At 41.0% G+C, this 47,720-nt stretch carries 41 protein-coding genes and 2 pseudogenes; 16 read left to right on the plus strand and 27 right to left on the minus strand.

Translation table 11 applies throughout. The features are described from left to right. The 5 genes from VE944_RS04510 to VE944_RS04530 form a co-directional block, all read left to right on the plus strand. On the plus strand, positions 1-1,221 hold a 1,221-nt coding region (locus tag VE944_RS04510), incomplete at its 5' end, for a CHAT domain-containing protein (protein WP_324972898.1). Positions 1,222-1,237: 16 nt separating this feature from the next. After that, positions 1,238-1,786, plus strand: coding sequence for a 2'-5' RNA ligase family protein (locus VE944_RS04515; RefSeq protein ID WP_324972901.1), 549 nt, complete (start codon positions 1,238-1,240; stop codon positions 1,784-1,786). A 297-nt stretch (positions 1,787-2,083) separates the two neighbouring features. Continuing rightward, the gene (locus tag VE944_RS04520; protein ID WP_324972904.1) at positions 2,084-2,914 is read left to right on the plus strand and encodes a peptidoglycan-binding domain-containing protein; all 831 of its coding nucleotides are present in this window, start codon (positions 2,084-2,086) and stop codon (positions 2,912-2,914) included. 505 nt (positions 2,915-3,419) lie between these two features. After that, positions 3,420-4,607: a TRC40/GET3/ArsA family transport-energizing ATPase gene (locus VE944_RS04525; protein WP_324972908.1), complete on the plus strand. Its 1,188-nt coding sequence runs from the start codon at positions 3,420-3,422 to the stop codon at positions 4,605-4,607. Between the two features lie 252 nt (positions 4,608-4,859). After that, positions 4,860-8,183 carry a GAF domain-containing protein gene (locus tag VE944_RS04530; protein WP_324972911.1) on the plus strand — a complete coding sequence of 1,108 codons (3,324 nt, stop codon included), beginning with the start codon at positions 4,860-4,862 and terminating at the stop codon, positions 8,181-8,183. A 164-nt stretch (positions 8,184-8,347) separates the two neighbouring features. On the opposite strand, the gene VE944_RS04535 is transcribed toward VE944_RS04530, so the two are convergent. Beyond that, entirely contained in the window at positions 8,348-8,809 is a 462-nt protein-coding gene (locus VE944_RS04535) for a DUF7980 family protein (RefSeq protein ID WP_324972914.1), read from the minus strand. 494 nt (positions 8,810-9,303) lie between these two features. Here VE944_RS04535 and VE944_RS04540 point away from each other — a divergent pair, with 494 nt between their 5' ends. Continuing rightward, positions 9,304-9,576, plus strand: coding sequence for a hypothetical protein (locus VE944_RS04540; protein ID WP_324972917.1), 273 nt, complete (start codon positions 9,304-9,306; stop codon positions 9,574-9,576). Between the two features lie 63 nt (positions 9,577-9,639). Here the strand turns inward: VE944_RS04540 and VE944_RS04545 are convergent, their stop codons facing one another. Continuing rightward, positions 9,640-10,215 carry a DUF1634 domain-containing protein gene (locus VE944_RS04545; RefSeq protein WP_324972920.1) on the minus strand — a complete coding sequence of 192 codons (576 nt, stop codon included), beginning with the start codon at positions 10,213-10,215 and terminating at the stop codon, positions 9,640-9,642. A 1-nt stretch (position 10,216) separates the two neighbouring features. After that, complete coding sequence (locus tag VE944_RS04550; RefSeq protein WP_324972923.1) at positions 10,217-11,053, minus strand: sulfite exporter TauE/SafE family protein; 837 nt, start codon at positions 11,051-11,053, stop codon at positions 10,217-10,219. 166 nt (positions 11,054-11,219) lie between these two features. On the opposite strand from VE944_RS04550, the pseudogene VE944_RS04555 reads away from it, so the two are divergent. Next, positions 11,220-11,571, plus strand: a pseudogene (locus VE944_RS04555) (ISAs1 family transposase); the annotation flags it as partial. 585 nt (positions 11,572-12,156) lie between these two features. Here the strand turns inward: VE944_RS04555 and VE944_RS04560 are convergent. The 3 genes from VE944_RS04560 to VE944_RS04570 form a co-directional block, all read right to left on the minus strand. Next, positions 12,157-13,323 (minus strand): choice-of-anchor tandem repeat GloVer-containing protein, encoded by a 1,167-nt coding sequence (locus tag VE944_RS04560; RefSeq protein WP_324972926.1) that lies wholly within the window; start codon positions 13,321-13,323, stop codon positions 12,157-12,159. A 751-nt stretch (positions 13,324-14,074) separates the two neighbouring features. Then, on the minus strand, positions 14,075-14,836 hold the full coding sequence (locus VE944_RS04565) for a phosphatase PAP2 family protein (RefSeq protein ID WP_324972931.1): 762 nt from the start codon (positions 14,834-14,836) through the stop codon (positions 14,075-14,077). Positions 14,837-14,981: 145 nt separating this feature from the next. Beyond that, entirely contained in the window at positions 14,982-16,223 is a 1,242-nt protein-coding gene (locus VE944_RS04570) for a hypothetical protein (protein WP_324972934.1), read from the minus strand. Positions 16,224-16,594: 371 nt separating this feature from the next. On the opposite strand from VE944_RS04570, the gene VE944_RS04575 reads away from it, so the two are divergent. Then, positions 16,595-16,864 carry a hypothetical protein gene (locus VE944_RS04575; protein ID WP_324972937.1) on the plus strand — a complete coding sequence of 90 codons (270 nt, stop codon included), beginning with the start codon at positions 16,595-16,597 and terminating at the stop codon, positions 16,862-16,864. Between the two features lie 70 nt (positions 16,865-16,934). Here VE944_RS04575 and VE944_RS04580 read toward each other — a convergent pair whose 3' ends face one another. The 5 genes from VE944_RS04580 to VE944_RS04600 all read right to left on the minus strand — a co-directional run bounded on the left by VE944_RS04580 (position 16,935) and on the right by VE944_RS04600 (position 21,380). Continuing rightward, the gene (locus tag VE944_RS04580) at positions 16,935-17,669 is read right to left on the minus strand and encodes a glutathione peroxidase (RefSeq protein ID WP_324972941.1); all 735 of its coding nucleotides are present in this window, start codon (positions 17,667-17,669) and stop codon (positions 16,935-16,937) included. 250 nt (positions 17,670-17,919) lie between these two features. After that, positions 17,920-18,873 carry an alpha/beta fold hydrolase gene (locus tag VE944_RS04585; protein WP_324972944.1) on the minus strand — a complete coding sequence of 318 codons (954 nt, stop codon included), beginning with the start codon at positions 18,871-18,873 and terminating at the stop codon, positions 17,920-17,922. Between the two features lie 22 nt (positions 18,874-18,895). Then, positions 18,896-19,717 carry an SDR family oxidoreductase gene (locus VE944_RS04590; RefSeq protein ID WP_324972946.1) on the minus strand — a complete coding sequence of 274 codons (822 nt, stop codon included), beginning with the start codon at positions 19,715-19,717 and terminating at the stop codon, positions 18,896-18,898. A gap of 128 nt (positions 19,718-19,845) precedes the next feature. Next, on the minus strand, positions 19,846-20,331 hold the full coding sequence (locus tag VE944_RS04595; protein WP_324972951.1) for a glutathione peroxidase: 486 nt from the start codon (positions 20,329-20,331) through the stop codon (positions 19,846-19,848). An 878-nt stretch (positions 20,332-21,209) separates the two neighbouring features. After that, positions 21,210-21,380 carry a hypothetical protein gene (locus VE944_RS04600; RefSeq protein ID WP_324972953.1) on the minus strand — a complete coding sequence of 57 codons (171 nt, stop codon included), beginning with the start codon at positions 21,378-21,380 and terminating at the stop codon, positions 21,210-21,212. A gap of 308 nt (positions 21,381-21,688) precedes the next feature. Here VE944_RS04600 and VE944_RS04605 point away from each other — a divergent pair, with 308 nt between their 5' ends. Both VE944_RS04605 and VE944_RS04610 read left to right on the plus strand, forming a co-directional pair. Continuing rightward, positions 21,689-23,251, plus strand: a complete 1,563-nt coding sequence (locus VE944_RS04605) for an ammonium transporter (RefSeq protein ID WP_324972955.1) — start codon at positions 21,689-21,691, stop codon at positions 23,249-23,251. 588 nt (positions 23,252-23,839) lie between these two features. Continuing rightward, positions 23,840-24,295: a DUF2141 domain-containing protein gene (locus VE944_RS04610; protein WP_324972957.1), complete on the plus strand. Its 456-nt coding sequence runs from the start codon at positions 23,840-23,842 to the stop codon at positions 24,293-24,295. A 2-nt stretch (positions 24,296-24,297) separates the two neighbouring features. On the opposite strand, the gene VE944_RS04615 is transcribed toward VE944_RS04610, so the two are convergent. The 4 genes from VE944_RS04615 to VE944_RS04630 all read right to left on the minus strand — a co-directional run bounded on the left by VE944_RS04615 (position 24,298) and on the right by VE944_RS04630 (position 29,097). Next, positions 24,298-25,452: a peptidoglycan-binding protein gene (locus tag VE944_RS04615; protein WP_324972961.1), complete on the minus strand. Its 1,155-nt coding sequence runs from the start codon at positions 25,450-25,452 to the stop codon at positions 24,298-24,300. Positions 25,453-25,636: 184 nt separating this feature from the next. Continuing rightward, the gene (locus VE944_RS04620; protein WP_324972964.1) at positions 25,637-26,704 is read right to left on the minus strand and encodes a DMT family transporter; all 1,068 of its coding nucleotides are present in this window, start codon (positions 26,702-26,704) and stop codon (positions 25,637-25,639) included. Continuing rightward, positions 26,679-26,957, minus strand: a complete 279-nt coding sequence (locus VE944_RS04625) for a hypothetical protein (protein ID WP_324972967.1) — start codon at positions 26,955-26,957, stop codon at positions 26,679-26,681. The genes VE944_RS04620 and VE944_RS04625 overlap by 26 nt, the downstream gene beginning before the upstream one ends. 490 nt (positions 26,958-27,447) lie before the next feature. Further along, positions 27,448-29,097 carry a Ppx/GppA phosphatase family protein gene (locus VE944_RS04630; protein WP_324972971.1) on the minus strand — a complete coding sequence of 550 codons (1,650 nt, stop codon included), beginning with the start codon at positions 29,095-29,097 and terminating at the stop codon, positions 27,448-27,450. Between the two features lie 318 nt (positions 29,098-29,415). Between VE944_RS04630 and VE944_RS04635 the strand changes: the two genes are divergently transcribed. Further along, positions 29,416-30,297 (plus strand): 4-hydroxybenzoate solanesyltransferase, encoded by an 882-nt coding sequence (locus tag VE944_RS04635; RefSeq protein WP_324972974.1) that lies wholly within the window; start codon positions 29,416-29,418, stop codon positions 30,295-30,297. Between the two features lie 220 nt (positions 30,298-30,517). After that, positions 30,518-31,285 carry a DsbA family protein gene (locus tag VE944_RS04640; protein ID WP_324972976.1) on the plus strand — a complete coding sequence of 256 codons (768 nt, stop codon included), beginning with the start codon at positions 30,518-30,520 and terminating at the stop codon, positions 31,283-31,285. A 213-nt stretch (positions 31,286-31,498) separates the two neighbouring features. Here VE944_RS04640 and VE944_RS04645 read toward each other — a convergent pair whose 3' ends face one another. Next, positions 31,499-31,939 carry an acyl-CoA thioesterase gene (locus tag VE944_RS04645; protein WP_414690097.1) on the minus strand — a complete coding sequence of 147 codons (441 nt, stop codon included), beginning with the start codon at positions 31,937-31,939 and terminating at the stop codon, positions 31,499-31,501. Next, positions 31,926-32,558: a TetR/AcrR family transcriptional regulator gene (locus VE944_RS04650; protein WP_324972979.1), complete on the minus strand. Its 633-nt coding sequence runs from the start codon at positions 32,556-32,558 to the stop codon at positions 31,926-31,928. The genes VE944_RS04645 and VE944_RS04650 overlap by 14 nt, the downstream gene beginning before the upstream one ends. Before the next feature lie 781 nt (positions 32,559-33,339). On the opposite strand from VE944_RS04650, the gene VE944_RS04655 reads away from it, so the two are divergent. After that, positions 33,340-34,137 (plus strand): sulfite exporter TauE/SafE family protein, encoded by a 798-nt coding sequence (locus VE944_RS04655; RefSeq protein ID WP_324972982.1) that lies wholly within the window; start codon positions 33,340-33,342, stop codon positions 34,135-34,137. Positions 34,138-34,180: 43 nt separating this feature from the next. On the opposite strand, the gene VE944_RS04660 is transcribed toward VE944_RS04655, so the two are convergent. Then, a complete protein-coding gene (locus tag VE944_RS04660) occupies positions 34,181-35,137 on the minus strand; it encodes a hypothetical protein (protein WP_324972985.1) in 957 nt (318 codons plus the stop codon). A 215-nt stretch (positions 35,138-35,352) separates the two neighbouring features. Further along, positions 35,353-36,015, minus strand: a complete 663-nt coding sequence (locus VE944_RS04665; RefSeq protein ID WP_324972987.1) for a cadmium resistance transporter — start codon at positions 36,013-36,015, stop codon at positions 35,353-35,355. 415 nt (positions 36,016-36,430) lie between these two features. Between VE944_RS04665 and VE944_RS04670 the strand changes: the two genes are divergently transcribed. Beyond that, positions 36,431-37,138 carry a cadmium resistance transporter gene (locus VE944_RS04670; protein ID WP_324972990.1) on the plus strand — a complete coding sequence of 236 codons (708 nt, stop codon included), beginning with the start codon at positions 36,431-36,433 and terminating at the stop codon, positions 37,136-37,138. 254 nt (positions 37,139-37,392) lie between these two features. Here VE944_RS04670 and pruA read toward each other — a convergent pair whose 3' ends face one another. Next, positions 37,393-40,377 (minus strand): L-glutamate gamma-semialdehyde dehydrogenase, encoded by a 2,985-nt coding sequence (gene pruA, locus VE944_RS04675; RefSeq protein ID WP_324972993.1) that lies wholly within the window; start codon positions 40,375-40,377, stop codon positions 37,393-37,395. A gap of 305 nt (positions 40,378-40,682) precedes the next feature. Here pruA and VE944_RS04680 point away from each other — a divergent pair, with 305 nt between their 5' ends. Then, positions 40,683-41,333 carry an HD domain-containing protein gene (locus VE944_RS04680; protein WP_324972996.1) on the plus strand — a complete coding sequence of 217 codons (651 nt, stop codon included), beginning with the start codon at positions 40,683-40,685 and terminating at the stop codon, positions 41,331-41,333. A 2-nt stretch (positions 41,334-41,335) separates the two neighbouring features. Here VE944_RS04680 and VE944_RS04685 read toward each other — a convergent pair whose 3' ends face one another. From VE944_RS04685 to VE944_RS04715, 7 genes and pseudogenes are all read right to left on the minus strand, one after another. Then, a complete protein-coding gene (locus tag VE944_RS04685; RefSeq protein WP_324972997.1) occupies positions 41,336-42,064 on the minus strand; it encodes a HEAT repeat domain-containing protein in 729 nt (242 codons plus the stop codon). Between the two features lie 170 nt (positions 42,065-42,234). Next, on the minus strand, positions 42,235-43,077 hold the full coding sequence (locus VE944_RS04690; RefSeq protein WP_324973000.1) for a HEAT repeat domain-containing protein: 843 nt from the start codon (positions 43,075-43,077) through the stop codon (positions 42,235-42,237). A gap of 28 nt (positions 43,078-43,105) precedes the next feature. Next, positions 43,106-43,315: pseudogene (locus VE944_RS04695) on the minus strand (phycobilisome linker polypeptide); the annotation flags it as partial. Between the two features lie 82 nt (positions 43,316-43,397). After that, positions 43,398-44,267 carry a phycobilisome linker polypeptide gene (locus tag VE944_RS04700; RefSeq protein WP_324973004.1) on the minus strand — a complete coding sequence of 290 codons (870 nt, stop codon included), beginning with the start codon at positions 44,265-44,267 and terminating at the stop codon, positions 43,398-43,400. A 116-nt stretch (positions 44,268-44,383) separates the two neighbouring features. Continuing rightward, complete coding sequence (locus VE944_RS04705) at positions 44,384-45,196, minus strand: phycobilisome linker polypeptide (RefSeq protein ID WP_324973007.1); 813 nt, start codon at positions 45,194-45,196, stop codon at positions 44,384-44,386. A gap of 485 nt (positions 45,197-45,681) precedes the next feature. After that, positions 45,682-46,170 (minus strand): phycocyanin subunit alpha, encoded by a 489-nt coding sequence (cpcA, locus tag VE944_RS04710; RefSeq protein ID WP_190729705.1) that lies wholly within the window; start codon positions 46,168-46,170, stop codon positions 45,682-45,684. An 83-nt stretch (positions 46,171-46,253) separates the two neighbouring features. Further along, positions 46,254-46,775 (minus strand): phycocyanin subunit beta, encoded by a 522-nt coding sequence (locus VE944_RS04715; RefSeq protein ID WP_229556349.1) that lies wholly within the window; start codon positions 46,773-46,775, stop codon positions 46,254-46,256. 750 nt (positions 46,776-47,525) lie between these two features. Between VE944_RS04715 and VE944_RS04720 the strand changes: the two genes are divergently transcribed. After that, positions 47,526-47,720, plus strand: a 195-nt coding sequence (locus tag VE944_RS04720; protein WP_324973014.1) for a hypothetical protein, incomplete at its 3' end; no start/stop codon positions are given.

The following is a 47,720-nucleotide window of genomic DNA, read 5'->3' on the forward strand; positions in this document are numbered from 1 at the left end:
GATGTGCAATTCAACTTCCGGGACAGCGTGGAACCCGTTTACCGAGAGTCAGTTGAGTTACTCCTGAAATCCCAAGAAGGAAAATCACCAGATGAAAAAATATTAGAGAAAGCACGAGAGCGCATTGAAGCACTCCAAATAGCAGAATTGAACGACTTCTTCCAGCAAGCTTGCCTACAAGGTCAAAGAATATCCCTCGATCAAGTGGTAGATAAAGATAATCCTACATCTGCCATTATTTATCCGATTATTCTTCCTGACGAACTCCAGGTAATTGTTAAAATTCCCAAACAACCCCTACAAAACTACAGTAACAAGATATCCCAAGCAGATGTAGAGAAACTCTTAGTAGAACTGCGAAAAAATCTTGTCAATCCCACCGCTATCAAGGCAGTTCAAACCCAAGCACACCAAGTTTACGACTGGCTGCTCAAACCCATTGAGTCACAATTGCAAAAAAGTCGGGTAAATAGCCTAGTGTTTGTCCTTGATGGCGCGTTACGCAATTTACCAATGGCCGCTCTCTATGATGGTAAGCAATATTTGGTAGAGAAATATGCAATTACTCTGAGCGTGGGTTTGCAACTTCTCGACCCTAAACCGCTAATACAACAGCAATTAAGGGCGCTAACCGCAGGACTGACTCAACCGCCACCAGGTTTTTCTAAGTTTGCACCGTTGCTTGCGATCAAATCTGAATTCGACGGCATTATTAAAGCAGGAGTCTCGACCACTAGCCTAATAGATAGAGATTTTAAGAAAAAGAATTTAGAGAGTGAAATTGCTGATACTTCATTCAACATAGTGCATTTAGCAACCCACGGTCAGTTTAGTTCCCGCCTTGAAGACACTTTTATTTTGGATTTCGATGGTGAAATCAACGTCAAAGATTTTGATACTCTCTTCCGCAGTCAGGGTAAAACCATAGTAGAGTTATTAGTTTTGAGTGCTTGCCAGACAGCGACAGGAGACAAACGTGCAGCACTGGGTCTTGCAGGAGCAGCTGTACGAGCTGGGGCACGCAGTACCATAGCGTCCCTGTGGCAAATTGACGATCGCTCCACAGCAATGTTTGTTAGTGCCTTCTATCGAGAACTCAAAAAGGGCAAAATTAGCAAAGCCGAAGCTGTTCACCGGGCCCAGCTAGAACTCCTGAAACATCCTAACTACAAAGCACCAAGCTTTTGGTCTGCTTATGTGTTGATTGGGAATTGGTTGTAATTTGGAGATAAACTAAATGAGCCGTTTTTTTGTCGCTCTTTTACCACCACAAGACATTCAAGACTACGCCAACCAGATTAAGCAATACTTCGCCCATCGCTATGCTAGTAGTGGGTCGCTAAAATCTCCGCCTCATATTACCCTGCAACCACCCTTTGAATGGGCAGATGATAACTTGCCACTGTTAGAAGCATCCTTGAAGGAATTTGCTAGTAGACAACAGCCAGTAGCAATTACACTCAAGGGGTTTGATGCCTTTGCGCCTCGTGTCATATACATTAATGTAGTCAGAAGTCAAGAACTTTGGACTTTGCAAACTGATTTAATGACTTATGCAGAAAGCAACTTGGGAATCGTTGACAAGGTTTCTAAAACTCGCCCATTTGCTCCCCATATAACGGTTGCGTTTCGAGATTTAACAAAGCAAAACTTTAGAGTTGCTTGGCCAGAATTTGCAAAGCGTCAGTTGCATTTTGAGTTTACTGCCGACAAATTAACATTACTCCTTCACGACGGTAAGCGCTGGAATATTAAGTCGGAGTTTGGTTTTCTGAGCAATGAGTAACGTCTAAAGGAACTCCAAAAAATAAATTATCCAATTTTTGGAATCAAAACGATTTTTCCTCCCCCTGCTCCCTGCCCCCTGCCCTAAAAATCGCGCTACTTAAACTACCAAAATGACGAGCTTACGGCATTATTACTGCGTAATTTTGTCTGGAGCATTGTCGTTATAATGGCATGTAATATGTGCGATCGCTATTTAGAAACAAACCGAGGCGATCGCCCATCAAAGCTAAATGTTTCAAAGAGTTGCACCTTGGGTCACGCATCGCTTAAAGTTTGGAACGCCTTGTAAACAAACATGTTAAATTTATTGATTTCTACTTACATAATTTTTGTAAAACCAGATACATTAAATGGTAGTTTAGTAGCAAAGGAACCAAAAAGTATGGCTGTTAGTAGCCCTGAAGTCATCCGTCATATATTGATTGGGTTGGGATATTTAGCTCCTGAGATAGATCCTAAGCCGGATCTGACTAAATTTGCTCCCTGGAAGCGGAATAACAACTCCTTGACAGATAATCCTACCGAAGAAGCAATTAAAAAGTTTCAGAAACAGTATCCACAAAAACTTGAGGTTAATGGTAACGCTGATGCCCAAACTCGAAGTGTAATGGAAGAAACAGTCATCGGACTTCAGAATAGATTAAAGTTTCACGGTTTTGCAACCAATACCGAAATTCCAAAAGGCTTGCCTTTTTATGGGCCAGCCACTTATACAGCAGTCAAGAAATTTCAGAAATCTCAGGGTTTAACTGAAAATGGCATTGCCGCTATTGAACAGCGTCAAAGTCTACAGCAATCTACTCTCACAAACAAGCCGCAGTCGCAGCCACAGTCACAGATTAAGCTGATAGATTTATTGGCTCAATTCAAAAAGAATCCTCAAAATTCTTCTTACAGTACAGCCCTAGGTAACTTACAACAAAATCTACCCAAAGACGTTTTGCACAAAGTTACTAACAAATGGAGAGGGACAAACGATCAAAATCCTGAGATTGTCAAGCTGGCGAACCTATTCACCTATTATGATAACAACAATCAAAACCATCGTGATGCACTAACTCACTTACAAAGTCAGATCACCCCAGCTATCTATAAAGAATTTATTAATCTCTGGAATAAGAAGTGAAACACCTATCACTGAGGGAGCAACGCAAATCAGTGGTGGCTTCGCGTCTCACTCGTCCTATTTATAACGCAATACGCTTGGGTTAAGGATTTTTGGTATGTAGAGACTAGCAATTGCAACGTCTCTACAAAGGATGTGGGATTTAACTGAACTGTATTGATTTATAACGTGATATCACGTCCGCATAAATAGTTATGCTAACCACAGCCATTACACCCCACCCCCAGCCCCTCCCCGCCTGCGGGGAGGGGAGACAAAGCGTAGCTTTGGCGGGGTGGGGAACTTCTGGTTTAATAAGCAATTAAGCGGACATGATATCACCCGTTGAACTCACGCTATCTTAAAGGAAGTGGTAGACCATCACGCCCTTAGCCAGAAAAAACCGTAATGACTGATGAACAACTCAAACTGTTCACGCCTCGACGGAGTGAAGCAGCATTTATTTTCTTAAACAGCCGATAATGTAAATAAATGTAATAAAACCCTCAGCAGGACAAAAGCATCTATGCGTGTAATTTTGATGACAGGTAAAGGCGGCGTGGGCAAAACTTCCGTTGCTGCTGCGACTGGACTCCGTTGTGCGGAACTAGGCTATCAGACATTGGTTTTAAGTACAGATCCCGCGCATTCGCTGGCAGACAGTTTTGACATAGAACTGGGACATGCACCCCAAAAAATTCGCCCAAATCTGTGGGGTGCAGAATTGGATGCTCTGCAAGAACTTGAGGGAAACTGGGGTGCGGTAAAACGTTACATTACCCAAGTTTTACAGGCAAGGGGTTTAGACGGCATACAGGCAGAAGAATTGGCAATTTTACCAGGCATGGATGAGATTTTTGGCTTGGTAAGGATGAAACGCCATTACGATGAAGGCGAGTTTGATGTTTTAATTATCGACTCAGCCCCCACGGGTACTGCACTGCGCTTGCTGAGTTTACCTGAAGTCGGTGGCTGGTATATGCGCCGTTTTTACAAACCATTCCAAAACATCTCCGTAGCACTTCGCCCTCTGGTTGAACCTTTTTTTAGACCAATTGCTGGTTTTTCGTTACCAAATAAAGAGGTGATGGATGCACCTTATGAGTTTTATGAACAAATTGAAGCTCTGGAAAAAGTATTAACAGACAATACTCAAACTTCAGTGCGTCTGGTAACTAATCCCGAAAAGATGGTGATTAAAGAGTCTCTGAGGGCCCATGCTTATCTGAGCTTGTATAATGTGGCAACAGATTTAATTGTGGCTAATCGAATTATTCCCCGCGAAGTCCAAGACCCATTTTTCCAACGCTGGAAGGAAAGTCAGGAGCAATATCGCCAGGAGATTCATGATAATTTCCACCCTCTACCGGTGAAAGAAGTTCCACTATTTTCTGAGGAAATGTGCGGTTTAGCTGCCTTAGAACGCCTGAAAGAAACTCTTTATAAAGATGAAGATCCGACTCAGGTTTATTACAAAGAAACGACTATGAGAGTCGTACAAGAGCAAAACCAATACAGCTTAGAAATTTATTTACCTGGAATTCCGAAAAACCAAGTTCAACTGAGTAAAAATGGAGACGAATTAAACATTACTATTGGCAACCACCGTCGTAACTTGGTTTTACCACAAGCTCTAGCAGCGCTACAACCAGGGGGAGCAAAGATAGAAGATGATTATCTTAAAATTCGCTTTGCTGACAATATAAAAGTTTAATCTTGCTACGGCAATGTTCGACAAAAAGCCAAAAGCAAAAAGCAAGAATCTTTTCTTGTAGCTAGTACAGACGCAATTTTTTAGCGTCTGTTTTTGTGATAATTGGGTTAATTTTTATAAAAGGTAAATAAATATTTCTATTAATGATTTGCCCGTAGTTCCACTGAAGACAAATTGATTAAATAAATTTCAAAATGGCTTTAGATTTAATTATGTCATTTTGCAAATTATTAATTAATTTTGTTATAAGCAATGACCTCCAACCCTGAACCAGATTTACCCTTATGTCGTCATGAAGAAAGTTTACTACGCCGGATTACAAACCGTATCCGGCGAAGCTTAGAGTTTGAAGAAATTATCACAGTGACGACCGCAGAAGTGCGATCGCTCCTAAAAACTGACCGAGTGATGATTTATAAATTTCATGCCGATGGCAGTGGTCAGGTCGTTGCTGAGTCAATTTATAACAATCATTTGCCGTCACTACTGGGGCTGAATTTCCCTACTGAGGATATTCCACTAACGGCCCGTGAGCTATTTATCAAATCACGGGTGTGTTCTTTTGTCAATGTTGATACTCAACAGATTGGCCAAATTCACCTGCGTGACTTGGAAAATGGAGAAACTTTATCAGAGGAAATCCGTTACCGCCCTGTAGACTCTTGCCATATTGAATATTTGACAGCAATGGGGGTAAAGTCCTCTTTAGTAGCGCCTATTCTCTATCAAGATCAACTTTGGGGGCTACTGGTGTCTCATCATTCCCAAGGGCGGTTGATTTCTGAATATGACCTGGAAGCAGTACAAATGGTAGTTGAGCAGCTGTCAGTGGCGATCGCTCAAAGTACACTGCTTACTCAAGTCCGCAAAACAGGGGAACGGGAAGCGATCATTAACCGCATTGCTACCCTACTACATTCATTACCAACAATTGTATTACAACCAGCCCTAGAAGCGGCTGTTGCTGCCTTTAATGGCGTTGGTGGACGGCTTTGCATTAGAAATGCAGCTTTTGATTCCCACAATAGTAGCGTGACCAGCTTAACAGAATGCTTGATACCAGGAAATACTTGTATCAAGCTTTTTATCTGTGGACAGCAACCTGTGATGCCAGAACAAACTATATATCCACTAATAGAACAGTACAGTGTCTGGCACGAACATCACAAGTCCACTAACTACGATGTTTGGGCGATTTTAGATATACATAACACTCCTAGCTTGCGAAGTTTGCAACCTGCTTTTCAACCAACTAAAATTCGTAGCATGTTGATGATCCCACTTCTGTATCGTCAGCAGTTGTTAGGCTATTTAAGTATTTTTCGCAACGAAGTAGATACAGAAACTATCTGGGCGGGTCACTATGACAGCGATCAAAGGCAGTTGTACCCCAGGCGATCGTTTGAAGCTTGGCGCGAATCTAAAAAAGCACAAGCTCAAAAATGGACAGTTGAAGAGATTGAACTAGCTAGAAACCTGGGTAAACACTTTGCTTCAGCAGTTCAGCAATATGAACTACACCAACAAGTGCAAACCTTCAATGAAAATTTAGAAAAACAAGTTAAAAGGCGCACAGTTGAGTTACAACGGACAGCTGAACAAGAACAGGCTGTTTTTAGAGTTATTGCCGAGATTCGGGAATCTCTTGACACAGATACCATTTTTCAAACAACTACTAAAGAAGTTTGTCAATTAATTAAAGCCGATCGCGTTTCTGTTTATCGTTTCGATTCTAATTGGGGTGGTGAATTTGTCGGGGATTTTGAGGCTGCTAGTCCCTACTGGTCGAATGAGTCAGAACTAGGTGTTAATACAGTTTGGAATGATACCTATTTACAAGATACACAGGGAGGACGCTACCGCAACAATGAAACATTTGCAGTCGGTGACATTTACAAGATGGGGTTTCATCAATGTCATGTCGATAATTTAGAACAGTTTCAAATTCACGCTTTTGTGCTTGCTCCGATTTTTGTTGGGCAAAAACTTTGGGGTTTGTTAGCAACTTATCAACATACTGGGCCCCGGCAATGGAAAGCCTCTGAAGTTAATTTTCTCAGTCAAATTGCTGGTCAAATGGGGGTAGCACTCCAGCAAGCTAATTTACTCACTCAGACACGAGAACAGACGTTAATTTTGCAACAAGCAGCAGAACAACAACGAGTATTGTTTGAAGTTGTTGCTAAAGTTAGAGAATCTCTTGATCTAGATGCAATTTTTCAGACAACTACCCAAGAAATCTGTAAATCACTACAAGCAGATCGAGTTGCAGTTTACCGCTTTGATGCTGATTGGAGTGGTGAATATATCGCTGAGTTTGTGGTTGATGGCTGGGTAAAGTTAGTAAGTGATACTAATACAGTTTGGCAAGATAGCTATTTGCAGGAAACCCAAGGTGGCCGATATCGTCATAATGAAAGTTTTGCAGTTGATGACATCTATCAAGCCGGCCATTCTGAGTGCCACGTTGCGGCTCTAGAAGAATTACAGGCAAGGGCTTATGCGATCGCACCTATATTTATCGGGCAACAGCTATGGGGCTTACTAGCAGCTTACCAGAACTCTGCACCCCGCCATTGGGAACCTTCGGAAATTAAGTTCATCACTCAAATTGCTAATCAGCTTGGGGTTGCACTTCAACAAGCGCAATTGCATAATCAAACCAAAGAGCAGACCCAAAAGCTGACTCAAGCTCTGCATGATTTAAAGCAAACTCAAACCCAACTGATCCAAACTGAGAAAATGTCCTCACTGGGTCAACTAGTAGCTGGTATTGCTCACGAAATTAATAACCCGGTAAACTTCATCTATGGCAACATAAATCATGTCAACGATTACGCTGAAGATTTACTCAGTATACTACACCTCTATTTGCAAAGTACCCCTAATCCCAGTCTTGAGATACGCGATCGCGCCTTTGAGATAGACTTAGAATTTCTGATCGAAGATTTGCCCAAAACTCTATCTTCCATGAAAATTGGAATTGATCGCATCCGGCAAATTGTCTTGGGTTTACGGAATTTCTCTCGCCTCGACCAGGCAGAAATGAAGCCAGTTAATATTCACGACGGCATTGATAGCACCTTGCTAATTTTGCAGCATCGCTTGAAAGCAAAACCAGAAAGTCCGGCGATTAAATTAGTCAAAGAGTACAGTAACCTGCCCTTAGTAGAGTGCTATGCTGGGCCACTAAATCAGGTATTTATGAACGTTTTAAGCAATGCGATCGATGCTTTAGAAGATTACATGGAATCTCAATCAAATCCTGATACCAGTCAAATTACCATTCGTACTGCTCTTGGAGAGCTTGAAGGCAATGTTAAGAGCGTAGTAATTCGCATTGCAGATAATGGCCCAGGAATACCAGAAGCCCTAAAAGCAAGAATCTGCGACCCATTTTTCACTACTAAGCCAGTGGGGAAAGGCACTGGCTTGGGGTTATCAATAAGTTATCAGATTGTCGTAGATAAACACGGTGGTGTGTTTAAATGTGATTCTCAACCGGGGTTAGGTACAGAATTTTGGATTGAAATTCCGATTAAACAAATCAGCAAATCGCACCATCAACTCCCGTAGCTTGGTTTGCTCCACTCCAAACTCACTTCTGGAAGTGCTTAGAGAGCGGATAATAGTTTTAGTTCCCATCAATGTAGTACACATCCCTCCGGTATTTTTGCATAAATGGGATGCTCCCTGTAATCCCTACAATCGATTCATTTTTAGAAACGTAATCAATTAAATTAACTGTTGGCGAATAAAATAGGAGAATCAAGAATCTTCAACTGGATTAATAGAATAATCAACAGTGTATAAGCTGTTGAAGAAATTAGACCCGTGATTAATTCTTTTTTTAGGTTATGCTCTTGAGGTTCTTTTTGAAAAATGTCTTTAGAACCAAATTGCATCAAGAGAATTCCCACAATATTAGAGAGCCAGTATCCTATAATTGAACAAGGTAGAAGTAATTTTGGGGAAAGTAAACTACATGCATACCCAAAACCATAAGCTATTGGCAAATTAAATAGTAAGTCATTCCACCAACATAGTGGTGACAATAAATATCCTAATACTAAAAAGAATCCACCTCTGAGTTTTTTGAAAATGTCTTTCTTGAACTCTTTTGGAGTTGACTGCTGTGAGTCCTCCAGAGTTGTGTCTCCTGTTAAATTTAACTCTTGGCTGACGTTTTGGACGCTTTCCATAAAAACCCACCAGTTCTATCGACTTAGTGTAGTTTAATATAGAAACTAAAGCAAAGTCTAGTACAGGAGGGATCACATTTTGGCTTTTTGATGCTGAAAGCTTTACCAATGAATAGTTTCAGCAAAATATAAGTTTAACTCAAATGCTATTGTGCTGTGATTTATACCAAAGATGCATGAGTGTGTAGCCCGTCGTAGACATTGCATCTTGTAAAATCTGAGTTTTTTCTATGATATCTAAGCTAAATAGAAGGATTTAAACCCAATTGAGACAATCACCGCGAGTTGTCGCTCAACAGGTTTCAAAATCAAAATATACCTTTTTAAATCATAGCATACGATGAAATCCAACACCGATACTGCAATAACCAAAGCCTCCTTAGACTGGGGTAAGTCGATGTTGAGTAGAAAAATTTTTATTTTATATATAGCCGGGGCAGAAATTTGAATTAATAATAGCTACAATAAAATTATTGAGGCATCTAAATAGGAAAATGACAGATTTAACTCCAAATAGCACATTTTTAATAGCAGGAATTGTTTTTATAACGATTGCCATCATCGGACAATCTAAATTAGGTTTTATTGAAATTAATCCCGGTTGTTTTGGCAGGTTTTTGGCTCTATTAATTGGGATTTCGAGCCTATTATATGCTTTAGGATTATTCAATATTTCAACAGTCAACTTTGACTTTTTAAGAACTTCTCTACTAGAACAGATTAAACAGAGTATAAGTTCAATAAATGACCTTTTGCAAGGCTCGTAACAAGTCTAGAGAATTAACTTTTTGGAAGGGTAAAATTAAACTTATACCCACTTTCTTATATTATTAATAATATGCTCCTACAAGACTGTAAATCAAACTAGTCATTACTAATAAGGTAACAATCACATAGATAAATTCTCGCTGTAATAGGAAAGCTAATAGGGAAATGAAAACACGCACAATTGGAATAGCAATTAATAGTAAAAGTCCGAGTTGAATAATGGCGCGTAGGCGTAGCCCGCCGTAGGCATCGCTACCTGATAAAACTGCTTTTACTACACCTGCTGGTGAGCGAAATTCCGATGGTTCGCCCTGAAAAAAGTGATATCCAGCAGGTTCAGCACCATCATGAATCAAGTAGAGTATACCCCCCAGCAAAACGATAGCACTAGCTATCAAAACGCCATATTTCATAAGATTACTGAGCAAATATTCCAATTGCTGCTCACTTGATGTTTTTGTCAAATTCTTGTTAACATCAATTTCACAGCTATTAGGCAATTGTGCTACTGTATTATTGGACTGTTCTAGTTGTTTGATATTAGAGTCTATATCTTTCTGCGGTAAGGTTAGTGTAACCACTTCATTATCAGATTGTGCCAGGAATGTCCAGCGAAAGCTACTATTAAATTTATACATTTTACAGCCCCCCTATTAAACTGTTGTAGACCATTTTCAAAGCCATTACCACTAGCACAACACTGAAGAGAATTCTCAAAATCTGCGTTTTAGCGCCTGTCAGAATTCGTGCGCCCAAGAAAGCACCAGGTAATACCCCCAACATCACTGGCATGGATAATCCTGGATCAATATAGCCGCGTGCTAGGTAAACTCCAGCTGATGCTGCTGCTGTCACGCCGATCATAAAATTGCTAGTGGTGGTAGAAACTTTGAAGGGTAAACGCATGGCTTGATCCATCGCCAATACTTTAAATCCCCCGGAACCAATACCAAGCAACCCAGAAAGCACCCCAGCTATTAACATCACACCAAATCCCATTGGTACTGAATAGACTTGATAAGACATTACTCCATCAGGAGTTGGATAAGTACCATTCAGTTTCAAATAATTTGCTATGGGATCTCCTACTTCATCTTCAATATGTTCTATTCTGGGTCGTTGTGAAAGGTATGCTGAATAAATGAGGACGATCGCTAGTACGATAGTTAGGGCTTTTACAGAAACGAAAGTAGCGATCATTGCTCCTGCGATCGCACCAATGGTTGTCGCTACTTCTAAAAACATTCCCAATCGCAAATTGGTATAGCCTTTTTTAATATAGATAGATGCTGCACCCAAAGAAGTAGCGATTACAGATACCAGTGAAGCACCAACGGCATAGCGAATATCAACGCCAAATACCGAAGTTAATAAGGGAACAATTACTACTCCACCTCCTAACCCAGTTAGCGCCCCTAACAAGCCAGCGCTAAATGAACCAATCCAAATTAGTAATGAAAATTCTAAAATAGTCAAATTTACTTCCTCTTTTTTTTACATGTATATCAAGATGCCAATATATTTTTTGTATTATTAAGAACTTAATTGTCAACTTAACTACTGGCTTACAAAAGATTGCGCCAGTACTTGCTAGAAAGAAAGACAATGTGGTTTTATGATTAAAGTTAGTTCCCAATGGAACATGGTGAGTGCATGGGCAACTGCGAATAAACTAGCGCTGGGACAAGTCAAGGTAGACGAAAAATCCCATGAGATTACAGCAATCCCAGAACTGCTCAAAGTTTTAGAATTATCTGGTTATATTGTGACAATTGATACAATCGGTTGCCGAAAACAGATTGTGAAGTTAATTACTCTAGCATTATGCAGATTATGTAATTACGTTAAAAAAGAATCAAGCTAATCTTTATGATGAAGTTGAAAAACTATTTAATTGAGGGATAAGTACAGGTTTTCAAGGACTTCAACATAGTACATACAAAACAGAAGAAGTGGCGCATGGTCGTCATGAAATTCGCAATTATTTAATGTTATTATTTGAACCAAAGAGAAGTGTCTTAAACGTGGAATAAAAAATAAACAGTTTCTCGCCGCGATGGATAACAACTAAGCTGTTGCGCCTTTAATTTGCACTAATATTTATTCAAAATGCTTGTGGGGTGGGCATCTTGCCCGCCCTGATTGTGCAAGTTGTATACATAACAGCTTATTTAACAAGAGTTTTAGCATTAGCCAAAAAAATAGCACGTCAACACTAGAATTGAGTATCTTATGTAAAAATTTCACTTATTTTTTAAGAGAATTTTACTTTTGTATCCCCAATCCATGAGTTTTTGAGTCTTAATAAAAATTTATATTTTTCAAGTTCAGATAATTCATGCTCTCTGATAAGATAGGATTTATTTTGTTTATAACTTTATCAAGTTTTACAGTTATCTAGATAATTTGAAAATACTTTTTAGTTTTTGTTAGTAAATAAGATGCGTTTGCCCTGGCTTATCTGCGAATGTCTTTTCCACTTTCAGATAGTTACGCTTAATGACTGACTATCTGAAAGTGGAAAATCTACATTTATCAAATCTACGTTCTACTATTTTGCAGGTAGATTATATTTGAGGCTATGGTGTAAATTTAAACACAGTTCCTTGTCCAGAAGTGCCTTCAGCAGAGGTGGTACCATAAAATGCACCATTAGCAAGTTGAATTAGGGTGGACTCTGGCGTTGCCCCATTCGTACCGTTAAAACTTAACAACAAAGTGAGGGTTCCTCCAGGTGTCAACCGATAGATGCCTCCTTTATTATTTGCACCACCTGTAGAAGTCGTACCGTAGAAGTTACCGTCGCTTCCTTTTGTGAGCGCAGCTGTGGGGTTAGCCCCATTGCTACCATTAAAACTGGCAATTAAAACTGGTGTACCGCCACCGAGCGGAAACCTGAATATAGCTCCTCGATTACTGGCTCCACCCAGAAAACTTGTGCCATAGAGAAATTTATCAGATTCAATTAATGCAGACCGAGGATTTCGCCCATTAGCGCCACTAAAGTTATATGAAGTTATTGCTCCTGCGGGAGTTAACTTGTATACCACACCATTATTAGTTGCTCCACCTGCTGAGGCGGTACCATAGTAGTTTCCGTCACTACCTAATTGCAACCTTGCTGATGGAGTTGCTCCATTAGTACCGTTGAAGTTAACTAAGATAGTAGGGACACCACCAGTCAGAGGAACCTTGAATACAGTTCCTCTGCTGTTGACGCCACCGGCAGAAGTTATCCCCCACAAATTGCCATCGCTACCTGAAATCAATCGACCTGCTGGGTTGGCTCCATTAGTGCCATTGAAATTTAAAAGAGTTGTCAAGTTTGTAAAAGTTGTTTTTTGCAACTTAAACAACGTACCGAGGTTATTTGTACCACCTGTAAAGGTTGCACCATATAGATTGTCATCACTTGCCTGGAATAATCTAGCAACTGGATTAGTTCCATTGGTTCCAGTGAAGTTAACTAATGTAGTCAGAGTACTAAAATTAGAACCAGTTAATTTGAATGCTGTTCCTCTATTTTGCGAACCACCTGCGGAAGTGGTTCCATAAAGATTGCCATCCTTCCCTGCAAGCACACCTGCTCTTGGGGCTGCTCCATTAGTACCATTGAAATTTACAACGGTCGTTAATGTTTGTGCAGAGGCTTGTTGCAAGGGCAATACTAATGGAGACGCCAACACAGCCAGAGAAGTTAAAATCAATACGCTATTTTTGCTTTGACGTTGTTTGCACAGTTTCATCTTGTTCACTTAACTCCTACAAAAATTTGCTCAGACACCAACCCGAAATAAATCTCCAGGCTACTCTTTAAGAACTGCTCCACCGAACGCAGTTTCAGTGTGGGCGTAGTCGGTTATTCGTTTTAATCAGGCTGGAGATTTATTTTTATGGATCTCCCTCAGACTGGGTATAGCGATTCTTCTATGGATGCAATCCACTATGGGGCGCAAGACTTTGCACTCCTTAACAGATATGTATTCCATACAATTGAAAACAGCTATAATAGTTTTCTCTAACGGATTTTGTAGTAGCTGCTTTTCACAAGTAATTTGTGATATCAGGTGCTATAAATTCGTTATTTAAACTAGCTTTTAGTGAGAACTCACCAGAAATTTTGGTATAGTCTTGGCCAGGAAGAATTTAGAAATCCTCTGGTTGCCTATACCGCAATGGCTGTATTCACACTTAAGTTAATTGCTGAAAATGAGATCATTAATGATGTCGCTCAGTAACATAACATACTGATTATTTTTTAGATGTCGTGAGCAACACAAAAAAGTTCAATTGAACTTTTACCTCTGCTATAGCAATCCGATTTTATTTCTGGAAAAAACTAAGGGAGAATACCAGGGCAAACGCATGTAATTTCTGAAATACCTGCTGCATAAGGATATTAATGAAAAAATTCCTTCAATTATCAAACACTCAAACCTTTGCTATTAAAGGATTCTTATACTTTTGATACGTTTGCCCTGTACATAATATCAATCCTTAGTTATCACACTCTGTTTCTTCAGGAAGTAAGGTAGTTTCATCCTCAAGGCGTTCGCCATCTACCGATTTGGCTATAGTTCTATAAGGTTTGATAATTAGACTGACGCCAATTGTCCAACCTAATGCAACCATCCAACCTGCGAGAATGTCACTGGGAAAATGTACCCCCAGATAGAGACGACACCACCCAATAGCTATTATGTATAAGCTGCCGAAGATGAGAACTAACCAGCGCCGGGAGCTATCCCAAGTTAAAAATAGCAAAATTGCTACTATAGTTATACTCGTCATGGCATGACCACTGGGAAATGCAAAACTAGACTCAGGCGCAATAGACTGCCACAATTGTGGACGCACTCGATGCATTAATTGTTTTGCTGTGCGGCTAATGATCACACTTCCTGCTGAGACGGTGAGTAAATAAGCTAGCGATCGCCAGCGTTTTTGAAGTAATAATATGAGTGCGATCGCACCTAAAATCGGTATCGCCGTCCAAGGCTCTCCAATTCTCGCTAGCGTCACGGCTAAAACATCAAGCTGTGGGTTTGCTGTTGAATGAAGTGCTAACAAAATAGGCACATCCCACGGGAAGCCAGCTTTATTCTGCCATATCTTCACTGTCAGAATTTCAAAAACCTGCAAAGGTAAGTAAACTCCTATCAAGAGGAGTAAGAGCGATCGCCAACGGGCAATCAACAGGTTTTTGATAAAAGAAAGAGGCGACGGACTCTCTATATTAGCTTTTTTCACTTTTTCCATATTAAGTTATTGTAATTAATTAACTAGAAGTTGTTTCTTTATGTCATCTATCAGTAGATAGTTTTAGTTACTTTTACTCATGAACACCAAACAAATTTAATAGTGTTGTTCTGCAAGCATATCGAAAGTTCTACAACTTCACTGATTACAAAATATTAGTATTTTGAGAAGCTCCACAATGTTTACAATAGGGTAAATGTTTATAAGTGAGATTATGACAGTTTTGACATTCAATGTCTTGATAATAACCACAGTGGGGACAGTAAGTATCAAGTTGCCGAATTTTTTTGGCGCAATTTACACAGCGTGATTTTTGGACTCGGCTAGCTGCCTGGACTTTAACATTAAAGACAACTTTTTGAAAAAACTGAATAATTCCAAAACCGATAATTGGAATCAGCAATATATAAGCATAATTTATCAGGAAAAGTAACCCACCAAAAACGGCACTAATAATATCAAATAAAAATTTAAATATTGCCCCAATTTGAAGAAATTCAAATATTTTAACGATTAGTGGGATAAAAAAGATAACTAGCAAATGCCAGCTAATTAGCGAGATGAGTCCAAATCCTCTTCGTTGGGCAAATTTGTGAACTGACAAGGCAATAAGAATCAACGGTAGAAGAAAGAGAGACTGAAAAGCAAGCTGGATACTGGGATACCAAAATGATGCCTGCTGATAGCCTTTGTCAACTTCCCGGAATTGATTATCATCTTTAAGAAAAGCTATAAAACTAATGCTTTCCTGTTTGGCAAGCAGTTCATTTTTAAGAGTAGAATTTTCTTGTTTAAGGGTAGAAATTTGGCGATTATTTTGTTCTAAGGTCTGTTTAGCTTTTTCAGCACTGACTTGATTAATTGATTGTTCACGACCCTGACCTGCAATTTTTTCTAAGAGGGTTGAGTCATATTGGGCTTTAATAGTGCGATTTGCTTGTTCAAGCGAACTAATTTTCGCTTGTTTCTGATCAATACTTCTGATGATTTGCTGCTTTTGGGGATTGTTAATTTTATCTTTGTAGTCGGCATATTGCAAACACGTTTTAGAAACCTTACCTAGATGTCCTGCTTCGGCTTGTTGATAGTTTTGCTGAAAATTGAGTTGATTATTCAGATTATCTGGCAATGAAAGCTTAACAATTTCATAGTCTTTATCTTGAGTGGTTTTTGCCCGGTAATTTTGCCACTCTGAATAACATGGATAAGCCTCGGTAGGGCTGATATGCCATCTGCTAATATCATCGAGTCCGGTAAAAACATTAATCAATATAAAAATATCAATTAAAATAATGACAATCAAACTTACTTTATTCAGTGGTTCGTTGTTGATTGTCTTTGAGTTACTAAAAAATTGACTCAAAATTCGGCGGATTCTAGCAAACATATTTTATTTTTAATAAATGAAAATTCAATTTTAGATGATAAATAGTGAAAAGCTGGACAAAAATACATTTACTCATCTAAAGATTTGTTAATTCCTGACTTGAAACTTGATACAAGTAAATAAGTGCAAATAACTAGAAGATAGTGTAAGTTACCGCCAAAAGTACGACGACTTACCAATTAAGCATGTTCTGCAAATAACCTTGCATAATCAAAGCGCTCATATTAACCACCCGACAAGAATTTGATTTAATTCGACTATGCGATTTAGATGTTTTCAGTTTAACTACGAAAACATCCAAAAAATCACTGATGCTATGGAGATAAAATTTTTACAAAATATAAGATGATAACTACTTAATTTTACTAAGTATGGGATTGATTGTGGTGGTTGTGATCATCAGCTTATCACTTGCCTTAATCAAACTGTGGTCATCTCAACCACGGGGCAAGGGTTCTAAGCCATACTTCAGTGACCCGAAAAACAGAAAACTGCAAAAACGTTTACTTATTTTACTTAATGGTGATGCGACAACAGCCGAACGATTACTTAAACAGCAGCGCCAGAGGCATCAGGGTGAATCGGATGAATGGTATTTGGAGAAAGTGATTTATGATTTGGAACGCGATCGCCGTTACTAAAATTCAATCATCAAAGGGCGATCTTTGAATACGTTGTAGGGACGCACATCTGTGCGCCCCTAGTGAAAAACTATTTAGCAGCGAAGTAGGCTTCTAATGCCTCAGAACCACCAATTAATTTACCATCGATAAACACTTGGGGAACTGTTGTCGCACCTGTAACTGCTCGTAAGGAACGTGTGGTGATATCCTTACCCAAGGTAATTTCCTCGTAGTTGATACCGTGTTCCTTAAGCATCACCTTAGCACGGGCACAGAAGGGACAACCCACTTTGGCAAACAGAGAAACTACTTCGGGCTTCACTGCTTGGGGGTTGATATATCTGAGCATTGTCTCAGCATCGGATACCTTAAAGGGATCTCCTGGCTCGTCTGGCTCAATAAACATTTGGTTAATTACACCATCTTTTACCAGCATCGAGTAGCGCCACGATCGCTTCCCAAACCCTAAGTCTGATTTGTCTACCAGCATACCCATGCCTTCAGTAAATTCACCATTACCATCGGGAATTACTGTGATATTTTCTGCCTCTTGAACTTTTGCCCATTCGTTCATCACAAAGGGATCATTGACAGAAATACAGATAATGTCATCGACACCATTTTGTTTCAAAACCCCAGCCAATTCGTTATAACCAGGGAGATGAGTTGATGAACAAGTCGGTGTATAAGCACCTGGTAAAGAGAAGACAACCACTGTCTTATTAGCAAATAATTGATCAGTTGTCACATCCACCCACTCATTGTTCAGACGGGTATGAAAAGTGACATTAGGAACTCTTTCTCCTCGGCGATTGGGGAACATAATTTTGCTTGCCTTTAGTAATCAATTCCAGTCATAACCTATCATGGCAAGTCTGGTATGATGTAACCATCAATCACCTAAAAAATTTCATTAATAAAACAGAAGTCAGAAGTCTGAATACTCTACCCATGTTGGCGCAGCATCCCCCTCTTAAGGGATGGAGTAATAACCGGAAGAATATTTGAATTTCGTTGTGCTATTAAAAGCAAGGTTTTAAACCAATATTCATTACCCATAGGACTCCACCAATTCATGCTGAATTCTGACTCCTGGGTTCTGAATTCTCCTTGATAAAGGTCGCGATCGCTGCTATAAATTCAGCAGTTGATTCATAGGGTAAAACATTGCGCCCATTTATTTTTATACCTCGACTTTGAGGCAAACACGCGAGATAGTGAGTTAAGCGTTCGTCTGGCGTTTCTTTTTTACCTTTTTGACTAATACTTGATGCAGTCTCCCCCATAACCGCTAATGTTGGTTGCTCAATAGAGGCGATAGAATTAGTATAATCCTGTCGCCAAAATCCTGCTAGAAAAGAAAACACTGCATAACGACTAGCAGGATTTTCTGCACCTGCAAGCAATGTGTTCAACCATTCTGCATCCACAGCATTCTCAGAAGCAAAAAGTTGACGAGTCGAGAAAGAATGTAAAAACTTTCGGGTGCGTGCATAGCGATAAAAAGCACTTCCAAAAGGCGAATCTAACAGATTCCAAGCAAATTTTTGCCGCCATTCTGGTGATTTATTTGTTATCAAAGCCCACGTTGGAGGCCCAGAGAGTACAAGTCTGGCAATTAAGTTTGATTGCTTTTGGACTAATGCGATCGCAACTGGTAATAAAGCACCTTGTACTACTACAATGACAGGTTTTTGCACTACTGTTTGTAAAAAGTACTGCAACTGTTCTGCCCAATCGCTAGGAGTGTAAGCCATATAAGGCATATCACTTTCGCCACATCCTAATAAATCAGGGTTATAAATTAAATTACGTTGATCTGTATTATACCATTCCCGACAGAATCGCTGCCAAAATTGCCGCGACAATCCAACGCCAATAGGATGAATTAACAGTAAGGGAATGTCTTCAGGTGTTGTATTAGTTGGTTGATGAACTTCATAGGCACAACGATAATTCCCCCAACTGTAAAACTGGCTAGGATGTGCTGTCAAATTGGTTGTGTTAGTTACAGCAGATGGTTGCATAATTCCTAGTTTTTAATACTTGCTAAAAAATTATCTGTGGATGAATTAGCTGGTATCCAGCTTCTTTAAGCTTTTCATTCGATACCAAAGCATTATATGGGCGGGTACTCTTAGTAGAAGTATCCCATATAACTTTGGGTAAATTATGTTTTTCAAATAGGCTATCTAGCAAGTCTCGACTGGTGAGATGTGCATCATCTACCAGATTATAAATCCCTTGCAAACGACGGTGACGGGCAAATTCTATCGCACCTACAATATCATCCAGGTGAATCCAATTTGTGATATCCTCGCCGCCGGGACGGGTTGTACCAGAATATCTACCAAATATTTTCAACAGTTCTCTACCAGGGCCATAAATTCCTCCTAAGCGAAAGATACAAACGCGGAGATTTTCGCTAGATGCTGATAGCAGCACATCCTCTGTTTTTCGGAGAATTTGTGCATTTAAATTAGCGGGTGCAAGGGGTGTTTCTTCATCTACCCATACACCATTTCTGTCACCATACACTGCATAGCTACCTGTGTATATTAATTGTTTTACACTCGGAACCTGCTGCAAGGATGAAACTAAAGTTTGGGCAGTTTTTAGATAAGTTTCTTCATAAAGTTCTGCGCCTTTTGCACCAACACTCAAAAGTACAACATCTTGATCGTGCAAAACTGATTTGAGACTATCTAAGTCGTTACCACGGGTAACTACAACTTTTTCAGATACTGATTTTAGTGCCGGGACACGCTCAGAGGAAGTTGTGGTTACACTGACAACAAAATCCCCCTTTTTATGCCAATATTCAGCAACTTTATAACCAACATAACCACAACCAATGATTGCAACGTTCATGACAAATTAGACACAAATAAATTAAACTACTCATTGAGAGAATATTCTCAATTAAGGGACTGGACGTAAATAAATTTACACTCTAGAGCCAAAAATCAATACCAATAGTACAACCTAATGACTAATGACTATTTAGCTAATTCTTTCTCAATTATGGCAATGATTTCTGGTGAATTTGGCTGGACACTACTATTAAATCTAGCTATCACTTCACCTTGGTTATTAACTAAAAATTTTTCAAAGTTCCAAGCAACAGTTCCCATCGGCTCAACGGCTTTAGTAAGTCTTTCATATAGTGGATGCTGCTGTGAGCCTTTGGCATGAACTTTATCGAATAGTTCAAAGGTAACACTATATTTACTCGTGCAGAATTGCACAATCTCTTCATTGCTTCCTGGTTCCTGCGCTCCAAAATCGTTACATGGGAACCCTAAAATACGTAACCCTGCTTCCCCATACTTCTGGTTCAATTTTTCTAACCCTTCGTATTGAGAAGTATAACCGCAGTAGGAAGCCACATTCACAATTAAGAGCACCTTGCCGATATACTCATTTAATTGTTTATCTTTACCGTTGATAGTCTTAACTGCGATGTCCGAAATCGTTTTACTCATCTTGAATCTGATTTATAGGGAATATTGCCAAGTTTCCCATATTACAGGTACTGTAAACCCTCTTTTTTAAGGAAATTAAGTTTGTTAGCCTTATGATTCTATTTAATTCAGGCTGTAAGCATGTATAAGAGTTTCGATAGATGTTTCTTTTAGTGATTGATGCCGAATCGGCTAGGCGATGTTTAACGACAAGCTAAGAGGTGGAGCGTCTTTGCTCAACTGCTACACCCAATCTAACAACGATAGCGATCGCCTGTGAGTTTACCTGAGTGAGAACTCTTCTGTAAATAGTTCCATCAATCCAGAGTCTCAGGATAGGCTTGTAAATCTGCGTTACTTTTAATACAAATATTCTCGCCGGGATAAATTATGAATTATCTTAAGCTTCGTGTTGAGTTTATCTCTACAACTGTTACTTTTATCAACAAGATTGGATGGTCGAGAGTGGGGACAATTTATCCGTTATTTCACTCAATGGTAGCTTCTGGATTACACCCAGTGGTTGGTTTAAAAAAGAATTACTGGTATTCAATGTAGCTTTTAAAGTAACAAACTATTGACTTTTTTATAAAAACTTAATAATATTCATAATTGTTATATCATGAAATCGGAAAATACTTACCTATAAAGGATATAAATGCTTTATTTGTTGCATTAGGAGCTATTGCCATAACAAAAGCGAGAAAATGTATTCTATGATACAGCTTTTTGGTTCGGGTAAATAGACAATCAGTCAAATTTATCTGTCTAGGCATAAATTTAGCAAGGTGAAATAGGAAGTAGTCTCATGATTTGTGTAAAGCTCCCATTATTCAGTCTTTATCTAAAACTATAACTAAGCTGCAAATTTCCATTGATCCTACCTGGGTACTAAATCACTAGTTTTTTAGTATTGTTCGTGATATTGGCTTTGCCATATTAGAAGCAGGTTTGTTCTGCCAAAGAGGCGTAGTTAATGGCTTACGAGAAAACTCAGCCGCCCTTACTGTAACCTTATTACTGCGGGGAAAAATCGGCTGTAATTGTATTGCACCTTTTTTTCTAGACATAATATTGACAATTTTTGGCAATTTCCTGAACAAAATTTATTTTTGAAAGATTAAAGATTAAGTGAAGAAGAGTTGACTGTTTCAGAACTACACCATAATTACTTAAGAATATCTAAAATAAATATTTACAGATGTGCCAAGAGTTTCTTAAACTTTTACTCAGGTAATTTGGTTTTCTGATTTTTCAACAAGTGGTCTAAAGGAAAAATATAAAAACCACTAGATTCAACTTCGGACGGTACTTCTTTCTGCTTAAACGTGTTTTTTCCCCTTTTTTAAAGAGAGTTTGGAGGATGATGTTGAAATTCATGTACAAACAAAAATCGAAAACTAAAAATAGGCGTCTGTCTGCAAAAAATTACGCTGTAAATTCACAGCCCAACTCAAAAATAAAGCTATTTAATCTAGCAATTAAGCGACTCTCTCCCAGTTGGCAAGCCTGCTTACCTTTAGCTTGTCTGATTGTGTTGGGTTGGGGTTATGCCGCAGTTGCCCAAACTCCAGCCGCAGGGCCAACAACAGCAGAACTTAAAGTTGCTCTTGATACACTGTGGGTTGCGATCGCAGCCTTTTTAGTGTTCTTCATGAACGCTGGTTTTTGTATGCTAGAAACGGGCTTTTGTCGCCAGAAAAACGCTGTCAACGTCCTTTCCAAAAACTTGATTGTATTTGCTTTATCCAGCATTGCTTTTTGGGTGATCGGTTTTGGCTTAATGTTCGGTGATGGCAACGACTTCATTGGATTGAATGGGTTTTTCTTAGGAGGAGCAGATAACAGTCCCGCCACAGGAGAAGCCTATAAAGGCGTTTTCGGTGCTATTAGTTGGGCTGGTGTACCTTTAGCTGCCAAGTTTTTATTCCAGCTAGTGTTTGCTGGAACAGCAGCAACAATCGTTTCTGGTGCAGTAGCCGAACGGATTAAGTTTGTTGATTTCCTAATTTTCAGCCTCTTACTTGTAGGTATTCTCTACCCCATTACCGGACACTGGATTTGGGGAACTGGTTGGCTAGCAGATAGAGGCTTTTGGGATTTTGCCGGTTGTACGGTGGTTCACTCCGTAGGTGGCTGGGCAGCTTTGATGGGAGCAGCATTTCTTGGGCCCCGCCTTGGTAGATATCAAGATAGGCAAGTTGTTGCTATGCCTGGTCACAACATGAGTATTGCCACTTTGGGCTGTCTGATCCTGTGGTTGGGCTGGTTTGGTTTCAACCCCGGTTCTGTGATGGCTGCCGATCCTAGTGCGATCAGTCACATTGCTGTAACCACTAACATGTCTGGTGCTGCCGGTGGAATTGCCGCCACCGTTACAGCTTGGTTATACTTAGGTAAACCAGACTTGTCAATGATTATCAATGGTATTTTGGCTGGCTTGGTTGGCGTTACAGCGTCTTGTGCTTACGTAGGCATTCCTGCTTCTTTACTCATTGGGTTGATTGCTGGAGTACTAGTAGTTTTTTCTGTAACATTCTTTGACAAACTTGGCATTGATGACCCAGTGGGAGCTACCTCAGTTCACCTAGTTTGTGGCATCTGGGGAACTCTAGCAGTGGGTCTGTGGTCAGTTGGCCCTGGTGTTTATTCTTGGTATGGTGATACACTTGGCCCAGCAAAAGGTTTATTTGCAGGTGGTGGCTTTGGACAGTTCGGTGTTCAGTTACTGGGTGTTGTCTCAGTAGGCGGCTTCACTGTCTTACTCAGTAGTATTTTTTGGCTAGCACTGAAAGCTACTTTAGGTATCAGAGTATCCAAAGAAGAGGAACTAGAAGGTTTGGATATCGGTGAACACGGTATGGAAGCTTACAGTGGATTTCTCAAAGAAGGTGATGGAACTGGATTTTCTGGAGAAGAAAGCTCAATTGGCAGATACTAAGGTAAATATTTCTTTGGTTTACTCTCTGGCATATTCCTAATATGAGTTACCAACATAGCATTAGTAGATTGAACTGATTTCGCAAAATTCTCTATCGAAGCGGGGAAAAGTAGGAGGTATAAAACCCCCTACTTTTTCAAATTTTTACATATAGCATCAGTTACCCTGCGGGAGCTTGCTACAGTCGGGGTAAAAGTCCCCTTCTGAAATGTCTTTAATTTTGAATTTTGAATATTTAACAAACAAGAGGGGTTAATTCCCCATCCCCAAAGGGAATTGCTTGTAATGAGAAAGGGGTTTAAATCCCCAGACGCTCGCAGACTCGCTAACGCTTCGCTATCTCAAAACTTAATTGCGTTAGCGACGCGCAAGGCGAGTCCGCAATGACGCGACGCAGGAGCGTCGCGTCATTGCGGATTGCGAATTGCGAATTGGTTTAACCCCTTGTCTCTTCGTTAACGCCGACTTACTTAGAAAAGTATAAAATTAAATATACCAATATACTTGCGAGTATTAACTAAATAATGCCACCATAAGTCTGGCTGATCTGAATCAAAGTTAATACTTATTTTACCTGGTGAAAAATTTATGGTTAGAGGATTGAGAGTTAGTATCCTGCTATTGGCAGTTCTGGGAAATCTGGCGTGGTCATTTAGTGCCAAGGCAAATTTTAACGGCAAACTCACCGTAGAAATTGATGGATTGAAGAATAAACAAGGACAAGTCTGTGCCAGTGTATTTGCTAGTAGTGAAGGATTTCCTAGCGATCGCGATCGCGGCTTACAAAAGCAGTGTACCAAGATTACTGACACTCCTTTACCCATTACCTTTGAGAACTTGAAAGCGGGTAGTTACGCCGTTGCTGTCTTCCACGATCAAAATAACGACGGCACTCTCAATAGCAATGTTTTTGGTATACCAAGCGAAGGCTTTGGATTTTCCAGGAACCCAGAAATTCGCACAAGAGCGGCCAAATTTAGCGAAGCAGCATTTTTAGTAGCAGGCCCAGGCACTGATATCCAAATCCAATTGAAATATTTTTAGTTTTATTCTCGTGAATCGTTGTGTGAATCTTCTGGTAGACTTTGTTGTTCAGGTAAACCACGCATTCGATTCATCTGAGTTAAAGCATATCGTGCTGTTGCTTGCACCTCGGCATCTGGGTCATTTAACGCATGATGCAACATCTGACTCATTTGACCCATCATGTCATAAACGCGCGTCAGGTCACGAATCGCATTTTGCCGCACTTGTGGACTTTCATCTTGGAGTGAAATTGCTAGGCCACGATTCATCGGTTTGAGTGTACGGATGCCAATTTCTGCCAAAGCTGCCAAAATTAAGCTGCTTTCTTGAGAATCGGCATCAATCATCAGGTCAACCAGATGCTGAATTGCCCGCGAATCTCCCTGCTGACCCAAATCCCAAATAGCTTTGCGCCGCTTCGTTGGGTCAGAACTGCGTAAGTCTTGAATTAGTTCGTCAACAATATTTAATTTAGCTAGCCGGGAAGTTTTTTCTGGTAGCAGTAACTGTGTGGGGAGTGGTGGCGTAGCTGTTTGTGGATTACTTACAGTCTCTGGAGAGGGTGATGTCATGGGTTTTTTGTTAGCTTCACTCAAACTTTTAGTCTCTAATATTTCAGGTTGCACTTGTTTACCCTGACGAAACCACTTCAGCAGGTAAACAAGTGCGCCAATACTTCCTAGAACTCCGATGGAAAATATTAACCACCAGACAAAACCCCTTTCAATTGGTTTAGGTGTTGTAGTTGGTTTGGAAGTTGCAGCAGCAGAGTTAATAATTGGAGAAGTAACTATTGAAGGAGTGACAATCTGATTTTTGGCTACCATTGCCGCTTGCAGTCCCCCCCTAGTCGCCAGACCAGCAAGACCATCTACTTTTAAACCCTTTGCTTTCTGGAATTTAATTACAGCCATTTCTGTATTGGCGTTGTACTCTCCATCTATCACGCCACTGTAGTATCCCAACTGCTTTAATTGGGTTTGTAATCTCTGCACATCTGATTTTCGACTACCATATCTCAAAACATTGGGACTAGCAGCGACTGTGGAACTAGCTTGTGCAAGTTCTAAAATTTTAGGTGCTAGGTTAGGTGTTGCTGTGCTTGCACGATTTGGGTAAAAACCCACGCAAGAAAAACAGGTAAATATCAAAATTGAGGAACGGCATAGCCTCATATTGCAAGTTTTAGCCTGAAGGTGCTTTTGAAGTATTCTTCTTCGATACCACAATACCTTCAAGATTACCAAATTACCAAATGTTAAGTGTCATTTTTTATTGGGCATTGGGCATGGGGCATTGGGCATTAGTTATTCTCCCTACTGAATTACGAATTACGAATTACGAATTACGAATTACTAGTTAGGGTAAAATTTCTCGTTCAGATTCTCTGACTGCTAAAGCTATGGGGTTTAATTTTTTAGCGGATGCTTCTAAAGCTGGTTGCTGTATATTAGCTATCTCGCCGACAGTAACTGTGTCGTTTTGCGCTGCTAAATTATCACGTTGGTTAATGAGGTAGATGCTGATTAAAGTTAGGAAAACACCCACCCACTGCAACGGACTAAGGACTTCTGAGAGAAAGAGATTGCCAAATAGTAGGGCAAAGACGGGTGTGAGAAAGGTGAGCGAACTAAGGCTGGTGAGACTGCCACTAGAGGCAAAGTAGAAAAATAATCCGTAGGCGATCGCACTGCCAAATACGGTAGCATAACCCAAAGCCACTAAATCAGATGCTCCTAGATTCTCCCATTGCTGGGATTCGATAACTGATGAAACTCCCCATAGTGGCAATCCACCCAAAATCATGTGCCATCCTGTAGCGGTTACTGGGTCAGCATGTCGGCACACAAACCGAATTAACACTGTTCCCACTGCCATTGATAGGGCTGCTAACAGCATCAACCACTCACCACTAGCAAACAAATCTTGCCAATTGCCAATTGTGATATTTGCGCCTGAGTCGAGAAAATGTAAAATCCATTCATCAGGTAAGCCGATTAAACTAATGCCTGTGACACCCAAACCTAGCCCCAGCCATCCCCAAAAACCAATGTGTTCTTGGAATAGCCACAACGACAGCAAGGCAACAGCCAAGGGTTGCGAGTCAATCATTACAGACCCTAACCCCGCACTGGTTCTAACTAATCCCTCTGCCAAAAAGCCTTGAAACAGCGTCCCATCTACTAGAGCAAATAAGGCAATCCACAACCATGCAGCCCAACCTTTCGGCTGGGGTTTACCCATGAATGCTGCTGCAATCAGAATTAACATCCCTGCTGGTATCAGACGCACACCTGCCATGAATAGTGGTGTGGTATGGGGTATCACTCCTTTCATTGCTACCATTGCCGTCCCCCATAGGAAAAAGGGGGCAATTAAGAGGAGAGGGGCGAAGGGAAGTTTAGATGCACTGAGTTTCAGTTGCATGGGTTTGCTGATGCCTTTGTTTAACAAGCGCAAAAATTGCTTTACCCAATTTTACCGAAATTATGTAGTTTTGCGTAGACATCGCTTCTGGCAGATGCTTTGCACCATCGCCTAGCGTCTCAAAAAGAAGCAAAGAATATTCCGATGTAGCTAAGGTTACATAAAATAAATAAGGACGAAAGCTTTTAATTAGAGATACAGCGCTTCCCGCTATTATGCAATACAGTTTTTCTTCTTGCCTCTCTCCTAGCATAGCTTTCAGCCTTGAGGATGATGTACCTCATAGCTGCCGCAAATGCTGTATAAGCAGTAGCTTTATATTTATAAATACTACGCTTTGATATGGATCATACCTGCCAAAGCTGAGGAATTATTGCAACAATACAACACAGGCTCTATGCTGAAGTCTGAGTATTCTCCAAAGCATAAAACTGAACAATTTAACCTGTTTAATTAAAATTTTATATAAGGATATCTAAGTTTTCCCAGCTTAGATATCCAATAGCAACATAACCTAGAGTAAATAGACTATTAACTATACATGTAATTATAGTTCTAATTTTGGTTTTTAAACTATTTTTTTAGGTAGTTTCTCAATTCATCCTAAAGGGATGATGAAACCTATATGAATTAACTGGAATTTTGAAAGCAAATGCGTAAAATACAGATAATTTGTAGTGACGCATATATGTGCGTTTATACATTTACCGGGTGCGTTAAAATACGTTAACGCACCCTACTTTCTAAGACAATTTAGCAACGTTAGACTTTTCTAAAGTCGCTACTAATTTAACTCCAAATTCTTCTTCAAACACTCCTTTTTTATAATCTAAGCTCCAAAATTCTAAAGCACAATCATCATCAGGTTTAGATGGAAAAAGCAGCAAATTGACCTGCTGAAATTGTTCATAATACTCACATTGAACTTGCGCGATCGCACCAATTTGTCGTCTATCTAATGCCACTGCCAATCTTAAAATTGCACTCAATTGACTGACCATTTGTCGCTGGTGTTTATTCAGCAAAATCTGAGAATTTTCATGTTTTTTCTTAGGCGGCGATTTGCGATGATAACGCGCTAAATTGGCTATGATTTCAATCTCAGTTTCTGTATAACCGAGTAATTCACCATTGCGAATTAGATAGTAAGAGTGCTTGTGGTGAGACGAATGGCTGACATAATGACCGCAATTGTGCAATATCGCAGCTGCCCACAGCAATTGTCGCTCGTCTGATCCCCAATGGTGTAACGTACCTTGAGTTTGGTCAAATAAACTCTGGGCAAATTTTGCCACGCGATCGCTATATTCTAAATTGACATGGTATTTATTAGCGACTTTGAGTATATTGCGTTCCCGAACTGAACTTTGGTAGCGCAGCTTATCTTCAATTAAACCGTGGGTTAGCATCCAGTCTACGATTACGCCTTCCCGCAAAGAACGCTCACAAACTGTTACCGATTCCCTACCCAAAAGGGTCATTGCTTCCTGTAATATTACTGCACCAGCGAGTATAACTTCAGCGCGCTTCTCTGGCATACCGGGAATCGCAGCCCTTTCTGAGTAACTCAGTTTCCGCAAACGATTTACCAACTCTTGCAAGTCTTTAAGACTGAACTTATAACCATTGAGAGTCGAAGGAATAACACCCGACTTTTCTCGTGCATCAATCATCGCCAGGGTTTCAATTGTGCCAGATGTACCTACCAAACGGGGAGATTCCCCAAACTCTAGGTTTGCTAGTATCTCATCCACAGAACGTTCTAACATCCCGCGTGCATAAGCTTGCAGGTATTCAAACTCAGTGTTGCTGATGGGGTCAGTGGTGATTAACTCACTAGTGAGTCGCACTGCACCAACTTTGGTACTGGTGAGAGTCCGTGCTTGGTGACTATCGCCCAAAATTAATTCTGTGGAACCACCGCCAATATCAATAATGGTATGGGGCTGGTTGTGAAATTCCATCCCCGACAGCACGCCAAGGTAGATTCGTCGCGCTTCTTCTTGACCAGAAATCAAGTCAACGCTTAAACCCAACTCCGTTTTTACTCTGTGCAAAAAATCTTTACCATTGGGGGCTTCCCGCACAGCGCTAGTTGCCACAGCAATGATTGTTTCAGCATTGATAGTTTTGGCAACTTCTTGGAAGCGTCCTAAAGCAGCGATCGCCTTTTCAATTATCTCTGGTTTTAGTTCCCCAGTCTTAAGATTGCGATCGCCTAATCTTACAGTTTCTTTTTCTCTAGCGATAATGCTGAAAGCTGGTAGTGTGGGATCAATCTTGACTACTACCATGTGTAGAGAATTTGTTCCCAGGTCAATGGCAGCAATAATCCGGTCTTGCTTAGATGGTTGAGTTGGAACACTCTCCCAGCTAGAAGCTAAATTCAGCATCTAGTTTTCTCTCTTTATAAGAAATGATGGCAAACGGTGGTATGTCGGGGTAGCTGACACCTAAGTATATTCACTCTACTGCTCTTAACCTAGTGACTATTTAAAAATATTTAAAGTTGGCACTTGAGGTTATGTTTTTACAAATAACAAATAACGTTATTCTATAGATGTAAAGAAGTGTGAATTAGGGAATAGGGAGTAGAGAGTAGGGAATAGAAACTAAAGAAAAGTTTTCTTAATACACAATCCTAAATATAATACCCTCTCCCCACTCCCCATACCCCACTCCCCACTCCCCACTCCCCACTCCCCACTCTTATGTTAAGGACGCCAGAACGCCCCCAGGAACCAGTTTGGCTTGTAATTGTCCGGCTTTTGCGCTGGCATAAACCAGAAGGACGGTTAATTTTAATGATTCCTGCCCTGTGGGCTGTGTTTTTGGCAGCTTCTGGGAAACCGCCTTTACCTCTAGTTGGTGTAATTATATTAGGTACTCTGGCTACGAGTGCTGCCGGATGTGTAGTCAATGATTTGTGGGATCGGGATATTGATCCAGAAGTAGAGAGAACACGCGATCGCCCCCTCGCTTCTCGCGCTTTATCTGTGAAAGTTGGAATTGTAGTTGCGATCGTATCCCTAGCATGTGCAGCTATCCTGGCATTTTATCTTAACCCCCTCAGTTTCTGGTTATGCGTGGCAGCAGTGCCCGTAATTTTGCTTTATCCAGGTGCAAAGCGGGTGTTTCCTGTACCGCAACTGGTGCTTTCAATTGCTTGGGGTTTCGGCGTGTTGATTAGCTGGAGTGCAGTCACACAAACCATCTCCCAACCAACTTGGTTACTTTGGGGCGCGACTGTACTGTGGACATTAGGATTTGATACAGTTTATGCTATGAGCGACAAAGAAGACGATCGCCGCATTGGTATTAATTCTAGTGCCCTATTTTTTGGGAATTATGCCCCTGTAGCTATTGGAATTTTCTTTGCTGGCACAATCTTGTTATTGGCTTGGTTAGGTGTACTCATACATCTGCACTTAGCCTTCTGGATTAGCCTTGCAGTTGCTACTATTGGATGGGTTTGGCAGTCTGTGCGATTAACACAGCAAGACTTACCTAATCCTGTTTATGGTGAAATGTTCCGACAAAACGTCTGGATTGGTTTTATTTTACTTGCTGGGATGATTGCTGGCTCTTTTTAAAATGAAGCTTATATCAAGTCCCGGTAATTAGTTATGATTTCCACAGTCATCGCACCCTACCCTCAGCCCCTCACCGCCTGCGGGGAAGGGAGACAAAGCACAGCTTTGGCGGGGTGGGGTTCTTGAGGTTTAACAAGTAATAAAGCAGACATGATATTACTCTTAAGTAGAAGCGAATACGTGTCTATAGCTGAAACAAAAAATATTTATGAGTTTTTGTATGCGTACATTCTTTGATTGTTTTACTCCCTTATTTCAGTATTTACGTACTTGGACAGCAATAAGTCTGCTAGTTTTGGTTGTCACCTGGTCATTTCCTGCACAAGCTGCTAGCCGCATTGATCCGCAGTTGGAACAGCAAGTATTACAAATTATCCGCGAACATCCACAGGCAATTATCGAATCTGTTCAAGCCTATCAACAGCAACAACAACAGAAAGTCAAGCAAGAACAGCAAGGATTTTTACAGGATTTAAAGACGAATCCTCAAACCGTGATTGGTGAATCTCCCACCACAGGTTCAACTAAAGCAAAAACTTTGCTAATAGAATTTTCAGATTTTCAATGTCCCTACTGTGCTGAGGCGCATAAAACATTGAAAGAATTGTTAGCAAAATATCCAGATAAGATAAGATTAGTTTACAAGAATTTACCGTTGATTTCAATTCATGCTGAAGCATTGCCATCTGCCACAGCAGCTTGGGCGGCATATCAGCAAGGCAAATTCTGGGAATATCATGATGCACTATTTACTAATCAAAAGCAACTAGGTCAGGCATTATATTTAGATATTGCTAAAAAACTCAATCTAGATTTGGGCAAATTTAAACGCGACCTTACTCTTGCTAATCCCGCAATTACAAAAGATATTCAACTAGCTGAGAAATTGGCTGTTTCTGGCACACCTTTTTTTGTAATTAATAGTCCAACTTTTTCAGGAGTGGTGCAGCTAGCAGATATCGAAAATATATTGACTGGTGCTAAGTAAATTAGTGTGTTTGAAAATAGCCTCTCATTGTTTCAGTAGCTAGGCGTAAATAAATTAAAGTAGTAATGACTTTAGTCCTGAGAAGCCTTGCTACAAGCCATGAATCGCTCACTACGAACTAGAATTTTATTGTATCACCTAAAAAGGCTTGCTCTAGTTCCCTCCTTTTAAGGAGGGTTAGGGAGGATAAAGTCTTAACTCAAGGGTATTACTTTAATCTTTAAAATTCTCTTTTTGATGCTCGAAATATTTCTTCTGTAATTCCTCTGGAATGGCAATAGGACGACTATTTTGTAAACTAACAAAAGCGCCTTTTTGGGTAGCTACTGCTGCTAACTTATTGTTAGATAAAATTTCAGCTTGTACAGTCCACTTCAACCGTCCTAAATTACTCAGCCATAAACGTCCAATTACTTGATCAATAATTTTTATCGGGCGTTTATATTCAATTTCAGTTCCAGCTAAAACAGGCGCATATCCTTGCTCAATTTGTTGATTGAGTTGCCAGTGTTCATCTAAAAACTTTAAACGTAAATCCTCTAGCCATCTGATATACACAATATTACTCACGATTCCCATAAAATCAATGTCGTATGTTTTTACAGGAATTTCTAATATTACTTCTAATGGTCTGTGCAAGTTATTTAGTAGCATTATTTTCTATACCTTGATTTTTGCCATACATTCTCAGGTGAGCCTCTAAATATTGATTCAGGTGATTAATGACCCTGTGCATGTGAATTGAATCTCCATAAAGCTTGCTCATCATTACTGCTCCTTCTAATGTTGCAATTATGATAGTAGCGATTTCATCAGCACTAACTTCAGGGCGAATTTCACCCTTTTTAATTCCTGCTTCAACAATTCGACGAATCAGATGCAGCCAAGAATTCATCGCTTGTTGAGCGCGTTCCCGCAACGCCGGATGAGCATCATCACTCTCCACAGCAGTATTCAGCAGTGGACACCCTCCCTTGATAGGTGGATTTTCTGCGAAGCTACTAAATACGCCAATGATTGCTTGTAGGCGTTCTACAGCGTGGCGTTTGCTTCGTAATGCAAATCTAGTATGCTGGTGGATGCGAGCGATCGCAAAGTCAAAAGCTTGTAACGCGAGATCATCTTTGCTTTGGAAGTGATTGTAAATTCCTCCTTTCTGCAATCCCGTAACACGCATGATGTCTGACATTGATGAGCCTGCATATCCTTGTTGGTTAAACAGTTCGGCTGCTTGGTAGAGAATTCTGCTTTTTGTTTCTTCGCCTTTGGACATTACAGCGATTTTTAGATGAATGGATAATAAGGGAGTGGGGAGTAGGGAGTAAGGTAATTTATTAAATTGAAAATTGCTGTAAATAAAATATTACCGACCGAATGGTTTGTTTAAAATTAGCGCGATAAGTGCTTTAAAGTCAAGTATTTCTCAAGGCTGAGTTCTTAACTACGCATTGGGCATTATTATTCTCCCCCTACCTCCCCTGCTGCCTACTCCCACTCCCCATTCCCCACTCCCCACTCCCTCTTTATCCAGATATTTCGCAAGATACAACGCGAATACGCTAGACGTTTACTCATGCTTACAAGTAAAATACGGTAAGTGCATCGCCTTACCGGCTTTTACATGTAAAACCGCAAAAAACCAGTTAGAAGTTGAATTTAGCAGAGCAATTGACCCATAAGCAGTTATCAAAGTCTGTTATCAGCTAAATGCCAGTTGTCATGCTACCAAAAACTTCCAGACAGGTTTTAAGTTGTCCAGGAATCCTCTGCCCTAACTTTTAGGTGGATAACCTTTGTGTAACTCATCCCTAGAGAAACACAATAACTTGGCATGACTAGCTCCGTCTACGGCTGGGCTATAGTTTGGCACAATTGCTGCTCTCTAGCAGTAAAGCTTTAGGTGATTTTCAGTTATAGCTGCTCGTAGTTAAGTCAGTGAACAGTTATTAAGGCTTTGTTTGGAGATTTAAACCCTATGTTGCTCACTTCATAGAAGTGGGAGACTCAACAGGACTTTGATAACTCATAACTGATTGTTGAAACCCCCGAAGAGTATGGAATATTTATTACTACCGTTCTTAAGCTTTTTTGTTGGCATCATCGTTGGTTTGACGGGAATTGGCGGAGCCTCTCTCATCACCCCCATGTTAATTTTTGTTTTTCAGGTTCCGCCTTCTATCGCTGTAAGTTCTGATGTTGTGGCTGCCACATTGATGAAGATTGTTGGTAGCGTCAAGCATTGGGAACAGAAAACCCTTGACACAACAGTTGTTAAATGGCTGGCTTTTGGGAGTGTTCCAGGCTCACTGTTCGGCGTGGGGATTTTGCACTTTCTTAAACGTACAGGTGAGTATAACCTGGATAGCATCTTGCTCCGTTTGCTTGGTGTGATGATTTTGCTAGTCACAGTATTAGCACTAGTGCAATTGCTGCTATTAACTTTTTTCCCCAAATTTAATTTACCCGAACTGCCAAAATTAGACTTAGAAACTAACTCTGGTCGGTGTGTAACAATCACTTTGGGAGCAATTTTAGGCTGTTTGGTTGGTTTAACTAGTGTCTCATCAGGTTCAATGTTTGCCCTGGTGCTGATTGGGTTTTTCCGGCTTGATGCACGGAAGTTAGTCGGTACAGATATTTCACACGCAGCAATTTTACTGCTGTTTACTGCTCTGGGCCACCTCAGCTTGGGAACAGTTGATTGGAGTCTGGTTGTACCTATATGGCTAGGCTCTGTTCCAGGGGTTTTAGTAGGCGCTAAAATCTGCCAGGTAGCTCCGCAACGCCCACTACGGTTTATCATTTATACCATCTTAATGATGGTTAGTTGGAAATTAGTTCATCAGGTTTGACAGGACTTGATAATAGAGTTTGGTTGTAAAAGTTTTTCGCTGCTCACTCACTCTCCAAAAAGACAGCACCCAAGTTAGGTGCAGCTAAATCTATTCCTCCGTTCGTTTCAGTATTCGTAGGAAAACAAGAATTAGCGACATTCAGCAGTGTTTTCGGAGTGCAAGTAACATCAGGGGCAAACAGCGAGTAGCCGTAGACCTTTTTTCCCTGTGACACGAGTTCATCGGTGCGAATCAGAAGACCTCCTAAAACTTGGTTCGGTGGAATAGTGAGTGCAGGGTTTGTGGGAATTCCACTATTATTTTTGCCAGCATTGTTCAGGAAATAATATTGTGGAATCGGGTCTTGTAATGGTGTTTTACCCCAGGTAGAAGCTGCTATCACGTAAATGGGGCCGTAGGAAGTGGGATTTCCATGTTTATCCACACTTGTAATCGCCGCAATACCGAAACCATCGTGTCCAGTAGGTAATCCACGCTCGAAGACGGTAAAGCGAATTTTATTACTTGCCTTCACAGGTCTAACAAGTACAAAGTCAACGCGCTCGATACTAGCGTTACCGTTGTAAGGTATGCCCCCTAAATTTGCACCTGTGTTAGTAAAAACGTTATCTGGGCCTGCCAAGATATTGTTGATACTAAACAGCGTTTTTTCGGGAAGTGGCCCCAAACTGAGAAAGTTAAAGGTATTGGAGGAGGAGTCGAAACTGCCTTGGTAGTAAGCTAGCTTTCTGTCATCTGTAGCAGGGTTACGGCGAATCTGCACAACAGCAGGGATGGATCTAAATGTTGTGCTGCCTTCTGTGGTGCTTAATCCTGTAATTGATTCAATTTGCCCCCCGAAGTTGAGAGTAAAAGTCTTGCCCGCAAATTCACTGTCACCTGCAACGTCAGTAATAGATATAGTAGGAAACGAAGCAGTATCAGTAGTTATTGAAGTGATATCTTGTCCGATTATCTGTGCTTGTGCTGAGGTAAAGCACAAAAACGGAGCGACCATTGAAATCAGACAAAAAATAGGTTGAATGCTTGGGCGAAAATGGATAGAATTGCACCCGATCGCAGGTTTAAGGGAGTATTGCATTACATAGCTTTCAAAAAGTCAGATTATTATATTGCTCCTAAACGTCGTATAGGTTAAGAATTGGTAAATAAAAACTTTTTCGTTGAAGATCGAATATTAATAGCAATTCTGTATTCAACATCCAACATTAATTAACTTCTCACCCAAGGTAGTAGAGTGAATGTACCTCGTTCATACATAATGAACAGACCCAAGCCAATCAACACAAAAGGTACGACAGCTTTACCGTAGCGACTTAAAATATTAGCAATGGTAGGTTGACGGCTTAAAAAATAAGCGATCGCACACCAAACCCCTATCATGATAAAAAATATACTTAGAATGACTCCCAAGCTGGTAAGATCGTGACCAGCGAACAAAGGGATATATATACTAATATTGTCGCCACCATTAGCGATCGTTACTGCCGCTACTTTATAGGTTTGGGGGTGTAAAATACTCAAAATAAAAGACAATACAGGATTACTAGGTGTAGACTGCGTAAAATCACTACTGACTGTCTGAACTGTTGTAGTTTCTTCTTTTTTAGATACTAATTGTTGAATTCCAATTGCTATTGGTAGCATTCCTAGCAATCCTATCCATTCTCGCTGTACGATTAAGCCACCAAAAAACCCTGGTAAGCTAGCGATGATAATGGCTGTGAAACCCAGATATTGACCGAGTAAGATATGCCGTCGCCGAAAATTAACATCTACTTGTGAAAAAAATATTAACAAGATAATGATGTCATCTATGTTAGTGGCGATGAAGGCAATTATCCCTTCACTGAAGGCTGTCCCTAGCTTACTCATCCTGGATTTTTAGAACCTACGATTTATCACCATACCAAATTAACCTTCTATAGGAATCGTATTTAATTTTTGAAATTATTTACGGGGGTGGGGAGTGGGGAGTAGGGAGTAGGGAATAAGGCTTTTCGATGTGTACGGAGCTTTTTTAGAAATCAAATATTAGTTTTATAGCACAACTAAGCTTTAAAATAGATAAAGTAATTATTCAAGGAATTTCAACGATTTACGAGATTTATTGCAAAAATTCAAATTTGGTGTTTGGTATTGCAGATAAACACAGATAATTTAAGGTGTGTATGTGTTGTTGAATTTCTTTATATTCTTCTGTTTGGGACGCTTCTCTACGAGAGGCTTTGCCAATGCGAACGCGGTAGCCTGCTGCAAGATAAAAGCATATCTATGTATATCTTAAAATATGAGCGAGTTAGTTACTGCAATTACTACTGGGGCAATTGCATTCATTGCCACTAACATTGATGATATTGTCATTCTATTATTGCTTTTTTCTCAAATAAATGCTACCTTTCGCCGCAGGCATATAGTTGTCGGTCAGTTTCTAGGTTTTACAGTTTTATTAATCCTTAGCCTTTCTGGTTTATTTGGTGGGTTAGTTTTATCAAAAAGCTGGATTGGATTACTTGGTTTACTACCGATTGCTATAGGTATCAGCAGCTTAGTCAATAAGGAAGAAGATGCATTGGAGGAAGTTGTAGCTACAACTGAAGAATCTGAGGCATCAAACATTACTATCCTATCTCCTCAAACATACAGCGTGGCAGCGATTACAGTTGCAAATGGTAGTGACAATATTAGTGTCTATGTGCCTTTATTTGCTAGCACTAACATAGAAACTTTTGTGATAATTATCGGATTATTTTTTCTATTGTTAGGAGTATGGTGTTATGCGGCATACAAATTAATTAACTACAGAGTAATAGCCGATGTATTGACTCGCTATGGTAATAATATTGTACCTTTTGTTCTTATAGGATTAGGCGCTTTTATTGTATTAAAAAGCGAAGCTTTGAACTTAATAAAGCTAGCTGCTAGTTGTTTCTGTTTGATGATTTTGGTGAAAAATAATGAAAGTACCGATGAAGTTGGCGAAAATTCTAGTAGATAATCAAGCCAATTTTAGATTTTTCATCAAAATCTAAAAAATCGGTTTCACGAAAAAGGATTGCTCCTTTGGTAATATAAGGTGGGCAATGCCCACCTTACAAGCTTTAACAAGTAGTGGAGGTTTAAGTCCCCAGCAAGACAGGTAGCAGGTTTTGTGTTGGGGTTAAATCCCCATCACAAAACGTAATTGCGTTCGCTTCTAGCGTCTGTCTGCGACACGCTGCGCGAACGTAGAGAGCATCATTGCGAATTAGTTCACTCAGCACCTTCGATTGGTGCAAAACCTTGGCGTTGAATATTTTCTGTCACCGCGCGTGGTTCGAGGAATTGCAAGAGGTAATCAGGGCCGCCTGCTTTAGAACCGACTCCAGAAAGTTTGAATCCACCAAAGGGTTGCCGCCCCACGATCGCTCCTGTAATATTGCGGTTGATGTACAAATTCCCGACTTCAAATTCTGTCTGCGCCTGCTGAATGTGCGAAGGTGTTCTAGAATAAAGTCCTCCAGTTAAGGCGTAGTTTGTACCGTTGGCAACTGCTAACGCTTCCTGGAAATCTTTCACTCTAATTACCGCCAGCACAGGGCCAAAAATTTCTTCCTGGGAAATTACCGCATTTGGCGATACTTCACTAAAGATCACAGGCCCGATAAAATATCCTTGTTCGGGTGCTGGTAATTCCAAGGCTAATTGTGCTTCTGCCTTACCCTTCTCAATATACTCGCGGATGCGATCGCGGGCATTAGCATCAATCACTGGCCCAACTTGTGTACTTGGTAACTCTGCTTCCCCAATGTTCAAGGATTTTGTTGCTTCTACCAACCGTTGCACAAAGGCATCATAAATCGGTTGCAGCACAATCACCCTGGAAGCAGCAGAACATTTTTGTCCACTGTAACCAAATGCCGACTGCACTACCCCCACAACAGCTTGGTCTAAATCAGCACTTTCATCTACAATAATGGCATTCTTGCCACCCATTTCAGCAATCACCCGTTTCATGTGCTTTTGTCCGGGTTTTAAGATTGCCGCTTCTGCGTAAATTCTACAGCCGACTTCTTGGGAACCCGTAAAAGCAATTACATGAGTATCTGGATGATTTACCAAATAAGCGCCGACTTGCGAACCTTTGCCAGGTACGTATTGAAATACACCTTTGGGAAAACCAGCATCCACCAAAATTTCTGTGAGTTTTGCTGCAATTACAGAAGATGTTTCGGCAGGTTTCAGGAGAGTACAATTGCCTGAAACCAAAGCTGCGACAGTCATTCCGCAAGCGATCGCTAGCGGGAAATTCCAGGGAGAAATTACTACAACAATCCCGCGTGGCTGGTAGATATAATGATTAGTTTCACCGGGTATGTCGTAATTCACACCTTTATCTAACCGTTCTATTTCATCAGCGTAGTACCGACAGAAATCTATCGCTTCCGAAACCTCTCCATCAGCTTCCTTAACTGGTTTCCCAACTTCCAAAACTATCCAAGCTGAAAGTTCAGCGCGGCGGAGTTCCATTAAATCACCGGCTTTCCGCAAAATATCAGCGCGTTGTTTAGCTGGTGTTTTCCTCCAACCAGGAAAGGCAGCTTTGGCAGCTTGCATCGCCTGTTCTGCTTGTTCAACGCTAATTAACCCAACCTTACCAACTACCTCACTGAAATTAGAAGGATTGAGAGAATCAACAAATTCCGGCGGATTAACATACTCGCCATTAATTAGGGGTAAATAAGTTTTACCCAACTGTTGGCGAACGCTTTGGAAAGCTTGCGCCGCCTTCGTTCTTACCTCTTCTTCAGCATAATCGGTATCAGCAGCACCGAGAAAATGAGAGTTAGGAATGGAGTTAGGAGTTAAAGAGTTATTTTCCTCTTTGACACTCGGCGGCGCTAATAATTCTTCAATCGGTCGATTTTCGAGATTTTGCCGTAAAAAAGAACTATTAGCTGTATTTTCTAACAATCGACGAATTAAATACGCCATTCCAGGTAATAATTCACCGTAAGGACAGTAAACTCTCACCCGATAACCCTTGTCAACCAACGCCTTGGCAACTTTATCACCCATGCCGTAGAGGACTTGTAATTCAAAGCGACGGCGGGGAACATTTAAACTTTCAGCTATGGCAATGGCGCGAGAGTGCGATCGCACGTTATGGCTACCAATGGCAGAATACACATATTGATGATTTTCTAGCAACAATTGAGTGATGGTTTCAAAGTTAGCATCAGTTGCCGCTTTGTCGTTGTAAACTGGCTGTGGCCAATGCTTCTGTGCTGCTTTGATAGTTTCCTGATCCCAGTATGCGCCTTTTACCAAGCGGATTGTCAGGGGATAGCCACGTTCTTTCAACCAAGAAATTACGTCTTTAGTATCTTGCTCGCTATCACGCAGATATGCTTGAATTGTTATGCCAACATCTGTGCGTTGCCGAAACTCTTCTTCTAAAAGCAGTTTTTTCAGGATGCTAAGAGTTATGTCTTTATAGGCATACTGTTCCATATCAAAATGGACAGCTGCGCCTAATTCTTTAGCACGACGTAAAAGAATCCGAATGCGATCGCTAACTCGCTCCTCGCTACCTTTAGCATCTAAAGGGTCAAATTGGGAATAAAACGCCGTTAACTTAACAGAAACCTGAACTTTTGGTATTGCTTCGCCATCAGCCTCATCAATAGCCCCAATAGCTGCCCAATTCTTCGATGCTTCCACCAATTGTTGCATTAATTCTAGATAGCGTTCTAGATAAGACTGCGCTTCGGCTTCGGTAATTACTGCTTCACCAAGTAAATCGATGGTGAAAGCCATTTTCTCTCTTCGTAGTCGTTCAACTGTTTTGATGACTTGTTTAATATTTTCCCCAGAAATATATTTATGAGCAAGAGTTTCAACGGCTGTACCAACGGTTGTAGCAGCAACTTGTCCTGGCATCGAGTCGGGATTAGCAAAGTTTAGCATTCCCTTCAAAGCTGCCGGCAATTCTACAGACTCATCGCCTAAATATTCTTGTAAATGTGAGGCAATTTCTGATTTACTGTGTAAAGCAGGTAGCGTATCTATAAACCGAAATAGTTGCACCCGCAACCCAGGATTACTCATCGCCCAAGCTAGTAATTTATCATCCCAGCGCATTTGATCCCGCAGGGAAGAAAAAAACGAACGATTTTCCTGCGTTGCTGCTAGAAGTTGTTTAGCAATTTCTTGGGTTTTAGCTTCGTAGGTGCTTGTCTGTACTTGTAATACCACTGATAATAAACTCCTTAATTAAGGCAAGGCTTTTTGTACAAAGCCTATGTCTTCTATTTTGACGCTTTCATATATCTAGTGGGGAGTGGGGAGTGGGGAAGCAGGGGGAGCAGGGGAAGCAGGGGAAGCAGAGGAGAAAAATTAATAACCAATGCTCAATGCCCAATGACTAATGACTAATGGCCAATTCCCAATTCAATCACCTACAAGTGTTATCCTTTTGTTGATCTATTTCTACTTTGATTAATAGATGTTGCAACACAAGAGATTAGCTCAGTCATCCTAAGAGTGTGGATATTATGTTTATGCCTACAGAAAACCTCACGCATATCTTATTTTCTAACTGGCAACACACACTCCAACCCTTTGGTGTTGACCAGGTAGCGGCTGAGAAAGCTTTTAATGACTTGATTGCAGCTTACTCTACCCCTGGTCGCTACTACCATACACTCAAACACATTGATCGCGTCTTCAAAACAATTCAGATTTTGCAAGGCTACACCACCAATCTAGCTGCTGTTCAACTAGCTGCCTGGTTTCATGATGTAGTATATGACACTCAAGCTCAAGATAATGAACAACGAAGTGCAGACTATGCTTTTGATCTGCTGAGTAATTTGGGTATTCCAGAAAGTACCATAACTATTGTCACTCGTATAATTCTGAATACTAAAGACCACCAAGCTGCGGTGGATGACTATGATAGCCAAGTTCTGCTTGATGCGGATTTAGCGATTTTGGCTACTAACCAAGTGCAGTATGGAGAATACGCCCATGCCATTCGCCAGGAATATGGCTGGATGGCAGAGGCGGATTATATCATAGGTCGTCAGCAGGTTTTAAAAAGATTTTTGCAGCGATCGCATATCTACTTTACGCCTTTAATGTCAGAGTTCGCCGAACCATGTGCCCGTGGGAATATCCAGGGGGAAATTCAGTCTTTATTGTCTGATTAGTTTTACCGTCTGCTATCGCCACGATGAGCTATTTCAGTGTCTTGTAGCTTTATTCTAGGTGCAAAGACTTCTTGATGTTGTTGCGGCTGTTGCGGCTGAATTTTTTCCTGTGCAAACTTTACACGGGTGCGAACTCCAAGATCAACATCTGTATTGAGCATGTGCTGAAGTTGATTTGTAATCCGCGACGCTTGATCGGGTAAAGTGACTGCTATGGCAATGGCTAGTGTTTCTAAACTTGTCACTGCTGCATAGCGCACTATCCACTCTGGATCTTGAGAAATTAGTAATAGCGCCTCTAATACCTGAGTCTGAAGAGATTCTAGTTTCTCAGGGGGTACTTGCTGCCAGCGCAAAGTGCCTAATCCCCTAGCAGCTGCCCGCCGCACACTTAGGGAAAAATCGGTCTTTGCTGCCTCTAACAAGGTATTGAGCGCCCGGACATCGCCAATTCCCGCTAAGGCACGAATAGCCCAGGCTCTAGCACCATAGTTGTAGCCATCAATTAGTTCTAATAGTGGCTGCACTGCGGCTTCCCCGATCGCAATCAGCCCATCTACCGCCGCCACTGCTGCCCCTGGATTGTTGTAGCCCAAAGCTGCAATTAGTGTAGGTACACCTTCTTCTATACCAGCTGCTGCTAACTCCTGAACTGCGTCTAATAACCGATCCGAGGAATCTGCTTCTTCTACAGCACGGATCAATATTTGGGCCAGATCGCTATTATTCATAATGATTTTTCATCAGTAATGAGTCGTCAGCCAATTGTAGCCTAAGCTATCCGTATTTGGCATCATACATAAACCCCCTAGCCCTGATTTTACAGTAAGCTTGGGGGTTTATGTGTAGTAAAGATTTGGTTGTAACGTATTAATAACAACTGATTATCTAGAATTTATCACTACAACAGCGAGTCCATCAAATTCATCACTTTAATCGCACCTTCTGAGAAAGTGCTTGGTGTTATGTGATTTACTTGATGTTCTAGTAACCCTTTAAGAGAAATTAGCTTGAGGCTATTTTCAGCAAGAGTCTGTGCGATCGCATCTGCTGCGGGTAGATATCCAATCGCTCCCAAATCTGCTAACACTGCTCGACGCAATTGCAATTTCTCTCCCGCCAGAGCTTGTACCAGCCGTTCTCCATAAACTGGTTCTTGGGTTAATTGATACATGGCTCGTGCGGCAGAATATTGCACCAATTCGATCGGATGCTCTAAGAATGCCTTTACCAAAGGGGCAAATTCAGTCGCCCTTAAGTTTCCCAAGGCTTCTAAGATGGCGTCGTAGGGTTGAGATAAATCAGGCTGTGATATGAGCTGCTCTCCCTGCAAACCTACTGCTAATAACTTGATTAGCGCCGGAATACAAACCGGATCGCCCAGCATCTCTAAGGATTGTGCCGCCGCTTCCCGCACATAAAAATCTGAGCAGTCTAAACACCTAATTAGAGGTGATACTGCCTGGCGATCGCCAAGTTTCCCTAAAGCTCTAGCTGCGTTTCGCCGCAGAGGATATCCGCCTTCTGGTGTCCTGTCGGCTTCATCCTCTAACGCTTTGATCAGTGCTGTAACCGCAGCTGGTTCACTTATACGAAACCTGCCCAACCACCAGGCAGCATAAAATCGCAGACCTAAATCTGCACTTTCAAGATTAGCGATCGCCTGCTCTACAGTTAAAGATCCACCGTCGGCATTGTCAACTGTCACTGACAAGTCTTTAATGTTCTCCAGACTGGGATTCATGGCTGTGTTCGCTATGTGTTGTATCAGCGTTCAATGGCTGAATGCTGACTATTTTGCCACCCAAGCGAGTAATGCGCTGCATTTCCTGATTCATTCGGTTCTCAGGCACTGTGATAAACACACTGCCACTAGAACGAATGGGATAGGCGACTTTTTCTGTTTCTTCGCTTTGGCGCAGACCGACTACTTCATAGCGGAAGGAGCGGTTACTATTTCTACCATTAATTTGTCCAAGCATAAATCAATTCCAAATTTATAAATTGAAGTTGTCATTAGCCCTTGGTCTGAAATTAATGACTAATGACTAATGACCAATAACACTAAAGTGGCTTCACACTGGCGATTTTACCACCTTGTTTTACCACTCTCTGGAAGTAAGCAGATAGCCCTTCATAGGGTAGAATAACAGCTTGATTGACCCGGCGTGTGCTAGGATATCCAGCTCCAAAAACGCCTGCCACTTCAATGCGGTATAGTCTGCCTTCTTGCCCGAAAGTTCCTGCACCACCGAAAGTACTGTTGGGGGTAACACCTTTTTCAGGAGCAACGTAGGAAAAGCCGGAAGGGCCACCAGATGGAGGAACAACAACAGATGCACTGTTGCGACCTAGTTCAACGGCAAGGCGAGAGGAATTGCCTCTAAGTTGGGAGGTATCGCTATTGGCATAGCCGCGATAAAGTTGGAATATCCGGCTAAATCCGACAGTTTTCTGACCTGTTTGGGTTTCAAAGCCGCGATAGAAAGGCACAATATTTTCACCAAAGCTACTTTGATATTCTGCCGAATCAATATAAGAATCAATATCGGCTTCATATCCCTTGGTTTGATATAAGTCTAGGTGATAGACCACCTCAGACTCATCATAGGGAGCGCGACCCAACAAATGTTTATAGTTCAGTTCAATGACGCGAGTTTGAAAACTGTTGTAGAAAAACTTGGATTTGTACAGTTCTGATTTAGCTACTTGACGCACAAACTCTTGTACTGTACTTTTTCCATCGCGCAGAATAGATTCAGCACTTGTGAGACGCTCAGATTTCATTAAGTAATCGTTGCCCAACAACTGACGATAGACGGCAGTAATTACTTGCTCTATGTCTTCTTTAGTTGCATTTGGGCGCAATTCTAGGGGAGCCTTATCACTAAAAGCTTCTGTTCCCAGACGGGATGCTGCTGTTGTAATAGCCATTGGTAATTTTCCTTTTGTAATTGGTAATTGGTAAGGGGAGTGGGGAGTGGGGAGTAGGGAGTGGTGATCGCTACTCCCTACTCCCTACTTCCTACTCCCCACCCCGATTCCCTAATTTATACGGCTGTGATGCTAATCACCTTGCTGCCCTTACGATTAAACTGCTGCAACTTGCTAGAAAGTTGTTCGTAGGGTACGAGAAATTCCGCACTACCCCGCCGCACTACAGATGAGTTTGGAGAAGCTGCTTGTAGTACCCTAATTCGGTATGTTTCTCCTCTCCCACCTGATGAGAGGCCCGTCAAGGCTCCTGTAGAGACTGGGTAGATAGGTGAAGCTAGATTCTTAGCTATTTCCCAAGTTAGGCGTCCTTGTTTTTGCCCTTGAGCGCGATCGCTATTGGCATAACCCCGATACAGTTGGAAAAGTCGGCTATAGCCAACGTTTTTCTGCCCTACTGGGCTATTAAAGCCACGATAGTATGGTACTATGCTTTCGCCAAAGCTTTCTTGATATTCTAGTGAGTCAATGTATGAGTTAATCTCAGCTTCATAACCTTGTGAGTTGTAAAGCTCAACGTGGTACGAAATCTCTGACTCATCTTCTGGGGCGCGACCCAATAAATGCTTATAATTCAACTCGATAAAGCGAGTTTGCGAGTTTGAATGGAAAAACTTATTCCGATAGAGTTCCGACTGAGCAATGGCTAGCACAAATCCCCTAACTGAAATCTCGCCTTGCTGCAATAGTGATTCAGCACTGACAAGACGCTCGGATTCCATTAGGTATTCATTACCCAAAACCTGACGGTAAGCTGCCCGGATGATCACTTCCACATCCGTTTGTGTTCTATCGGGATGTAGTTCTGCCAGTCCTGAGTTTTCAAAGGCTCCAATTCCTAGCCTTGTTGGTTGTCCCAAAGCTGCCATCTTTAAACCTCCTCAGTTTTAACTGGAAAACTGAAAACTTTTTAGAAAAATTTTTTTCTAGTCTTTTAAAAAGAAAGAATTTAGGAGCCAGGAGCCAGAATACCCTTTCAGGGAAGCAAGCTACAGAATTTAAATCTATGCGACACTTCTTTACCAGACGCTTTGCATAGCTTGCTTCCACGTTCGCGTAGCGTCCTGTATGGAAGTAGTACGACCAAGCTCAGTGTCCACTGGTGGATAACGCACTCTAAAAAAGTCCAGAAGCATCTGAATCAACGGTGAAACACCACCCTAAATATGCATTAGTAGTCAATTTTAGTAGTGGTGGGTCTGAATCCCACACTCAAAGATTTCTAAATTCTGTGTTCCTAATTCTGCATTCTTCTTTAACAGTCTTTTGAAAATAAAACTGCCCAGAAAGGTAAACCAACTCCTAGCTATTTGCCAACAGAGCTTGTTTTCCTTTCCGGGCTAAATACACTCTATTAGCTTAGAGCGTTAATTGCGTAGTCGATGTAGGAATTAGCTTCTACAGCAGGGTCGCCACTTAGACCGTGGTTAGCCTTGATGTACTTGAGAGCTTCAACGTACCAGCTGGGAGATAGATCAAAGGTGCGGTTGATTTCAGTCAAACCAGAAATCAAGAATTCATCCAATGGGCCTGTACCACCCACAACTAACGAATAGGTAACAATCCGCAGGTAGTAGCCGATGTCACGTGCACACTTTTCTTTACCAGTGTTGGTAGAAGCGAAGTTAGGGCCTTGTTGTTGAGTGGTGTAGGGGAACTTGTTGTACACCGCTTGAGCTGCGCCTTCTGTCAAACGTTGGGCATTAGCAGTCAAGCTTTTTGCTGCTTCCATGCTAGCAGGAGCTTGACGGAAACGACCAAAAGCAACTTGAAGTTCGGTGCTGGAAAGAAAGCGACCTTGAGAATCTGCGGTTGAAACGGCTTCGGTAAGAGGTGTCTTCATCGGTTTAGTATCTCCCTATTTACAATCTTGTTGAAATTTGTTTTGTCTAACTGACAGTTGTCAGTCAATAGTCTTAATCGGGTTTAGCTTACTGCTGAGGCTGCACGATCAAAGTAGCTAGCAACTTCAGATGCTATAGCGCTGCAATCGCCTCTGGTGATATTGTTGGGGTCGTTAACAAGAGCCAAAGCTGCGTCCTTCATCTTTTGTACGCCAGCTGCTACAGAACCACCAGGAACTCCTAGAGCCAAGTAGGTTTCGCGCAGACCGTTCAAACAACGATCATCTAATACACTTGCATCACCAGCAAAGATTGCGTATGTAACATAGCGTAAGATGATTTCCATGTCACGCAAGCAAGCAGCATTTCTACGGTTGGTGTAAGCATTACCACCAGGAGCAATCAACTGAGGTTGTTCTGCGAACAGAGCACGAGCTGCATTGGCAACAATTGCTGAGGAGTTGCTGGTAATCCGGTTTACGGTATCTGCACGCTTGTTGCCATCTTTAACTATGGCAGCTAGCGCGTCTAACTGAGCAGCGCTGAGATATTCACCGCGGGCATCAGCTTGGGTGATTACTTTTGCAAATGCATCTAAAACCATTGCTTTTGTCTCCTAGTTTGCTTGGTTAAAAATAATTGGAATCAAAACTGAATCGTTCAGTTTATTTTTGATGTCAGCAACTGCCTGACGAGTTACGAAAGGTTTAAAACAGACATCCACGGAATAAGTTTACGATCTCCAGGCTTTCAGATTAAAACTTTTGTTAAAAAACTTAAAACTTCTGTAAACGACTGGAAAACCTGATTAGATGTTGTTTTTTCCTTCTAAGTTATCTTTATACAATGCCGTAGGGTCATTATTTATTACAAATTATTGTTATGTTTGTTAATTTCATTTACATAACTTTACACTTTCCTGCAACCCAAAAGATGGGATAATCAATATTTGTGAAATCCGTTTAAGGGTACATAGGCGTGTCACGCCGCAGGCATTGCACATTTAAGTTCTGTATTATTGGCTACTTACTAGCGCGTGCCTTTGGCAGGGGCTATTTATACGTCTGCATTGCAGTCTATAGCGGTAGTTAACTATGCAATCGGCAGACTTAGGATTATTAGCCCGGCCGAAGCTTTAGATTTGCAATAGATATCTCCAGAAATTAATTATGCGTTGCTCCTACGGAGAAGCAAGCTACACGTAGCGTCTGTCTGCGACACGCTGCGCGAACGCAGAAAAGGGGCTGACCCTTGGCTTTTAGGATTTGGGTTGAATGGTAAATATGCTGAGAACAAAACCTCATTTAGTATCTTTATTTACAAAAACAGTGATATGAAGCACATGTGAATTTGGATGCGAAGTCTCTTAATTACGAATTACGTAGCTTGCTTCTCGCCCTTGGCGAGTATTACGAATTACGAATTACGAATTGGTATAAACCATCCAAACTCACACGTTACTCCTCAACCCCTAATCCCTATGCGTCGAACCAAAATCATTTGTACTGTTGGCCCAGCTACATCTGCACCCGAAAAGCTGCAAGCTTTA

The organism is Nostoc sp. (genome assembly GCF_035638895.1).
GTDB lineage: Bacteria > Cyanobacteriota > Cyanobacteriia > Cyanobacteriales > Nostocaceae > Nostoc.

Coding starts and splice junctions, on each gene's coding strand:
- VE944_RS04515 (WP_324972901.1), top strand. CDS start 1,238: ATGAGCCGTTTTTTTGTCGCTCTTTTACCACCACAAGACATTCAAGAC.
- VE944_RS04520 (WP_324972904.1), top strand. CDS start 2,084: ATGTTAAATTTATTGATTTCTACTTACATAATTTTTGTAAAACCAGAT.
- VE944_RS04525 (WP_324972908.1), top strand. CDS start 3,420: ATGCGTGTAATTTTGATGACAGGTAAAGGCGGCGTGGGCAAAACTTCC.
- VE944_RS04530 (WP_324972911.1), top strand. CDS start 4,860: ATGACCTCCAACCCTGAACCAGATTTACCCTTATGTCGTCATGAAGAA.
- VE944_RS04535 (WP_324972914.1), bottom strand. CDS start 8,809: ATGGAAAGCGTCCAAAACGTCAGCCAAGAGTTAAATTTAACAGGAGAC.
- VE944_RS04540 (WP_324972917.1), top strand. CDS start 9,304: ATGACAGATTTAACTCCAAATAGCACATTTTTAATAGCAGGAATTGTT.
- VE944_RS04545 (WP_324972920.1), bottom strand. CDS start 10,215: ATGTATAAATTTAATAGTAGCTTTCGCTGGACATTCCTGGCACAATCT.
- VE944_RS04560 (WP_324972926.1), bottom strand. CDS start 13,323: ATGAAACTGTGCAAACAACGTCAAAGCAAAAATAGCGTATTGATTTTA.
- VE944_RS04565 (WP_324972931.1), bottom strand. CDS start 14,836: ATGGAAAAAGTGAAAAAAGCTAATATAGAGAGTCCGTCGCCTCTTTCT.
- VE944_RS04570 (WP_324972934.1), bottom strand. CDS start 16,223: ATGTTTGCTAGAATCCGCCGAATTTTGAGTCAATTTTTTAGTAACTCA.
- VE944_RS04575 (WP_324972937.1), top strand. CDS start 16,595: ATGGGATTGATTGTGGTGGTTGTGATCATCAGCTTATCACTTGCCTTA.
- VE944_RS04580 (WP_324972941.1), bottom strand. CDS start 17,669: ATGTTCCCCAATCGCCGAGGAGAAAGAGTTCCTAATGTCACTTTTCAT.
- VE944_RS04585 (WP_324972944.1), bottom strand. CDS start 18,873: ATGCAACCATCTGCTGTAACTAACACAACCAATTTGACAGCACATCCT.
- VE944_RS04590 (WP_324972946.1), bottom strand. CDS start 19,717: ATGAACGTTGCAATCATTGGTTGTGGTTATGTTGGTTATAAAGTTGCT.
- VE944_RS04595 (WP_324972951.1), bottom strand. CDS start 20,331: ATGAGTAAAACGATTTCGGACATCGCAGTTAAGACTATCAACGGTAAA.
- VE944_RS04600 (WP_324972953.1), bottom strand. CDS start 21,380: ATGTCTAGAAAAAAAGGTGCAATACAATTACAGCCGATTTTTCCCCGC.
- VE944_RS04605 (WP_324972955.1), top strand. CDS start 21,689: ATGTACAAACAAAAATCGAAAACTAAAAATAGGCGTCTGTCTGCAAAA.
- VE944_RS04610 (WP_324972957.1), top strand. CDS start 23,840: ATGGTTAGAGGATTGAGAGTTAGTATCCTGCTATTGGCAGTTCTGGGA.
- VE944_RS04615 (WP_324972961.1), bottom strand. CDS start 25,452: ATGAGGCTATGCCGTTCCTCAATTTTGATATTTACCTGTTTTTCTTGC.
- VE944_RS04620 (WP_324972964.1), bottom strand. CDS start 26,704: ATGCAACTGAAACTCAGTGCATCTAAACTTCCCTTCGCCCCTCTCCTC.
- VE944_RS04625 (WP_324972967.1), bottom strand. CDS start 26,957: ATGCTAGGAGAGAGGCAAGAAGAAAAACTGTATTGCATAATAGCGGGA.
- VE944_RS04630 (WP_324972971.1), bottom strand. CDS start 29,097: ATGCTGAATTTAGCTTCTAGCTGGGAGAGTGTTCCAACTCAACCATCT.
- VE944_RS04635 (WP_324972974.1), top strand. CDS start 29,416: ATGTTAAGGACGCCAGAACGCCCCCAGGAACCAGTTTGGCTTGTAATT.
- VE944_RS04640 (WP_324972976.1), top strand. CDS start 30,518: ATGCGTACATTCTTTGATTGTTTTACTCCCTTATTTCAGTATTTACGT.
- VE944_RS04645 (WP_414690097.1), bottom strand. CDS start 31,939: ATGCTACTAAATAACTTGCACAGACCATTAGAAGTAATATTAGAAATT.
- VE944_RS04650 (WP_324972979.1), bottom strand. CDS start 32,558: ATGTCCAAAGGCGAAGAAACAAAAAGCAGAATTCTCTACCAAGCAGCC.
- VE944_RS04655 (WP_324972982.1), top strand. CDS start 33,340: ATGGAATATTTATTACTACCGTTCTTAAGCTTTTTTGTTGGCATCATC.
- VE944_RS04660 (WP_324972985.1), bottom strand. CDS start 35,137: ATGGTCGCTCCGTTTTTGTGCTTTACCTCAGCACAAGCACAGATAATC.
- VE944_RS04665 (WP_324972987.1), bottom strand. CDS start 36,015: ATGAGTAAGCTAGGGACAGCCTTCAGTGAAGGGATAATTGCCTTCATC.
- VE944_RS04670 (WP_324972990.1), top strand. CDS start 36,431: ATGAGCGAGTTAGTTACTGCAATTACTACTGGGGCAATTGCATTCATT.
- VE944_RS04680 (WP_324972996.1), top strand. CDS start 40,683: ATGCCTACAGAAAACCTCACGCATATCTTATTTTCTAACTGGCAACAC.
- VE944_RS04685 (WP_324972997.1), bottom strand. CDS start 42,064: ATGAATAATAGCGATCTGGCCCAAATATTGATCCGTGCTGTAGAAGAA.
- VE944_RS04690 (WP_324973000.1), bottom strand. CDS start 43,077: ATGAATCCCAGTCTGGAGAACATTAAAGACTTGTCAGTGACAGTTGAC.
- VE944_RS04700 (WP_324973004.1), bottom strand. CDS start 44,267: ATGGCTATTACAACAGCAGCATCCCGTCTGGGAACAGAAGCTTTTAGT.
- VE944_RS04705 (WP_324973007.1), bottom strand. CDS start 45,196: ATGGCAGCTTTGGGACAACCAACAAGGCTAGGAATTGGAGCCTTTGAA.
- cpcA (WP_190729705.1), bottom strand. CDS start 46,170: ATGAAGACACCTCTTACCGAAGCCGTTTCAACCGCAGATTCTCAAGGT.
- VE944_RS04715 (WP_229556349.1), bottom strand. CDS start 46,775: ATGGTTTTAGATGCATTTGCAAAAGTAATCACCCAAGCTGATGCCCGC.